The sequence below is a fragment of the Sporosarcina soli genome (assembly GCF_042655805.1).
Taxonomy (GTDB): Bacteria; Bacillota; Bacilli; order Bacillales_A; family Planococcaceae; genus Sporosarcina; species Sporosarcina soli.
Genome location: NZ_JBHSNO010000015.1, coordinates 230,687 through 288,357 on the forward strand (window position 1 = coordinate 230,687; position 57,671 = coordinate 288,357).

55 protein-coding genes, 1 pseudogene and 1 riboswitch (2 of these 57 running past the window's edge) are annotated in these 57,671 nt (G+C 41.0%); of the genes and pseudogenes, 13 read left to right on the plus strand and 43 right to left on the minus strand.

Annotated elements, in window-relative coordinates; all coding sequences use genetic code 11:
* From ACFPRA_RS20115 to ACFPRA_RS20135, 5 genes are all read right to left on the minus strand, one after another.
* Positions 1–426 carry the 5' portion of a PH domain-containing protein gene (locus ACFPRA_RS20115; RefSeq protein WP_381438661.1) on the minus strand. 189 nt of this gene lie to the left of the window's left edge, so 426 of the gene's 615 nt are visible here — the first part of the coding sequence; it begins with the start codon at positions 424–426; the stop codon falls past the left edge of the window.
* A gap of 189 nt (positions 427–615) precedes the next feature.
* A complete protein-coding gene (locus tag ACFPRA_RS20120; protein ID WP_381438664.1) occupies positions 616–834 on the minus strand; it encodes a spore coat protein in 219 nt (72 codons plus the stop codon).
* Between the two features lie 233 nt (positions 835–1,067).
* Entirely contained in the window at positions 1,068–1,496 is a 429-nt protein-coding gene (locus tag ACFPRA_RS20125) for a spore coat protein (protein ID WP_381438666.1), read from the minus strand.
* A 274-nt stretch (positions 1,497–1,770) separates the two neighbouring features.
* A complete protein-coding gene (locus ACFPRA_RS20130; protein WP_381438668.1) occupies positions 1,771–2,277 on the minus strand; it encodes a spore coat protein in 507 nt (168 codons plus the stop codon).
* A 593-nt stretch (positions 2,278–2,870) separates the two neighbouring features.
* Positions 2,871–3,488: an NUDIX hydrolase gene (locus tag ACFPRA_RS20135; protein ID WP_381438671.1), complete on the minus strand. Its 618-nt coding sequence runs from the start codon at positions 3,486–3,488 to the stop codon at positions 2,871–2,873.
* 210 nt (positions 3,489–3,698) lie between these two features.
* Between ACFPRA_RS20135 and ACFPRA_RS20140 the strand changes: the two genes are divergently transcribed.
* Positions 3,699–6,311: a DUF7948 domain-containing protein gene (locus ACFPRA_RS20140; protein WP_381438673.1), complete on the plus strand. Its 2,613-nt coding sequence runs from the start codon at positions 3,699–3,701 to the stop codon at positions 6,309–6,311.
* Here ACFPRA_RS20140 and ACFPRA_RS20145 read toward each other — a convergent pair.
* The 10 genes from ACFPRA_RS20145 to ACFPRA_RS20190 form a co-directional block, all read right to left on the minus strand.
* Positions 6,286–6,858: a class I adenylate-forming enzyme family protein gene (locus ACFPRA_RS20145; RefSeq protein ID WP_381438675.1), complete on the minus strand. Its 573-nt coding sequence runs from the start codon at positions 6,856–6,858 to the stop codon at positions 6,286–6,288. The two genes, ACFPRA_RS20140 and ACFPRA_RS20145, sit on opposite strands and share 26 nt — an antisense overlap.
* The gene (locus tag ACFPRA_RS20150) at positions 6,852–7,247 is read right to left on the minus strand and encodes an AMP-binding protein (protein WP_381438677.1); all 396 of its coding nucleotides are present in this window, start codon (positions 7,245–7,247) and stop codon (positions 6,852–6,854) included. Before ACFPRA_RS20150 ends, ACFPRA_RS20145 begins: the two co-directional genes overlap by 7 nt.
* 748 nt (positions 7,248–7,995) lie before the next feature.
* Positions 7,996–8,790, minus strand: a complete 795-nt coding sequence (locus tag ACFPRA_RS20155) for a YwqG family protein (RefSeq protein WP_381438679.1) — start codon at positions 8,788–8,790, stop codon at positions 7,996–7,998.
* A 180-nt stretch (positions 8,791–8,970) separates the two neighbouring features.
* A complete protein-coding gene (locus tag ACFPRA_RS20160; protein ID WP_381438681.1) occupies positions 8,971–10,320 on the minus strand; it encodes an FAD-binding oxidoreductase in 1,350 nt (449 codons plus the stop codon).
* A 144-nt stretch (positions 10,321–10,464) separates the two neighbouring features.
* Complete coding sequence (locus ACFPRA_RS20165) at positions 10,465–11,739, minus strand: DUF4179 domain-containing protein (protein WP_381438683.1); 1,275 nt, start codon at positions 11,737–11,739, stop codon at positions 10,465–10,467.
* Positions 11,732–12,277: an RNA polymerase sigma factor gene (locus ACFPRA_RS20170; RefSeq protein WP_381438686.1), complete on the minus strand. Its 546-nt coding sequence runs from the start codon at positions 12,275–12,277 to the stop codon at positions 11,732–11,734. The genes ACFPRA_RS20165 and ACFPRA_RS20170 overlap by 8 nt, the downstream gene beginning before the upstream one ends.
* Positions 12,278–12,792: 515 nt before the next feature.
* On the minus strand, positions 12,793–13,197 hold the full coding sequence (locus ACFPRA_RS20175) for a disulfide bond formation protein DsbD (RefSeq protein ID WP_381438688.1): 405 nt from the start codon (positions 13,195–13,197) through the stop codon (positions 12,793–12,795).
* A gap of 428 nt (positions 13,198–13,625) precedes the next feature.
* Positions 13,626–14,159, minus strand: a complete 534-nt coding sequence (locus ACFPRA_RS20180) for a DUF402 domain-containing protein (RefSeq protein WP_381438690.1) — start codon at positions 14,157–14,159, stop codon at positions 13,626–13,628.
* Between the two features lie 549 nt (positions 14,160–14,708).
* Positions 14,709–15,092, minus strand: a complete 384-nt coding sequence (locus ACFPRA_RS20185) for an SET domain-containing protein (protein ID WP_381438693.1) — start codon at positions 15,090–15,092, stop codon at positions 14,709–14,711.
* Between the two features lie 214 nt (positions 15,093–15,306).
* Positions 15,307–15,552 (minus strand): hypothetical protein, encoded by a 246-nt coding sequence (locus ACFPRA_RS20190; RefSeq protein ID WP_381438695.1) that lies wholly within the window; start codon positions 15,550–15,552, stop codon positions 15,307–15,309.
* A 703-nt stretch (positions 15,553–16,255) separates the two neighbouring features.
* Here ACFPRA_RS20190 and ACFPRA_RS20195 point away from each other — a divergent pair.
* Positions 16,256–16,600, plus strand: coding sequence for an ATPase (locus ACFPRA_RS20195; RefSeq protein ID WP_381438698.1), 345 nt, complete (start codon positions 16,256–16,258; stop codon positions 16,598–16,600).
* A 112-nt stretch (positions 16,601–16,712) separates the two neighbouring features.
* Here ACFPRA_RS20195 and ACFPRA_RS24985 read toward each other — a convergent pair.
* The 7 genes and pseudogenes from ACFPRA_RS24985 to ACFPRA_RS20225 form a co-directional block, all read right to left on the minus strand.
* Positions 16,713–16,847 (minus strand): annotated as a pseudogene (locus ACFPRA_RS24985) (LURP-one-related family protein); the annotation flags it as partial.
* Between the two features lie 526 nt (positions 16,848–17,373).
* The gene (locus ACFPRA_RS20200; protein WP_381438701.1) at positions 17,374–18,765 is read right to left on the minus strand and encodes an S-layer homology domain-containing protein; all 1,392 of its coding nucleotides are present in this window, start codon (positions 18,763–18,765) and stop codon (positions 17,374–17,376) included.
* Positions 18,766–18,820: 55 nt separating this feature from the next.
* On the minus strand, positions 18,821–20,293 hold the full coding sequence (locus ACFPRA_RS20205; RefSeq protein WP_381438703.1) for an S-layer homology domain-containing protein: 1,473 nt from the start codon (positions 20,291–20,293) through the stop codon (positions 18,821–18,823).
* A gap of 486 nt (positions 20,294–20,779) precedes the next feature.
* Positions 20,780–21,853 carry a S26 family signal peptidase gene (locus ACFPRA_RS20210; protein WP_381438705.1) on the minus strand — a complete coding sequence of 358 codons (1,074 nt, stop codon included), beginning with the start codon at positions 21,851–21,853 and terminating at the stop codon, positions 20,780–20,782.
* Positions 21,850–22,350 (minus strand): sigma-70 family RNA polymerase sigma factor, encoded by a 501-nt coding sequence (locus ACFPRA_RS20215; RefSeq protein WP_381438708.1) that lies wholly within the window; start codon positions 22,348–22,350, stop codon positions 21,850–21,852. The genes ACFPRA_RS20210 and ACFPRA_RS20215 overlap by 4 nt, the downstream gene beginning before the upstream one ends.
* Positions 22,351–23,634 (minus strand): polysaccharide deacetylase family protein, encoded by a 1,284-nt coding sequence (locus tag ACFPRA_RS20220; RefSeq protein WP_381438711.1) that lies wholly within the window; start codon positions 23,632–23,634, stop codon positions 22,351–22,353.
* Between the two features lie 194 nt (positions 23,635–23,828).
* Entirely contained in the window at positions 23,829–24,791 is a 963-nt protein-coding gene (locus ACFPRA_RS20225) for an Rpn family recombination-promoting nuclease/putative transposase (protein WP_381438714.1), read from the minus strand.
* Positions 24,792–25,163: 372 nt separating this feature from the next.
* Positions 25,164–25,341: riboswitch (Lysine riboswitch) on the plus strand.
* A 120-nt stretch (positions 25,342–25,461) separates the two neighbouring features.
* Here ACFPRA_RS20225 and dapA point away from each other — a divergent pair.
* Together dapA and ACFPRA_RS20235 are read left to right on the plus strand one after the other, a co-directional pair.
* Positions 25,462–26,346 (plus strand): 4-hydroxy-tetrahydrodipicolinate synthase, encoded by an 885-nt coding sequence (gene dapA / locus ACFPRA_RS20230; protein WP_381438926.1) that lies wholly within the window; start codon positions 25,462–25,464, stop codon positions 26,344–26,346.
* A 301-nt stretch (positions 26,347–26,647) separates the two neighbouring features.
* A complete protein-coding gene (locus ACFPRA_RS20235; RefSeq protein ID WP_381438716.1) occupies positions 26,648–27,505 on the plus strand; it encodes a hypothetical protein in 858 nt (285 codons plus the stop codon).
* Positions 27,506–27,841: 336 nt separating this feature from the next.
* On the opposite strand, the gene prpB is transcribed toward ACFPRA_RS20235, so the two are convergent.
* The 3 genes from prpB to mmgD all read right to left on the minus strand — a co-directional run bounded on the left by prpB (position 27,842) and on the right by mmgD (position 31,426).
* Positions 27,842–28,738 (minus strand): methylisocitrate lyase, encoded by an 897-nt coding sequence (gene prpB / locus ACFPRA_RS20240; RefSeq protein ID WP_381438719.1) that lies wholly within the window; start codon positions 28,736–28,738, stop codon positions 27,842–27,844.
* 111 nt (positions 28,739–28,849) lie between these two features.
* On the minus strand, positions 28,850–30,283 hold the full coding sequence (locus ACFPRA_RS20245) for a bifunctional 2-methylcitrate dehydratase/aconitate hydratase (RefSeq protein WP_381438721.1): 1,434 nt from the start codon (positions 30,281–30,283) through the stop codon (positions 28,850–28,852).
* A gap of 36 nt (positions 30,284–30,319) precedes the next feature.
* Positions 30,320–31,426, minus strand: coding sequence for a citrate synthase (mmgD, locus tag ACFPRA_RS20250; protein WP_381438723.1), 1,107 nt, complete (start codon positions 31,424–31,426; stop codon positions 30,320–30,322).
* Positions 31,427–31,682: 256 nt separating this feature from the next.
* Between mmgD and ACFPRA_RS20255 the strand changes: the two genes are divergently transcribed.
* The gene (locus tag ACFPRA_RS20255) at positions 31,683–32,552 is read left to right on the plus strand and encodes a LysR family transcriptional regulator (protein WP_381438725.1); all 870 of its coding nucleotides are present in this window, start codon (positions 31,683–31,685) and stop codon (positions 32,550–32,552) included.
* Between the two features lie 188 nt (positions 32,553–32,740).
* On the opposite strand, the gene ACFPRA_RS20260 is transcribed toward ACFPRA_RS20255, so the two are convergent.
* From ACFPRA_RS20260 to ACFPRA_RS20325, 14 genes are all read right to left on the minus strand, one after another.
* Positions 32,741–34,744 (minus strand): acyltransferase family protein, encoded by a 2,004-nt coding sequence (locus ACFPRA_RS20260; RefSeq protein ID WP_381438727.1) that lies wholly within the window; start codon positions 34,742–34,744, stop codon positions 32,741–32,743.
* Between the two features lie 237 nt (positions 34,745–34,981).
* Complete coding sequence (locus tag ACFPRA_RS20265) at positions 34,982–35,470, minus strand: SRPBCC family protein (protein ID WP_381438730.1); 489 nt, start codon at positions 35,468–35,470, stop codon at positions 34,982–34,984.
* A gap of 240 nt (positions 35,471–35,710) precedes the next feature.
* Entirely contained in the window at positions 35,711–36,460 is a 750-nt protein-coding gene (locus tag ACFPRA_RS20270) for a Fic family protein (protein WP_381438733.1), read from the minus strand.
* Entirely contained in the window at positions 36,457–36,648 is a 192-nt protein-coding gene (locus ACFPRA_RS20275; protein ID WP_381438736.1) for an antitoxin VbhA family protein, read from the minus strand. The genes ACFPRA_RS20270 and ACFPRA_RS20275 overlap by 4 nt, the downstream gene beginning before the upstream one ends.
* A gap of 266 nt (positions 36,649–36,914) precedes the next feature.
* The gene (locus ACFPRA_RS20280) at positions 36,915–37,661 is read right to left on the minus strand and encodes an SDR family NAD(P)-dependent oxidoreductase (protein ID WP_381438739.1); all 747 of its coding nucleotides are present in this window, start codon (positions 37,659–37,661) and stop codon (positions 36,915–36,917) included.
* Between the two features lie 101 nt (positions 37,662–37,762).
* Entirely contained in the window at positions 37,763–39,415 is a 1,653-nt protein-coding gene (locus tag ACFPRA_RS20285) for a M20/M25/M40 family metallo-hydrolase (protein WP_381438741.1), read from the minus strand.
* Between the two features lie 65 nt (positions 39,416–39,480).
* Positions 39,481–40,176: an amino acid ABC transporter permease gene (locus ACFPRA_RS20290; RefSeq protein ID WP_381438744.1), complete on the minus strand. Its 696-nt coding sequence runs from the start codon at positions 40,174–40,176 to the stop codon at positions 39,481–39,483.
* Between the two features lie 44 nt (positions 40,177–40,220).
* Positions 40,221–41,054 (minus strand): ABC transporter substrate-binding protein, encoded by an 834-nt coding sequence (locus ACFPRA_RS20295; RefSeq protein ID WP_381438746.1) that lies wholly within the window; start codon positions 41,052–41,054, stop codon positions 40,221–40,223.
* Positions 41,055–41,108: 54 nt separating this feature from the next.
* Positions 41,109–41,831, minus strand: a complete 723-nt coding sequence (locus ACFPRA_RS20300) for an amino acid ABC transporter ATP-binding protein (RefSeq protein ID WP_381438749.1) — start codon at positions 41,829–41,831, stop codon at positions 41,109–41,111.
* A complete protein-coding gene (locus ACFPRA_RS20305) occupies positions 41,828–42,484 on the minus strand; it encodes an amino acid ABC transporter permease (protein ID WP_381438751.1) in 657 nt (218 codons plus the stop codon). Before ACFPRA_RS20305 ends, ACFPRA_RS20300 begins: the two co-directional genes overlap by 4 nt.
* A 76-nt stretch (positions 42,485–42,560) precedes the next feature.
* On the minus strand, positions 42,561–43,385 hold the full coding sequence (locus ACFPRA_RS20310) for a basic amino acid ABC transporter substrate-binding protein (protein ID WP_381438753.1): 825 nt from the start codon (positions 43,383–43,385) through the stop codon (positions 42,561–42,563).
* A 77-nt stretch (positions 43,386–43,462) separates the two neighbouring features.
* Positions 43,463–45,040: an aminomethyl-transferring glycine dehydrogenase subunit GcvPB gene (gene gcvPB, locus ACFPRA_RS20315; RefSeq protein WP_381438756.1), complete on the minus strand. Its 1,578-nt coding sequence runs from the start codon at positions 45,038–45,040 to the stop codon at positions 43,463–43,465.
* A 25-nt stretch (positions 45,041–45,065) separates the two neighbouring features.
* The gene (gcvPA, locus tag ACFPRA_RS20320) at positions 45,066–46,466 is read right to left on the minus strand and encodes an aminomethyl-transferring glycine dehydrogenase subunit GcvPA (protein ID WP_381438758.1); all 1,401 of its coding nucleotides are present in this window, start codon (positions 46,464–46,466) and stop codon (positions 45,066–45,068) included.
* A 25-nt stretch (positions 46,467–46,491) separates the two neighbouring features.
* Positions 46,492–47,253, minus strand: coding sequence for an SDR family NAD(P)-dependent oxidoreductase (locus tag ACFPRA_RS20325; RefSeq protein ID WP_381438928.1), 762 nt, complete (start codon positions 47,251–47,253; stop codon positions 46,492–46,494).
* Between the two features lie 368 nt (positions 47,254–47,621).
* On the opposite strand from ACFPRA_RS20325, the gene ACFPRA_RS20330 reads away from it, so the two are divergent.
* Entirely contained in the window at positions 47,622–49,016 is a 1,395-nt protein-coding gene (locus ACFPRA_RS20330; protein WP_381438760.1) for a sigma-54 interaction domain-containing protein, read from the plus strand.
* A 98-nt stretch (positions 49,017–49,114) separates the two neighbouring features.
* On the opposite strand, the gene ACFPRA_RS20335 is transcribed toward ACFPRA_RS20330, so the two are convergent.
* Positions 49,115–49,963, minus strand: a complete 849-nt coding sequence (locus ACFPRA_RS20335; RefSeq protein WP_381438762.1) for a pyridoxamine kinase — start codon at positions 49,961–49,963, stop codon at positions 49,115–49,117.
* Positions 49,964–50,174: 211 nt separating this feature from the next.
* Between ACFPRA_RS20335 and ACFPRA_RS20340 the strand changes: the two genes are divergently transcribed.
* Entirely contained in the window at positions 50,175–50,726 is a 552-nt protein-coding gene (locus ACFPRA_RS20340; protein WP_381438765.1) for an ECF transporter S component, read from the plus strand.
* 150 nt (positions 50,727–50,876) lie between these two features.
* On the opposite strand, the gene ACFPRA_RS20345 is transcribed toward ACFPRA_RS20340, so the two are convergent.
* Positions 50,877–51,392 (minus strand): GNAT family N-acetyltransferase, encoded by a 516-nt coding sequence (locus ACFPRA_RS20345; protein WP_381438768.1) that lies wholly within the window; start codon positions 51,390–51,392, stop codon positions 50,877–50,879.
* A 273-nt stretch (positions 51,393–51,665) separates the two neighbouring features.
* On the opposite strand from ACFPRA_RS20345, the gene ACFPRA_RS20350 reads away from it, so the two are divergent.
* From ACFPRA_RS20350 to ACFPRA_RS20360, 3 genes are all read left to right on the plus strand, one after another.
* Positions 51,666–52,175, plus strand: a complete 510-nt coding sequence (locus ACFPRA_RS20350; RefSeq protein WP_381438770.1) for a sigma-70 family RNA polymerase sigma factor — start codon at positions 51,666–51,668, stop codon at positions 52,173–52,175.
* Complete coding sequence (locus tag ACFPRA_RS20355; RefSeq protein WP_381438773.1) at positions 52,168–53,118, plus strand: hypothetical protein; 951 nt, start codon at positions 52,168–52,170, stop codon at positions 53,116–53,118. Before ACFPRA_RS20350 ends, ACFPRA_RS20355 begins: the two co-directional genes overlap by 8 nt.
* 814 nt (positions 53,119–53,932) lie before the next feature.
* Entirely contained in the window at positions 53,933–54,241 is a 309-nt protein-coding gene (locus ACFPRA_RS20360; protein ID WP_381438775.1) for a hypothetical protein, read from the plus strand.
* Between the two features lie 383 nt (positions 54,242–54,624).
* On the opposite strand, the gene ACFPRA_RS20365 is transcribed toward ACFPRA_RS20360, so the two are convergent.
* Positions 54,625–55,107 carry a hypothetical protein gene (locus tag ACFPRA_RS20365; protein ID WP_381438777.1) on the minus strand — a complete coding sequence of 161 codons (483 nt, stop codon included), beginning with the start codon at positions 55,105–55,107 and terminating at the stop codon, positions 54,625–54,627.
* 324 nt (positions 55,108–55,431) lie between these two features.
* Between ACFPRA_RS20365 and ACFPRA_RS20370 the strand changes: the two genes are divergently transcribed.
* The gene (locus ACFPRA_RS20370) at positions 55,432–56,265 is read left to right on the plus strand and encodes a polysaccharide deacetylase family protein (RefSeq protein WP_381438780.1); all 834 of its coding nucleotides are present in this window, start codon (positions 55,432–55,434) and stop codon (positions 56,263–56,265) included.
* A gap of 312 nt (positions 56,266–56,577) precedes the next feature.
* Here ACFPRA_RS20370 and ACFPRA_RS20375 read toward each other — a convergent pair whose 3' ends face one another.
* Entirely contained in the window at positions 56,578–56,787 is a 210-nt protein-coding gene (locus ACFPRA_RS20375; RefSeq protein ID WP_239392101.1) for a hypothetical protein, read from the minus strand.
* Between the two features lie 435 nt (positions 56,788–57,222).
* On the opposite strand from ACFPRA_RS20375, the gene ACFPRA_RS20380 reads away from it, so the two are divergent.
* Together ACFPRA_RS20380 and ACFPRA_RS20385 are read left to right on the plus strand one after the other, a co-directional pair.
* On the plus strand, positions 57,223–57,486 hold the full coding sequence (locus ACFPRA_RS20380) for a hypothetical protein (protein ID WP_381438782.1): 264 nt from the start codon (positions 57,223–57,225) through the stop codon (positions 57,484–57,486).
* 112 nt (positions 57,487–57,598) lie between these two features.
* Positions 57,599–57,671 carry the 5' end (the start) of a hypothetical protein gene (locus ACFPRA_RS20385; RefSeq protein ID WP_381438785.1) on the plus strand. It continues 134 nt past the right edge of the window, so 73 of the gene's 207 nt are visible here — the first part of the coding sequence; its start codon is at positions 57,599–57,601; the stop codon falls past the right edge of the window.

A 57,671-nucleotide genomic window follows, 5' to 3' on the forward strand; every position in this document is an offset into this window, starting at 1 on the left:
CAGTATATTGTCGTCGTGGACCTTTTCCGAAATATACGCCAATGCTTTGTACAAATCATTCAATTTGTTAAGTTGCTTTTTATCAACGTCAATGCTGAACGATTGCTCGCCTAAGGTGAACTTGATTTCAACATCCAAATCCACTTTTCCCGCCGTTTCCAAAAATACATCGGTGATTTGATATTGCGCATACGGATAGCGTTTGAGCAAGCGCTTTGAAGAGATCGCTTTCTCACCATCGACGTGGATGAACGCACTGTTCGTAAAGCAATATTCATCCGCTTTTGTCTTAATTAAAAAATAAATTTTTTCTTGATCTTCATGTCGAATATAATCATCCGCATCCGTTTTGTCATAATCTTCTGGACCGATGATTTTACCGATATCCGACAACCCTAACGCATCTGAAGCCAATTTTTTCAGCATATGCCCCGCCTCTTCTCTCTACTAGTATTCTTTCATCCATATTATAGTATATTTCAGTAGATGAATGGGATTTAAGAAGCCAAATTCTAACACAATTCCAAATTGTACTAGAACCTGGCAGTCTAAATGGTAAAGACATCCACAAATTAAAAACGCCAGTGTTAAAGGCGTTTTAAGTAAAATAGCTATTTATTTGGAATCCTTTTTCCGGGATGTAGGTTGATCAACAAATTGATCGACTTGTAAGGTTAGCTCTTCTACAAGCTCTTTAAGTAACTGTTTTTGCTCAGCGGTTAATTTCCCTTTAACCTCTTCTAGATCTACCCCGTTTTTACTTAGCGTATTACTCACTATTAAATCAATCACTTTGTCGGGAATTGCATTTGTTCTTTTGGATGAATCGCTCAAGCCATCGCTCCTTCTTGTGATATCGCTCATATTATTCTATGCAACTATCAATTAAAAGGAGATGAGGATTATTTTTCGTTTTCCAAACCCTCTACATAATTAGTGAACTTACACTATAAAACAATGTTCAACGCAACAAAGGAATTCTTTTGTTGCGTTGATAAAAAATTCACCCTACATGATATAGCGAGATTTTTTTCGGAGTTGAAAACGTTTTTCGAATTGACAGTACATTATAGAATATCTAACTTAGCTACTAAAGTAATAAGGATTTGAAGCAATGCTTGGATGTTTACAGCCAAGTCGGTATCTGTTGTGCTAACTGTTACATTTCTTGATCCCTCAACAATCGTTTTTTGAACGTTTCGTTGTTTTGTTTTTATATATTGCTTCATATCTTGTGCAACTGCTTTGCCTTGATCTGTATCTCCGATCGTAACGCTAATGACTGCCGCAATTGCTGCTTGGATTCCGAGTTGTAATGACAATGCCGCTTGTGTATCCGTTGTTTGTATATCAACACATTCGGAATCCCTGACGACGATCCATTCGTAAGATTGCTGCTTATTGGACACTGATTGTTCTGCATTTTGTTGAACATCCGCGTTGTTGTTTCTAGTGTTATGGCAATGATCTAATGCCCTCCATTTGTTTCCACTCATTTTTCCACCTCTTTTCATTGTTAACAATCACGTTGGGACGGACCCCTTAAAAGTGCAGGTGGCGTTTTGCTGAGACAGGTGCTAGAAGGCTTACCCCAAATGCGTTCTTTGCCTTTTGCTTCAAGTCTGAAGCGACCCGAGCCGGCTACCACCTGGAGTTTAGATGCCTCATTGAATTGTATGCATGTCTAGCATTCATCCCACCACTTATGGAAATGGGTACTTCTGTAGCCAACGCTTCAATTTGCATTACAAAAACATTTGTTGGATTCAGTTAAAGGACATCCAATTTAACGACTAATGAAACCAACACTTGTAGTAGCGCTTGAATATTCACAGCCAAGTCCGTATCAACAGTTACGATATTAACGTCATTCGAATTATCAATATAGATTTTTTGTTTATTGGTTTGTTCCTCATTAAATTGCTGGTAGATGTCTTGTGCCACAGCTTGGCCCCGTTCAGAATCACCAATTACAATACTTACAACTAAAGCAATTGCAAGTTGTAAGCCCACTTGAAGAGAAACCGATGCTTGCGTATCTGTTGTCTTAACAACAATGTTGCAAGAATCTTTAATCCAGATTACTTCATCGGAATGTTGATCTACGGATGAGAGCTGATCGCCGTCCTCAAAAACCGTTGCATCATTAAAGTGATCGTAATGCCAGTGATTATCTTCCAGCATTCTATCCTCAGCATTATAGGTGTTACACCGCTTGCAGTTCTTCACTGGAGACTTATTTTCATACTTACATCGTCTACATTTCCAGTTACTCATTCCATAACCTCCTTTCTTATTTGTTAGCCAGATTGAAAAAAGCTTTACAACCTTGCTTCTATAACATATGAACAAATTAATTATTGCTATGGTTCATTTGACCAATGGCTGTCCAATAAATCCCCCGGAATCAATAACGCCTCGGCGTTATTGCTTCCGGAGGCTTGGGCCAACAGGATGTTGGTCACTCAGGCGTTGCCAATCAAACAGCGAAGGGTTTGATTTGCCGTATTTCTGCGTTTTTTTGCAGAAATTAAGGCACTTTCATTCGGGACGTGGCGACCTTAGCCTGAGTTCCTCTATTCAGCCGGGGTTTGAACCCCCACTGAATGGAATGCATTTCTAGCATTCATCCCACCACTTATAGAAGTGGGGGACTTCTGCTGAAGCAAGTTAAAGCAGGTGAAATCGACAGAACGACAAATTGCCCTTGAAGTGACCGAACGCTGTTTCTACCTCGATCTTACACCGAGCGTAGATTGCTGCTTTCTTCTCACATTCAAGGGCTGTTTTTATTTTGTTTTTGTTTTCATTTTCATTTCTTCAAACAGTTCCGAGACAATTTGGATTCGTGCTAGATCCTAACAGTCAAATTACTTGTTCATGTCAATAAAATGCTTTAAAATCCTCGCCGTTAATCCCCAAATCGTATACTTCCCATAATCATAAAACCATTCCTCTATCGTACGAGACCTCCATTGATACTGGGCACCATTCATGATTTTTTCAAAAGGGAAATCAGATGCAGGCATTGGTTGAACGGAAACCTCGTGCATATAAGGTTCATGATTCAACAGCCATTGCATAGGTACTGTAAATACCTCTTCCACTTCCACCTTATTGTAACCATGGATAATTTCGCTATACTCAAAAGTGGCTACAAATGGATAGACAATAAAGGAAGGCGAAGCAATATAAGGACTTAACTCATGAATGAGCGTTACTGTTTTGGGATCGACACCTAACTCTTCATGTGTTTCGCGCAAAGCTGCCGCTAGTGGAGTCGGGTCGGTCGCGTCAATTCGGCCCCCTGGAAAACTAATATCACCTGGTTGTTTTCTCATAGTGAAGGAACGTACTTCGAAAAGGATATGCCATTCGCCATCCACTTGCACTAATGGAATTAACACAGCCGATCGAAAAGCCGTGTCCTCCCCTATACATAAAAACTGATTTTCTTTTATCTTCTGCTTCAGTTTATCTAGGAACACAGAACTCCCCTCATTTCAATCGTTATCTATATTTATCGTATCATATCATTAATAGAAGAACGGATAAAGAGCATGAATGAAAGTACCCTTTTTCAAATTCCTTCCAAATACAACACGTGTGATTTGGGCGCTTGATAGATTACCGGCTCCCCTTTTGACAACCCCATTCATATACTAAAGCAATGTGAATCTAGGGGGATGATGCTCTTTATGTCAATTTCATCGGAAAAGCTGCCGATTCATCGATATGGGCAGCTCCCGCTTTACTTCATCCCGAACGAGGGACAGTTGGAAGATAGTCGAATCCACTTTTATGTAAAAGGTGCGGGTTACGACGTGTTCTTTACGAACGAGGGGGCTAGTTTTGTTTATAAAGAGGAGATTCCATCGTCGATTGAATTCAAGCGTAATCGCCCCAATAGTATGGGAACTGTTACAAAGGGAAAAGGTTTTCGTCTCGATTTCCTTCTTTTTGGCGCGAATCAAGGCGTAAAACCGGAAGCGGGAAGTAAAATGCCCGGAACCGTCAACTATTTCCGCGGCAAAAATCCCGAAGACGGACATACTCATATTTCAGTGTTTCAGGAAGTGATCTATCGGGAAGTATGGCCTGGCATTGACCTCGTTTTCCGAAGTAAACAAGGCCAAATCAAATATGAGTTTGTGCTACAGCCAGGTGCAAAAGTGGAAACGATCCGCTTCACCTACGCAGGAGCGGATGGACTTTTACTGGATGATGAAGGAAATCTGCTCATCGATACAGCTTTCGGGGTGATGCTCGATACGTCCCCTCTCAGTTATTTCAAAAAAGATCAGGATTACCACCACGTGGAAAGTGCATTTCAGCTCATTCATGGGAATAATGGTGAAACCTACATTACCTTTACACTGGGAAAAGGCCATGATAATCGATATCCTTTGGTTATTGATCCTCTCATCTATTCGACATACTTGGGTGGATCCGGCTCTGATCAAGGATATGCGATTGCAGTGGATAACGACGGGAACGCCTATATCACCGGCTACACCACTTCCACTAATTTCCCTAACACTCCAGGCGCTTTTCAACTGTCATTCGCTGGCAACCGGGATGCATTTGTGACCAAATTGAATGCCACAGGGACAGCACTCGTCTATTCCACGCACTTAGGAGGGTCGGATTTCGATCAGGGATGGAGCATCGCCGTAGACAGCGCTGGAAACGCCTATGTCACCGGTATCACTTTCTCAAGCGATTACCCCATTATGGGTGCGTATCAGCCTACGAACAATGGGCTTGCAAATGCTTTTGTAACGAAATTGAATGATACGGGGACAGCACTCGTCTATTCTACGTATTTAGGGGGAGAGGATTTCGATCAGGGCTCAGGCATCACCGTGGATAATGCTGGGAATGCCTATATCACCGGATACACTCTTTCCTCTAATTTCCCTACTACCTCGGATGCTTTTCAGCTTTCGAAAAATGGACTTGGAGATGCGTTTGTAACGAAGCTTCACTCCTCAGGCTCCTCACTCGTCTATTCCACATACTTAGGAGGAACAGGTTTAGATCAAGGTTTAAGCATCGCCTTGGACAGCATAGGAAGCGCCTATATTACCGGCGTGACACAATCTGCGGATTTCCCAATTACCCCGACAGCTTTTCAATCGACGTTCACGGGCTTTGCCAATGCGTTTGTGACGAAGTTCAATCCAACAGGTTCAGCGCTCATCTATTCCACATTCTTAGGAGGTTCAGATAACAATTCGGGTGCGGCTATCGCCGTGAGCAATGACGGTAATGCCTATGTCACGGGATTTACCAATTCTACTGATTTCCCAACCACTTGGGGCGCTTATCGAACAACGTACAATGGGGATAGCGATGTATTTGTTACGAAGTTCAATCCCAGCGGCACGGCACTCATCTATTCTACGTATTTAGGGGGTACTGATGCAGATCAAGGATTGGGCATCGCCGTGGACGATACCGGGAACGCCTATGTCACGGGGGCCACTCAATCGGATGATTTCCCTACGACTACATGTGCTTTTGATAGTACGTTCAATGGCGTGATCGATGCATTTGTGACCAAGATCGATCCTACAGGTACGCGGTTAATCAATTCGACGTACTTAGGGGGAACGGGTTTCGACCAAGGTTATGGCATCGCCTTGGATAACGCCGGGAATGCCTATGTCACCGGCCTAACCATTTCCACCGATTTCCCGACCAATCCCACTGCTTTCGACACAATGTTCAATGGGGTCCAAGATGCATTTGTGACTAAGATCAGTTTTCCGCCGGACGTTCCTTTAATTCTCGAAATGGAGTTGGCCAAAGACATTCAAGTGCAATCCGATGTAATTGTTCATATCCAAGGAAATTTCTGTGAACCGCGAACCGTTTCAAAAATCATTCACTGTTCGCCACAAAAAGAAAACCAAGTTGGATGTATTCGTGCAAAACGGGTCCATGATTGGGTCGTTTTCTGTACTGATCATCGTCAAAAAGGGATGATACCAGGTGATGTAGCACAGCAAATCCGGGACTGTCGAACTTCAGGTGGCGCTGTCACCGTTCGTTGCGAAGCGGTTCCGCGATCCACTAGCTTTACGGTGCTTGATAAACCAAAGCCAGTACATGGAATGCTCGGTACCCATCTCGTTACGATCCGGTTTTCATTCCTGATGCGCATTCAATATACATGTAGTGGAACACCGCTTAGTAGCTTTGACGTACCCATCACGACTGTCGATCGAGTCGCTCTCTGTTATCCAAAAGATACGTCAATTCTAGCAAAAGTTTCTGATGTCAATTGTGTGGTAGTGGATGAATAAAGAAGAAAACAACAGCCTGACATACGAAATCATCAGGCTGTTGTATTTTGGAATTATTGCTTACAATGAATGAGAACATACCCCTAAGTTCCGAAAGAAAGCTAGCTAGGTTTCCCCTTATTTCTTGTTTTGCAATTTTCCCAACAGAGATATTCGTTAAGTCTTTTCGTATGAAATATTTTCGAGGTCTCTTATAGTCAGCGAGTCCATTCTTACAATAAAGAAGCTGCTCGTCGGCATCAAGAGTGACACCGTCTTCAGGAACAATAAAAGCTACGCCAACCTCACCCCACGTTTCATCCGGAACTTCGATGATGCAAGAGGCATTTACACTCGGATAGGCATTTAAGAAAGATTCAATTTCTAATGGATAGACATAATACCCTCCACTAATGTACATTTCTTTTGAACGCCCCACATAATGTAAATAGTTCTTTTCATCAAGATAGCCCAAGTCCCCCGTTTTAGGCCATCCATCCAAAAAAGCACCATTATTATTCTCTTTGTCTAAATACCCCCTGATCACACTATCTCCTCTGACTAGCATCTCTCCCACTTCAATCGATTTCGCGACGGTTCATCTGTCAATTCCGTAAACGTAAAGAACCCAGCCGTTTCCGTCTTCCCCCAGCCGGCAACAACTGTCGCATTAGGAAAATTCTTGTTTGCCCTGGCAATCAATTCCATCGGTGAAGGTTCGCCTCCCAAGAAAATAAGTCTGAGTGAAGATACATCATGCTCTTCAATTTTGCAATGTTGAAAAATCAACCGGAACATGGTCGGTACTTCGCCTAATATCGTGACTTTATAACGACTTACAAAACGGAGCGTTTCCTCCGGATGGAATGCTAACATGAGAACGCCTGTCGCCCCTGCATATAGTTGCACAGCAATCTGATCATGTGTTCCACCAACATGACTCGTCGGAAGGTTCAATTAATAACGCCTCGGCGTTATTGCGTCCGGATTTTGAATTGAGCTTGCTCAATTAACTCCTTTCAAAATCCGTGACATCCGCCGGAGGCTTGGGCCAACAGGATGTTGGTCACTCAGGCGTTGCCAATCAAACAGCGAAGGGTTTGATTTGCCGTATTTCTGCGTTTTTTTGCAGAAATTAAGGCACTTTCATTCAGAACGCGGCGACCTTAGCCTGAGTTCCTCTATTCAGCCGGGGTTTAAAACCCCACTGAATGGAATGCATTTCTAGCATTCATCCCACCACTTATAGAAGTGAGGGACTTCTGCTGAAGCAAGTTAAAATAAAAAATCCCTTTCCAAATTAACTACGGAAAGGGATGGGTCATCATATTTATTATTGGTATTATTCTACAAAAGAAAGGCGAGCATTTTTTGGGAAACGATGAAGGACTTGTTTGGCTTCGCCTTGATCAGCAAATTCAAAGAATCGGACAAATTTATTTTCGAAAACTGTGACTACCCACATAGAACATTCTCCTTTTCAACTACTATTTTATCATTGGTTATTAGTGTACTATATTTTGTAGCGAAAAAAAGAGCCATATGTATTTTGTTATAATACAGCCAAATTCAAAACGCTTACATGTGAACATTTTGTGACGGTTTGAATTTTCAGGTATAAAGAGAATAAAACGCCATTTCCAATTCAATTTGGAAATGGCGTTTTATTGCTATCTAGCCTCCGAGTGCCAGACACTTTTATTCTTTAACTGCAATCCCAATTATATAGTACGTTCGAAAAATCATGTTTCTTCAAATCATCCGATGCAATGAAGAAGTTTGCTACACCCATATCGCCCCACATAATGGACAACTCGTCGTCTGTGTCAATTTGCAGTAAAAGTGTATCGAATGTTGGATAATCTCCATATGCCCTTGGATCTTCTTGGGTGAAGAAAGGATAACCGCCTAACTTCGAACCTTGTCCGCTCGCAATTTCGTGATAAGCCTCCATTATCTCATCATGCGCCTCGTAATCTTCATCCGTTGCGTTCTCTAGCAATTGATCGACGTTTGTCAATGTATTGAAACGATAATCTGCCCCTGATACGATTTCAGTGGAGGACTCAAACGACAAGGCACTCTCTTTTTCTATCGGAAAATAATGTTCATCCCCGAATGTAGGAAAATCCATCATCCATTTAGACGGATCGGATTCAATCGACTCATGATACACCACACGAAATGTATCTTGATGTGTCCCATCTTCAAAATTCAATCCATACACATCATCATCCGCCACGAAAAACTGTAAAATGCCTTCTGTCGGGTAATGAGGGATCGACTCTTCCATCTCGCTAAAATTGAGTTGTGCCAGCAAGCGTAGTGGTTCTCCACTTTCGGTCACTGGATAAGCATCCGTTGTTAGCCAGTAAGGCTGTCCCCCGAACTTGCTTTCCAAGGTTGTCGTCGCTCTAACCTTCCCTTCAATAAGCAGACTCGGCTTTTTCGTTTCTGCTAGTCTAGCAGCATACGGTTGCAATTGTTGCGGCAAATTCATTATCGCACTCTCCCATTTCTAGATTTAAGATTGCTTTTTAAGTTTTTGCTATGATGTCCAGTTCGGCTATTCAACCCGAACATTTATTCTATTATAATCTGATTTGATTTTTCATACAACGAAAAGACATAATGCCAGGTACTCAAATAACCCGAGATTGTTTGGGTACCTGGCATTTTTTCAAAAACGTTTACGAAATGGTGGGATACTTTGCGGAAATTTGAAGACATTGAAGGGATCATAGATGGTTTTCACTTCACGAAGGCGATTTACATTCTTGCCGTAATACGCTGTGAGCCAATCTTTGATGAACCGATCCGGCCAGTTCACGTAATCACCGGTTGTATAGCGAGATAAAGCTCTCCTCACTTGTTCGATCCAGCGAATGTTTTCCCGCTCTTCAAAAGGATGGCGCCATTTCGCGAGGTACTCCTGAGCGATTATGACATCACGGTAGTAGAAAGCTGTTTCATCGGGGGCAACTCGCCCTACTTCACCTGTAAGGGATTGGTGCCAAATGGCCGAATCACGATTGGGCGCATTAGCTAAAAAGTGTTTCATTTCCAATATCGCTTTTCTCGGGAACGGTTTTGCCACAAAAGAACCTGATCTCTTGCGGTTAGCTGGTAGGTTCCCGTTTGGATCGTCAAAAAAGTGCACCGCTTCGATGTAAGGGACTTCCTTGATCAGTATATTGGTCGGCGATCCAGTTTCCAATAACGGCTGCAAAAGCCGTTGCAATTTGTTCGCTGATCCTACAAATTCACCTTGGGCGATAATTTGGTCGGCGGCCTTTGCTCTGCATTCAATTTCCGAAGTCAAACATACGTCCGTTTCTGGTGCCCAATGTTGCCACGCATCAAATGCAGCTTCAAAGTCATCCCAGCCCCATGTAATAGAGAACACGGATACCTGCGAAACCGGATGCAGCTTGAAAGTGAAGGAAGTGACAATGCCAAAATTCCCACCTCCCCCACCGCAGCAAGCCCAAAACAGATCACGATGAAGCTGTTTATTGGCCTTGATCAATTCAGCACCTTGATGACCACTCGCTTTGACGATTTCAACTTCAAGCAAGTTATCACAAGTTAGACCAAACACTCGGCTTAACATCCCAATTCCTCCGCCAAGCGCAAGGCCTGCCAGACCGACACTGCTTTCCGTTCCTGCAGGGATTGTCATCCCATACTCCCATAATTCCTGATACACGTTCCCTAAACTCGCACCCGCTTCTATTTTGGCGGTCATCGTTTCAAGATCGACTTGGATGTTGCACATTTCACTAATGTCAATGACCAGCCCATCATTGACCAATGAAAAATTCTCATAACTATGCCGGCCACTCCTCACTCGAAATGGGATACATTTTTCCCTCGCCCACTTCAACGCATTCAAGACATCCTCCGTATTTTGACAAAAGACAATGATTTTTGGATACTTTTGGTCATTCAAGTTATTATTGATGATGGCCTGCTCATATTCAGGATCAGTAGGCGTCACAATCCGCCCCGTCAGCTCTGTCTTCTCCAAACAGTCAACTCCTATTCATCACTTGTGAAGAGATGTTATATAGTATGAAGATCTGGTTGAAAAGGCACTTGGCCATACCTGAAGTGACAATCCTATATGTGTTTTGTTTTGCACGATTTTCTCTTCTTGAAGAAGAAACGGTGCCTATTTGTCTAAGATTTGAATGGTTTTCCCATATTTCTTCTCAAAGTGCATGCCTTCAATGGAGAGCGTTTCCGGCAGTTCATCCGTTTCAAATAATAATATACGCTCTTTGTAGATCTTTCCGTCTTCCCCCTCAAGATGATCCTGCCTTAAGGTAGTTTTTAGCGGGGATGATGTCCCTTTCGACTGGACCGCAACGCCTTCCAACATGACATCTTGCTCTGTGGCTATGGTTACTTCAATCCCCTCCGTCGTCCGTTCAACTTTACGGATGACCAACTCTTTTCCTTGAATAAATACAGGCTGGGCGTCCAGATCGATGAGCGGAATGGATTCGTTCACATCGGTATAGCCGACAAATGTATCTACGATCAACTCCAAATGACGGACTTTCTTAGGGAGCGCATCATAATAAATTTCAAATGCCCTGCCATTGACAGCAGACGAAACGCTCCCTCCCATCCGATCAATCGGTACCCCATCGGCCACCAATTTGACTCCATCCAATGCAGCAGGAAAACGATCAAAATTGTCCACCTTCAGTTTGCCTTTAATCGTCGTTCTACTAGGCGTTGCCGTAATGGAATCAAAGCGAATAACCCCTTTGTCAACGCGGACTTTTTGTTTGATCGACTGCTTTAATTCTGTTTGCATCGCAGCAGTCGGATCGTAAGGAAAGGTCACCGTTTCTTCCTGCATATTTCCACTTGCCTCTTGCACCGTAAACGCCAATGTCAGCTTCTTTGCAAATGGACTGACTGCGTCAAACGACTGCATCCCTTTCAACTCCGTACCTTTTTCATTGACAGAATACGTACCGCTGGCAGGGATAGAATCCGTTAACATACCTGTCATTCTAGTGAACAGGATTTCTTCCGTAATCCCCTCCGAATTCTTCATTGTGTAATAAAGGATAAGCTGATTTTCATCCGTCATAATGCCATCTAGAAAAAACGTTGTCCCGGTAGAAAGCATCACTTTCCGATCCACGGACTGCCCGTTCCCCTCCTCATTTAATTGTGCAAGTGTGCCATACAGTATTTCATCAAAACCAAGCAATTTTTTTCCGTAATAAGCGAACGCATTATAATGGTAGCTGACAATGGTAAGGCACAACAAAGCGGCTACCGCTACAAACCATTTCGACATTCTGTTTTTCTTACGGGGTGGCGTCTGTTCCAATGCCATCCGCAACCTGTCTTCCAACTCTTTCGGCGATTTGACAGCCTCAACCCTCTTCTTCTCTATCTCCAATTGCTTTTCCAGTTCATTCATCCGTATCACCTCCGAAATGATTCCGCATTTTTTTCAGGCCTTCAAACACCCGTGATTTCACTGTTCCGACAGAGACTTGCGTGATGTCCGCTATCGTTTGATAATCCAAGTCATGTAAATATTTCAGCTCGATCGCTTCTTTTTGATGCGTATTCAGCCGCGATAGCATTCTTTGTATATCCATCTGCTGTTCACTCTGCTGGAAAAAATCTGGAACGTCCGTCGGATCATAAAGCAGTCCAGAAATCTCTTCTGCATTTTCCATGAGGACGACCTTCTTTCGCTTCCGTAATAGTCGTTTACATTGATTGACAAGAATCGTCTTACTCCAACTGTAAAAGGCCTCTTCCTTTTTAAGCTGTGGAATATGGTGATACAAGCTCACAATCATATCCTCCATTGCATCCATTGCGTCATGAGGATTCCCCATATATGTAAGAGCCAGCCGATAATAATCATCCTGCTGCTCACGGATCAATTGCAACAGCGCCTCCTTATTCCCTTTTTTCGCTTTTTTCACCAACCGAATGGCCCTCATATCTTCACCTCTCTCCTATAAGAGTCACCACCACGGCAAAAAGTTCATTTTATTTGAACGAGAAGATCAATCACTTCGCTTTGCTCATAATCAATAACGCCTCGGCGTTATTGCGTCCGGATTTTGAATTGAGCTTGCTCAATTAACTCCTTTCAAAATCCGCGACATTCGCCGGAGGCTTGGGCCAACAGGATGTTGATCACTCAGGCGTTGCCAATCAAACAGCGAAGGGTTTGATTTGCCGTATTTCTGCGTTTTTTTTGCAGAAATTAAGGCACTTTCATTCAGGAAGCGGCGACCTTAGCCTGAGTTCCTCTATTCAGCCGGGGTTTGAATCCCCACTGAATGGAATGCATTTCTAGCATTCATCCCCCCACTTATAGAAGTGGGGGGACTTATGCTGAAGCAAGTTAAAAAGGAGCAAAACGTATCGTTTTACTCCTCCCGTAAATGGAATAGTTGGATGTTACACAGCGAATATCCCGTATTTCAAACCACAAACCCTTCCATCGGTTCTAGCCAATATTTTTTGCATTTAAATCATGGTTGACTTTATAAACAACACGAGCAAATGTGAATTTCACAGGATATAACGAAAGAATAACAGCAGTCCACTGACTAAGTGTCTTCAACCATCCTGTTAGCTGTAGTAGATCATTGATCAAGTAATTGGCTAGTTGAATAAGCCCGAATACAATGCCGACTGATGCAATAAATGCAAAGAAAATGAGGACCACTTGGAATGTGGATATCTCTTTTATCTTTTTCAATTTCTTTATTCTGCCATCATTAATTGAAAAACAAACATAAGTAGCAGGAAGTACTATCAAATAGAAATCTAAAAAGCCAAATTTGATCCATGAAGCGAGCATTCCTAACAGCAAAACCCAGCCGATTAGGTTAAATAATCTTTTAAGCACTTTATAATCACCTCGTTAGCAAAAATGCGCCGCTACTAGTTCTAAAAACACACCTATGAGTTCAACACCCCATCAATCAATTAAATCAATAACGCCTCGGCGTTATTGCGTCCGGATTTTGAATTGAGTCTGCTCAATTAACTCCTTTCAAAATCCGTGACATCCGCCGGAGGCTTGGGCCAACAGGATGTTGGTCACTCAGGCGTTGCCAATCATACAGCGAAGGGTTTGATTGGCCGTATTTCTGCGGTTTTTTGCAGAAATTAAGGCACTTTCATTCAGGACGCGGCGACCTTAGCCTGAGTTCCTCTATTCAGCCGGGGTTTGAACCCCACTGAATGGAATGCATTTCTAGCATTCATCCCACCACTTATAGAAGTGGGGGACTTCTGCAGCCAGTTAAAATTCAATTGTCAAGACCTGTTAGTTTAAATATGTTTATTCACAAACTTTTCTAACAAAGGGATGAATCTTTCGTGCTTATAAATTCCCTTAGATTCTGAAATAGCTTGAGAAAGAATAACAGGTAACGACTCTATTACTGAACTTAAAGTTTGTTTGACGAATCCATTTTCGAAGTGTTCTATCGGTCCAGGTAGTTCATTCTCGTCTAAAATAAAGTATTCTCCATTTGGAAGAACCATAATATCGATAATTAAGTCTTCAAATGATACCCGTTCATCGGTGATAGTTGTATTCTTTACAATGTTTAAATAAGAGCCTAAATAATTTCCTTTATTATCTCTCCAGAAATATAAATTATACGGAAGGTTTTCCCAATAATAAGCAATCGTATAACTACCTATTGGAATAGTTAAGCTAGTTCTATTAGCAATCATTGTAAATGATTCTTCAATAATATGAAAAAGCACAGCACTTTGTTTTTGTCTAGTTAACAGCCTACAAGGATAGTCCACAATCTTAGAATCATAACGTATTTTTCTTTCTATTATTTTCTCCAATTTTAGCTACTCCCTTTCTCAATCAATTACGCCTCGGCGTAATTGCGTCCAGGTTTTGAATTGTGAATCGAACAGCGAAGGGTTCGATTTGCCGTATTGCTGCGTTTTTTGCAGAAATTAAGGCACTTTCTGGACGCGGCAACGCCTGAGTTCCTCTAATCAGCAAATCTTTTTGTACTGAAAGCGAAGCGTCAGCTACAGGGAGCTTGGACTCCCTCTTATTGAAATGCATTCCGGCATTTATTCCGCCACTTATCGAAGTTGAGACTTCTGCTGACTCAAGTTAAAATCGTAACATAGATTCGACTAAAGGGATAACCCTCATAAATCATTTCCTCACAATCTTTAAATCAATTTCAACATAAATATCCAACAAAAAATCACCTCAAAGAAAAACTAACGAGGTGATTTTTATCAATCTTTTTACAAAGCTACACATATGACGGTGAAAATAGTCCTCGATTTACACAATAAACACCAATTTATCCCAAAGAGAAAAACAGCCTCGATGGAGCGGCTGTTTTTCTCTTTGAACAAAGTTCGTCTTGTCTATTCTTCCTTCTGATCAAACCAGAGCAGTTCTTTGTCATCTACGTCACCGTTGTAATTGATTAGAATTTCCTCGCCGGCTTTGATATCTGTATAGGCATAGAAGTCAAACGTATGCTTTTCAAAACTGATCTCATATGTGGCATTAGGCTCATAGGAGTGATTGAACAACATCCCATACCCAAGAAGGATCGCGGAATGATTGGCGCCATACTCAAAAGCGTAATCGGCGATTAGCGTTTGCTCAATGTATGGGTGTTGCTCGTTTGGATATGCAATGACAGGCGCTTCATGTACCATCGTTCCTTTGTTAATATCACATGTCGCAAATACCCCTCTGTTGAATTCTCCATCACTAAGTGAAGATGTTTTTACTTCAATCATGCTGCTCACCTACCCATCTGTAAAATATGCTTACTAACTATAACATGAATCCACTCATTAAGCGGTCTTATTTACTTTTGAAGAGAACCGCCCTACAACAACCAAGTGAGCTAGTGAAAACCGTCATGATGAATATTCAAGTAGATGAAGTTCCCTAAACAAATAAAACAATATGCAAAAGGCACTCAAAGAATGAGTGCCCGGTATTCACATATTAGGCACCGAAGAAATAGCGGCCTGGTCGGCTTCCGCGCAGGATTCCCTTGTCGTTAATGGTTCCAAGCGTCCGATAGTGAGTCGACTCGTTCGACACATCTTTGAAAGTGACACTCGGATTTTCCTGAAGCGGAATATCCAGCGCCCTCAGAAGCATGGCAGAGGCTTGTGCACGGGTAATCGGAACGTCCCATCCGGACAGCCCCCGATAATCCCCTTTCTGTACAAAAACATAATGTCCCACATCGCTCCGTGCCACCCTACATATCTTTGTAAAGGGTCGTAATATGGCAGATATATCGTCTCCGCCCTAGCTACAGGCAGTAACGAAAACATAAGAACTATCACGAATAATGAAGTAAATAATTTTTTTCAATAGCGCACACCTGCTTTCTATGAAAATAATCTTTATTCAATTTGATCATTCATGAATCAATAACGCCTCGGCGTTATTGCGTCCGGAGGCTTGGGCCAACAGGATGTTGGTCACTCAGGCGTTGCCAATCAAACAGCGAAGGGTTTGATTTGCCGTATTTCTGCGTTTTTTTGCAGAAATTAAGGCACTTTCATTCAGAACGCGGCGACCTTAGCCTGAGTTCCTCTATTCAGCCGGGGTTTGAACCCCCACTGAATGGAATGCATTTCTAGCATTCATCCCACCACTTATAGAAGTGGGGGACTTCTGTAGCTGACGCTTCGCTTTCAGTACAAAAAGATTTGCTGAAGCAAGTTAAATTGGCATGGAATGTGTTGGTTCCAAAAAACGGTAACAGCTTCTAATACACTCTGAAATACTGTTGGAAACTTGTACCCTAAAATGTATCTGGCCTTTTTAAATATTTTTCAAGTAGACCGTTACATCCGTTTATTCACTTGTCCAAGTTTTGAATACAATGACACTATAATCTGCAGATTATATCATTCTATCTTTGAAGGAGGTGTTGTAAATGCCATTCACTACTGGACCTATTGAAAATTTCGGGAATTTACCTGCAAATGCATCTAACGTTCGAGTCAAAATCCTCAATCGTACGGGTGGACCACTCACAGGAGTTGTTCGAACTTTCAGACTAAATGGGACAAGACAATTAATTTCATCTGCGAACTTTACCGCAAATGCTAATGCTTCTACTTTTGTCACTCTTAACTTAGGAGGGACACCATTTCAGTATGAAGTTGAAATTGTTCCGAATCAAAACGGTGGCTTGTACTCCGTTTACGGAAGAACAGCATCAAATGTGATTATTACTGCCCAACGCGTTCTACACTCAGAATTAACGCAGATTCTATAGTCGTAAAATGATCCAATGAACGTAATTGGGGTGCTAGAGAGGGAGATTCCAAGAGTCATTACATGACTTCGTTGGGATAAGCCCTCTCTTTTTTGTCTTTAGTAAATAAAAAATCCATAATGGAAAACGTTTTCGGCATTCGCGTGAAGCTCCCTTTTACGAAATATACCTCGTTCTCTTGCTCATCCTTCACCGAAAAGTTTCCGCGCAGACTAAACACTTTTTGCTTGATAGATAACTGTTTCAAATGTAGTTTCCAATCGTATCAAGACCATCTTCGCTCAAATCTACGTGGACTGGATAGCTGCATTTGAAATATCTAGGGCCTCATTATTATCAATAACGCCTCGGCGTTATTGCGTCCGGATTTTGAATTAAGCTTGCTCAATTAACTCCTTTCAAAATCCGTGACACCCGCCGGAGGCTTGGGCCAACAGGATGTTGGTCACTCAGGCGTTGCCAATCAAACAGCGAAGGGTTTGATTTGCCGTATTTCTGCGTTTTTTTGCAGAAATTAAGGCACTTTCATTCAGAACGCGGCGACCTTAGCCTGAGTTCCTCTATTCAGCCGGGGTTTGAACCCCCACTGAATGGAATGCATTTCTAGCATTCATCCCACCACTTATAGAAGTGAGGGACTTCTGTAGCTGACGCTCCGCTTTCAGTACAAAAAGATTTGCTGAAGCAAGTTAAACTGATGAATCAAGTATGAACGGCTGGCAACCATATCAAACAGGCAGACATCCCAGAGAGGGGTGTCTGCCTGTTTCTGCTCATTTTTTCAATGAATGTTTCTTGCCATTTACGTCAGTGATTTCCACAGTCGTATCCGTCATCTTCATGTCCTTTGCCTGGATACTGGATCGTTTTTTTGTTTTTCCGTCCAGTAGACTGTATGAGAATACACCTTTTTTATTGAAATAAAACATCGTGCTGGCATCGAATTTGACGGACTTGTTATTTTGCGTCACGTTTGTTGAAAATCTCGTGGATCCTTCCAGCGGTTCGAAGATAACGCGTGCATCGAACTCCATCACTTTCTTCGGTTTCAATGTGTCAGGACTTTGATGATAAAGGATAAGCGTCTGGTCTACATTAACAGCATCGTCGAAAGTCGGATTGTAATCGAACACCCGCTGTTTCTTCTCTACTGTGTAATAGTAGTCATGCCCGTGGACGCTGAAATTCCGCAGACTCGCAGCATGGTCTGTATCCACATCCAACCCCCAGAATTTCACACCATGTTTCCCACCTTGCGCACTCGTCCGGAAAACGCCATATCTATATGGAATACTGGTCCCTTGGGATACAGCAGCCCAGTACGGTACATAGATTATGTTGTTCTGAAGGATGATCGGAAAGCCTGTTTCTAAATGGACCTCAAACAATCCATCTTGTGTAGGAAAATCCTGTTCCGTTAGGAGTACGGTTTCCTCTTTCGTCTTTTTATTAATTTTCACGAGCTTTTCGCCTTTGATAGTGTACTGGAACCCGTCCTCTTCCACCACAATCCCCTTCTGGCTAACGTAAGAGAACGGTTCTGGCAATTTCATCTTGTCATCAATCGCACGGGCAAGGAAAGAAGAGAATTGGGAGCGCGTGACCGGATTCCCCGGTTTGAACGTGCCGTCCTGATAACCGCCCGCAATCCGATTCAATGCCACGCTATTGATATCCGCGAAGGCCCAATTAGCTGGTGAGACATCGACAAACATTGGTTTCTGTTCCAATGGAAGGTCGAATGCCCGACGTAAAACGGCTGCCATTTGGGCACGCGTCGTCTGTTCCGCTGGTCGCATATAGCCGTTTTCTCCACGCAAGATTCCCTTATCGTTAATGGTTGCAAGTGCCCGATAGTGAGTAGAATTTTTCGACACATCTTTAAAGGTGACAGTCGGATTTTCCTGTAGCGGAATATCCAGCGCCCTGAGAAGCATGGCAGAAACTTGCGCACGGGTAATCGGTTCATTCGGCCGGAATGTGCCATCTGGATAACCTCCGATAATCCCCTTTTTGTACAAGAACATGATGTCCCATGATGCACCACGCAAATCTTTGAAAGGAACCGGTTCGTTATAAGGCGGATATTCCGTTTCCGCCTGCGCTGTTGGCAGTAGTGAAAACATCAACAAGATCGTTAGCAAGGAAGTCAGTAATTTTTTCAATCGTGTACACCTGCTTTCTATAAATATGGCATTCCCAAAACTTTGGTATATTCAATCAATGATCCATCTCGTAATCCTTCCGGATATCAACGTTCACAATGGAGCCGATTCGCTGGACCTGTACATATAAACCCGTCCAAGCAGAATAGCACTCTGGTTCTATAGCTTCACAATATCTCTCGCTTAATCTGCGATCATAGTCAATAATGATCGTACCTTCTTTCTGGCCAGTGGCTTTGACGCGAAATAGATTCGTGCCTGGATCTCTTGTAATAATGGCTATCTGTTCGGCGTCTTTTGTTCGGATTATGTGCTTGATCAAGTCGGATGTCGCTGTCTCCTCATAGACATCAGACGGATTTTCTTTCAGCGTTTTAATTTCATAATAAAAGCGGTCATCGTTCTGCTTTACATCAATCCCATGCCGCTCTTCCTTCCCACCCTCAAACCGGATCGTGGCAATATACTGGCCGGGCTTGTCGATATCAAACCATACATTGAAACTATTTCCAAGCTCTTCTTGCTTGAACGTCACACTGTCGGACAGCTTTTCCCCTTGCATTGTGGTCAGGGAAATATTTTGAACCTTTTCCTTAAGGAAATAAAACTGCACCGCAGTCGGAAAAATGTCATCCGTCTCTTCCAGCGTCAACTTCAATTCACCATTCACCTTTTTAATAGTTACATTATACTTTTTATACTCCATTTCATAGGAACCGTTGCTAGGAAGACCAGCAATATTAAGCTTTCCGGTCCCTTCCTTCAATGGGACCAATTGAACTCGATCCTCCGTGTAGCCCTCTTTTCCGGCTACCTGTATTGATTTAAACAAACCGTCATTCGACTTATCGTAAACAATTTCACTAATCAGCCTCCAGTTGAAATCACTGGCCTTTAGCGTTATCATCGTTGGCTTCGCTTCTTCAGTCGCTTTCAGCATTTTGGCCGCCTGTCCTCTTGTGATAGCAGCATTCGGGCTGAATGTGTCAGGTGATGTCCCCGAAGTGATGCCGAGTTGATAAATGATAAGAATATTCCCGCGATGTGACTGTAGATATTCAATATCTTTGAATGGGTTTATGATGTTCCCATCACGCGGCAAATCGAACGCTTTGACAAGAATCGAAGCCATTTGCCCCCGTTTAATCGGATCGTTCGGACCGAAACGGCCATCTTCATAACCACCAATAACTCCTTTTTCTGCCAGCGCTGCAATCGCTTTGTAGTAGCCGTTCGCTTTCGAGACATCTTTAAAGCCTGGATTCTTCACGTTGGTCGTGTCCAATTTGATCATCTTTGCGATGATGGCAGCCGCCTGTCCTCTCGTGATAGAGTTTCCGGGTTTGAATGTGCCGTCCGGGTAACCTCCGATAATATTGCGTTCCGCCAGATCATAAACGGCTTCTGCAAAATGTTTTGAAGATGGTACGTCTGAAAATCGCTCATTGCTTGCGGCGAACGTGCCGGATAAAGGCAGGCTGCCGGCAAGCAGCAGTGCCCCGAGTCCCAAAAGTAGTTTCTTTCTCACTCGCATTCTTCCTTTCTATTCTAGTAGTAGGTTTTACTATTTGCTACTGACAATACTTTATCAATAACGCCTCGGCCTTATTGCGTCCGGAGGCTTGGGCCAACTGGATGTTGGTCACTCAGGCGTTGCCAATCAAATAGCGAAGGGTTTGATTTGCCGTATTTCTGCGTTTTTTTGCAGAAATTAAGGCACTTTCATTCAGGAAGCGGCGACCTTAGCCTGAGTTCCTCTATTCAGCCGGGGTTTGAACCCCCACTGAATGGAATGCATTTCTAGCATTCATCCCCCCACTTATAGAAGTGGGGGACTTCTGTAGCTGACGCTTCGCTTTCAGTACAAAAAGATTTGCTGAAGCAAGTTAAACTTGATGATGGAAACCCAGGTTGGTGTTCCTATATAATGAGCGGTTGGTTGACGGCTTCTTCTTCTGGACACTGCCAACCTGGTTTCCAAAAGGATATCGGGGTTCCCATTCCCCATCCTGCACTATTCTGTTATGACCCAACGTTCAGAACTAGCATCCCACTTCATATGAAAGACCTGCTCGGCTACCCCTTCTCGCCCATATTGGTAGCGGATTTCAACTTCATTTTCAGATATAGGAGTCGTTTTTCGATAAGATGCCTCCAAAAACAATTCACCCAATCTGCTAAGTTGTGCAAACAAAGGCGTTTCCGGTAAATTACCGAAGCCTAATACATCATCATATAGATACAAATCGAAATATTGCTCCGGTGTATAATCACCTGTCAGCTGTCCAGATAAATAATCCATATAAATCGAATCGGTACGCTCTTCCGTCGCGACGCCTACCACTTGCCCATAAATTTTATGAACGGGCGTAATCGTTGCTCCCTGCACTGTTTCGCTTGCCGGGAAATGATTTAACAATAGATATTCCCGCGCATTCAACAGCTGGTCGTAGCCCCCTACAATCGTGATTCCCTGTTTTTCATATCGATCCATCAGTTCAGATTGTAACGGTTTGCCGTTTATGCGCAGCTTGCCGTTTTTTAGCACGACGCGATCCCCCGGAACTGCAATTACTTCATAATAGGCATCCGTATAGGTCGGTAAATGGCTTGTCGTATTGGTCATCGTGCGTACAACATCGCCCGCCTCATACACAACCTTATCGAATAATTCTTCTTTGCGCTCAATGACCGTATGATATGCATCCGAACTCCCTTTTAATGAAAACTGTTCTTTATCCACATAATACAGACCGTCGACTTGATCAAAATGTGGAAGGGCCGCAAACTCCTCAAAATCAACCGCTGACAGTTGTTTCTTCTTCTGCAAGGCCGAGATTTGCGCCAAATCATCCAGTGGATCATACGGGACGCCTGGCCCCTTATCTGAAGAAAGATAATTCATAGGGTCAATGGTGAACAGAAGAAACAGTGCGACGACGGGTATCGCTGCCGTGACAAACAGCACTTGCCAAGAAAACTTTTTAGTCGGTGTCCGTAAACGTTCATGCACACGTCGCTTGATCCGCCTTTCCTGTTCCGATGTATCGCCCATCATTTGATCAAGCTTCCGTTTAAAATCACTCAATTGCTCACTACCTCCTCTTCCTCAAAAAATTCCTTTAACTGCTGCTTTGCCCTCCGCAGCCTTGTTTTCACGGTATTTTCATTTAACTCCAGATAGTTTGCGATTTCTGCTATCGACTGCTCGTCATAATAAAATAGGATTAACGGTTCCCGGTATTTTAATGGAAGCTGGAAAAGATTTTTTTCCAGTGCAGCCAGTCGCTCTTGTTCCAACACGACTTCTTCTGCCCCTTTTGTCGAAACAAAGATGGTATCAAACAGCACATCTTTTTTATGCTTCCACGAGCGCAAATAATCTTTTGCACGATTGGCTGTCATTTTCGTTAAATAGGTCTTCAATGACGCCTCATTGCGAAACTGGTCACTCTTTTGAAAATACGTCACAAATACTTCTTGCACAATATCCTCGGCAGTCGACCAATTCTTTACATATAGATAAGCGATGCGCACTAAATAACGCGAATGCTCATCAATTAGTTGATCAATAGTACTACTCATTTACGAACCCTCGCCCTCCTCCATGGCCATGTCATGTTGCCCCTCCACATACGCAACAAACTGCTTAAACGACTTTTTCTCTGTTACTCCGTATCGGCATACTTCATAATTTGAATTCTTCCGATTTGCATACCCTTCGTTCGTTGTAAAACCAATCAACAATCCGGCCTCCTTAGCCGCCGCGATGAAATCCTCATCATAATGACCAAACGGATAAGCTACTGAAACGGCTCCCGGCACTTGCACCATATTTCGCTGTAAATCCAAAAGAATCTCTTCTTTTGAACGCTCTAACGCAACCCCTACACCCGAATCCCCATTCAGTGCATGCAATTCATAGGTATGTGCTTCGAACTCGAAAACATCCGCCAGCGCCTCTAAATCCGCAGCGGTAAAAAACTGCAGCGGACCTTCCGCATCAAACAACTGCGTTCCCTGTACCCGATCCGTACGTGAAGAAATAATATGCTGAAGTGCTGTAAACCCGTATTGTTTTAAAATCGGATAGGCAAATTCCTTCGTCGATAATAACCCGTCATCAAATGTAATGAGCACCGCTTTGTTCGGCACAACAAGGCGTCCTTCCAAGTAATCATACAACTGAAGTGCCGTCAACGTCTTGAACTGGCGATCCGCCAAGTACTCCATCTGCTGTTCAAACGATTCCAAGGAAATTGTACTATTCATCGTACTCATCAACTCGAGCGGCAAAACCTGATGGTAGACAAGCACCGGCAGACCCACATCCATTGCAACGGTCTGCTTCGCAATATAGCCCGGCCTCTCTCCAATTGTAAGGATATACCAATCCTCTTCCTCCCGTACAATAGGATAACGATAACCTTCTTCCAACTCCAGTATAACGCCGCTCCGCAAATCAGCAGTCTCGTAAACTGCGGTTTTTTGCAACGTCCGGACAGCAGCGAACCGCTCCGGATGGACAACGGTCAAAAGCTTCTTTTTTTCAACCGGCGCCTCCCCCTTACGAATAAAGGCCGGCATATTTCCCAATCGAAGCTCATAATACACCTCATCCTCACCTATGATCACAACAGGCTGATCCGCAGCCAACTCGCCTATCTGCGTCAAAACCGCCCCCTTCATATAAAGCGGCTGACGCTCCTGCAATGTCAGCACTCGCTCAAATACCCGCTTCGTCACAAAACGATCCGTATCTTGCGCGAACACTGTGCCTTGCGACTCTACCAAAATCCAAATCGCACCCACACTTATGAAAACGAGCAAACACACAAGTAACCACACTCTATTAGCAATCTTCCACATAACTTTACCTCCACTGTCAATCAAGCAACGTATAGACGGAGATTTCCAGAAAAAGTTTCAAAGATTTTTTAAAAAGTTTTTAAGGCGTATTAGCAAATGAAAAAAGACGTCCATTTTGTTGTAAATGGGCGTCGGTTGGTTTTTATCTTTGCTTGATTGTACAAAACCAAGTGAACTTCTCAAGAATCCTGTTTTTACTGTAGCATTTCCCTCAACTTCTCAATCTCATCTTTTTCCAAGTGTGTTACTTCTGCAATAAAATCAGTTGATGTTCCTTTTCTCAACATCTCCAACACCACTTTTTTCACGCCTTGTTCTATTCCTTGCTCGATTCCCTTTTCTAACTCCAAATCAAAAACATTCTTAATCGTCGGGGAAGCATTTTCTTTATTATACAGTTCCATTAGCTCCGTCTCCTTTCTAATCATTGATCGGATTTCTTCCGATAGTTGTTTTGTGTACGCGTCAGGTAATTGTAACAAGTAATCAATAAAATGAAAAACAGCCTGAACTGCTGTGCGTGTATAGTTTTGATTGCGGATAAGTTCACGCATTAGCTTTCTTTTAAACAAATAACGTTGGTGTTCTTCATCTTTTGTTTGATACAAAGCTTTTGCAGCTAATACGATTTTACTAAAAATATTATCAGATTGTTCCAGTTCCTCGTCTGAATAAGCTTCCGTCTGGTAATTTCTATACATATAATGTAGCTGCGTGCCTAAATAATCGTATGTAAAGCGGTCAGGAATGGCATTTTTACTAGGTGACGTATGAACAGCGATGGCAACAATTTTTTCTTGATGACGGTCATAGATACGGTAGAAGTATTGAAACATACGTTCAGGAAAATTTGTTTCTTTTTTACTTTGCACTTCAATATGAATGAGAATCCATTGCTCTTTTCCATTTTTCAACCGAACTTTTGCCAATCGATCTGCAAAACGCCGGCCTTTTTTCTTATCCGCAATTTCCTGAAACAACTCCTTATCCAAAAAGTCTGGACTCTTACCAAAATCAATCTGCGCATGTAGCTCGGGAACAAAAAATAATAGAAAATCTTCAAACAGTTCCCCAATCACCTTTTTCCACAAACCGTCCTGATCCACCAAGCTTCCACCATAAGGCGTTGTTTCTTCTCTGACCCATGCAACAACCATTTACAAAACACCTCCGAAACTAATTTCAGATTATTAGATCAATTATAACACGAAGCGAACATACGATTCAATTATTAGCCAAAGTTGCCGAAGAGCATATCCCATTCATTCACGGTAGAACCTCGTATCCATGTACAGATATACTAATTTCCCCGCTATCAATTTGCAGGGCACAGTTTTTTGGCTTTTCTCAAAAGTAAAATAGAATGACAACTATCCACGCACCAATTTCAGCATCCCTTTTATTCCATCACACTACTTCAGGCCGACTTTATTCAAAATTAAATGAATAATTCCATCTTCGACTTGCAATTGTAACTAATTCCGTATATAGTGAGGGTAATTAAACATTTACTTATTTCGAACTCTTGAAGTAAGGATAGAGGCGCAAAGACCATTAGTACACAATCAGAGGATAATGAGGTCCTATGAAGATTGTGAAAAGGGGGATTTGCCGAAGTGGAGAGAAGCTCATTATCTCGAAGCTGGTTCTGGGTTGAATAAGCACAGAATTGTCATATAGGAAACTATATGGAGGGCTATCTTATGCAAAGAAATAATCTATTATTTCACTGCAGCAGCGACCCTTCGTTGTTGCTTTTTGCGTTGATTTACAAGCTGCCCTTCTCCCTCTATTTATTTAAAATAATTGATAGGATGTGGAGAAATGATGAATTTCGGACAAATTGTAACAGCTATGGTGACTCCTTTTAATGAGCACGGAGATATTGATTTTGAAGCGACAAGGAACTTGATTGAGTATTTAATCGCCAATGGAACAGATAGTTTAGTCGTATCAGGTACAACTGGAGAATCTCCGACTTTAACGACTGAAGAAAAGGTCCAATTGTTCAAATTTGTAGTAAAAGTCATCAATGGAAGAGTGCCCGTAATTGCTGGAACGGGTTCAAACAATACAAGGGAATCTGTTGAACTGACAAGGTTAGCAGAAGATATAGGTGTTGACGGCGTTATGCTCGTCGCTCCCTATTATAATAAACCTTGCCAAGAAGGGATGTTCCAACACTTTCAAACAATTGCGGCAGCCACTTCTTTACCTGTCATGCTATACAATGTACCAGGACGAACGATGGCCAATATTGCCGTCGATACAGTCGTGCGCCTTGCCGAAATTTCGAATATCGTCGCCATTAAAGAAGCGAGTGGCGATTTAGATGCAATGGCTGAAATCATTGAGCAGACACCGACAGATTTTTCCTTGTACAGTGGCGATGATGGCTTAACGATCCCTGTATTATCAATTGGTGGCGTAGGTGTTGTTTCCGTCGCAGCTCATATTATAGGCAATGAAATGCAAACGATGATCAAAAACTTCAAAATGGGTAATATCAAAGAAGCGGCTTCAGATCACCGTAGACTGTTGCCAGTGATGAACGCACTTTTTGCTGCTCCGAATCCATCACCATTAAAAGCGGCATTGAACCTAAAAGGAGTTCAAGTCGGTGGCGTTCGTTTGCCGATGATTCCTTTGAACGACGAACAATTGCATGCACTTCAGCGTACATTGTCAATCTATGATGAGGTTACAGTCTGATAACTGTCAGAAGCTCTATCGATGGAAATTAAATTTACTAGACTCCATCCTACCATTGCAGGGTATAGAAAAATATATATTCTTGCGATAATGAATATCATAAAAATGGCACGTATAACGCATGTCAATCGTACATGCGTTTACGTATCAAAGAAAGGAACTCATGTCACTTGTACATGTGTTCCTTTTTTGATTTGTTCGCGCTCCCCCACTAAAACACGAGAGCTCTATCGTCATATTTATGTGTGTATTATTGAATCTTCCCGACAGGTTTTCACGTAGATGAAAGGGAGGTGAAAAGATGAGAAGGATTTTCGGCATTTTACTAATCATATTTAGCCTGTTCATTGCACTAGGCGGTTTACTCACGCTCGGAGAGGATTACAAAGCTTCGCTGTTCGGCATTTTTTTCATTAGCCTGCCGCTTTATATGGTTGGTCATATAGTGAGAACCAATATGTGGCAGGCGAAGCAAAAAGGTCTTCGATGGATTTGGGCGTATATCTATGTTGTTGGCATCGTTCCCGCCCTCTTTCTTTCCTATGAAGGATACGAGGATCTGAAAGAACAGACATTTTCCAACAATTATTTTTTGTTGTTTGAATCCACTTCTACGGATTACATCGGCGGTCTTTCCATCGGGTTTATCCTGCTCTTATTGCTGCTGTTCCTCTTTCCTTTTTATGAAACAACACGGAAAATAAGAAGGTTTATCGCGATTGCTGCAGTGGTTGTCACAGGGGCATATGTGAGCTATCAATATATGATGTGGGCGGATTATCGCGGCATCCATGAAATCAACGGTCTGGTAACCCATCATTGGAACGGTGAAGAACAGATTGTGCCGTATGAGGAGATTGCCCAGATTGCCGTACAACCGCATGTGAAATATGCTAGATCAAAAAGACCGTCTGACAAAACCTTTTTTGAGTGGAGATTGATCTTCATGACTGAAAAGGATGAAATAATTACATATCGCCTTTGGCTCAACGACATCAGCCTATCGAAAGGAAATCGGATGAAACAACTAGCCCATTCCAAAAACATCCCCTTCCACGTCATACCTATGACTGAAAAAGAGCACGAGGAATTCGACTTCCAATTGGAGTTGAAGAAGCTCGATTCGCAACCTTATTATTTGTTTTTCGAGGTGGAATAAATTGAGGGCCTAATCCGGTATACCACAATTTTTTGGAAATCCAATATAAAAAAGGTATCAGGTTCTAAACAATTTAAAATTGTGTTGGAATCTGGTACGCCAAATTAATCAATAAATCCTCTCGTTTTTAGCAAGTAATTCGGGAAGTTGCTTCATTGTTTAAACCAGTTTTATAATCGACACCTCTCTTAGCATTTAAAGTTTCTTTTGCAAGCCGAATACCAAGTGGAGGCTTACTTGCTAAATCATGAGCAATTTGTATACGAATATTACAACCAATTCACGTAATCAAAAAAACTCTAAATCAAGTTCCTGTTGGCGGATAAACTCTCCCTCTTACAACACTGTCTTCGCTATACTATTATCCAATTCTTCAAATTCATCATAGCTGATCGTTTCGTATAATTCTTTTCTCGTCTGCATATCTGGTACGCCTTCTTTTTGGCTGCCTTGTTCCTTAATTAATCCAAAAATCCGCTCATATGCCTTTGCAGCTACTCTAAGTGAAGTAACTGGGTAGATGACCATTCGAAAACCCATCTTTTCGAATTCTTGCGCTGAATAATAAGGTGTCTTCCCAAATTCCGTCATATTAGCTAAGAGTGGTACGTCAATTTTCTCGGCAAATAAACGGAACTCTTCCTCTGATTGGAGTGCTTCTGGGAAAATAGCATCCGCCCCAGCCTCGACATACTTTTGAGCTCTTTCAATCGCCGCATCGAGCCCTTCAACAGCCCGTGCATCCGTTCTTGCAACAACGAGTAAGGATGGTGCAACTTCCTTCATTACCTTAATCTTTTGCACCAAATTTTCAGCTGTAACGAGTTTCTTCCCGTTTAAGTGACCGCATTTCTTTGGTAAATCTTGATCCTCAATTTGAACGGCAGCTACATTTGCTTCCACCATTTCTTGAGCTGTTCGTGCAGTATTCAAAACGCCTCCAAACCCCGTGTCAATATCAACAAGTACGGGTAAATTCGTTGAGCGAACAAGATCTCTTGCCCGTTCTGCTACTTCAGTTGAAGTGATAATGCCAAGGTCAGGTAACCCCTTACTTGCTGTATATGCAGCTCCAGATAAATATAGAGCTTTAAACCCGACGTTTTTTGCAACAAGTGCTGCCATTGCATCATGCGCACCAGGAATTTGTAAAATATCATCTGTCGCGATTTGTTCCTTAAACTGCTTTGCTAATTCTGCTTGTGTGATTGGTTGATCAACAATCCACGCCATAATAAATACCCTCCCTTATAAAGTGAAACTTCATCCAGCGGGTGGTCCCCTCCCCCGCTGAATGTAAGTTGAATGAATCGCGCTTTTGACTATCTGTTAACTCACAATTATTTAAACAAACAACTCCATAAAATCATTAACATTCATTCCGATCAATCTTTCGTAGTCATTCCCCACATTTACCAATCGGTTGCGCTGCTTCTCTGAATAATGGGTTGCAATATTGGCTGCATATTTTTCGCAAACTTTCGGAATCGCTTCGTTACGGCGGAAACGATGACCTAATGGATATTCAACTTCGATATCTGCTGTTGATGTCCCATCCTTGAAATGGACTTGTACTGAATTCGCAATCGAGCGCTTTGCTGGATCTAAATAATCTTTTGTATACGCTTTGTTTTCTCTTACAACCATTTTGTCACGCAATTGGTCAATAATTGGATCGCTTGCTACATCATCTTCATAATGTTCTGCTTGAATATCGCCTTTTAACAGACCAATCGCAGTAATATATTGGAGGCAATGATCACGGTCTGCTGGGTTATATAATGGACCTGTTTTATCGATAATCCTGATTGCAGATTCATGGGTTGTAATCGTAATCTGATTAATCTCATCAAGACGATTCACCACTTCAGGATGTAGTGTTACTGCTGCTTCTGCTGCGGTTTGTGCATGGAATTCAGCTGGGAATGAAACTTTGAATAATACATTTTCCATCACATAGCTATCAAGTGGTTGGCTAAGTACAAGCGATTGTTTATTAAATAAGACATCTTGGAACCCCCATCCTGGAGCTGTTAATGCAGTTGGATAGCCCATCTCGCCCTTCAAAGACATCAGTGCAAGACGTACGGCTCTACTTGTTGCGTCTCCTGCAGCCCATGATTTTCTTGACCCCGTATTTGGCGCATGGCGATAGGTCCGTAGGCTAGAATTGTCGATCCACGCATTGGACAGAGCATTAATAATTTCTTTCTTGCTTCCCCCTAACATCTTTGTGACGACAGCTGTTGTTGCGATTTTCACATATAAAACATGATCAAGACCGACACGATTCAAACTATTTTCTAATGCTAGGATCCCTTGAATTTCATGTGCTTTCACCATCATTTCTAACACTTCTAACATTTTCAGTGGTTCTTGCCCTTTGCTAATGCGCTCTTGACTAAGATAATCAGCAACAGCGAGAATGCCTCCTAAATTATCAGACGGATGGCCCCACTCCGCCGCAAGCCACGTATCATTAAAATCAAGCCAACGAATCATTGCCCCGATATTGAATGCTCCTTGCACAGGATCAAGTACATAAGAGGTCCCTGGTACACGCGTCCCATTTGGAACCGTCGTGCCGGGTACAATCGGTCCAAGTAATTTTGTACATTCTGGATAACTAAGAGCTAAAATTCCACAACCAAGCGTATCGATTAATACATGATGAGCGGTGGAAAGTGCCTCTTCACTCGTAATCTTTTTATTTAATACATAATCCGCAATTTCTTCTAGCAAAGTATCTGTTTTCTTTTCTTCTTCTATCTTTAACATTCGTCTCGTCCTCCCCAGTCATAATAGATGTCTTCCTTAGTAGCTTTCACCAATATAATTTACCCGTGGTCTAAATAATCGATTATGATCATGTTGTTCGATGACATGTGCACATAGCCCTACTGTTCTCGCACTGAAGAATATCGGTGTATACAATGGGATTGGGATCCCAAGTTTATAGTATACGGGCGCTGCATAATAATCTAAATTCGGGTAGAGCCCCTTTTCCTTCTCGAGAATCTTTTCACCTGCTTCACACATTTCTAGCAATGATGTATCCCCATCAATTTCACATAATTGCTTTAATGATTCCTTCATAATTAATGCTCTAGGGTCCGTCTTTTTCATGTAAACACGATGACCAAAGCCCATAATCTTCTCTTTTTGTTCTAGTCTTTTGTAAATCACTTTTTCAAATTCCTCGACACTGCTCGCTTCTTTCAACATATACATGACCGCTTCATTGGCTCCTCCATGTAGATTACCTTTTAATGAAGCAACTGCTCCAGTGAGTGCACCGTAAATATCAGATTGTGTTGATGCAATGACTCGTGCAGTAAATGTTGAGTTTGGCATTTCATGTTCACTATATAATAGAAGGGATCGGTCAAAAATCGCCGCTTCCAATTCCGTTGGCACCTTACCTGTAATCATATATAAGAAATTTGCACTGTATGATAAATCTTTATTTGGAACCATTTCATCCTGCCCATTCAAAATTCGGAAACTATTAACTGTAATATTTGGCAGTTGCCCCATAAGCTGGTAGGCACGATTTTTATTTGCTTCAAGTGAACGGTCATCGATCTGATTATCGAAACCTGCTAGAACAGAAATTCCTGTCCGCTGCCCGTCCATCGGATGTGTTTGTTTCGGTAATAATTTAAGAACTTCGATCACAGTCGATGGAACATCATAATTTTCCTTTAGTGCTGCTTCCAATATCGCTTTTTCAGTATGACTAGGTAATTGCCCTTCAATTAAAAGATGCACCACATCAAGATAATCTTTCGTTTGGGATAGTTCAATTAGATTACGACCTTTAATAATGATTTTTTCTTGTTCCGTATCGAGAAATGAAATCGCTGTCTCCGCTGCAATAACTCCTTCGAGTCCAGGTACAAACTTTTCTGCCGTTGTCATTAAAATCCCCCTTTATTATTTGGCAGGTAGGAAAGTATAAACTTCCCTCCGCTACATACGTGCAACTGAGGCATTCGCTATAAAAGCCTGGCGAATACCAAGTTTTATTAATCAGTAAATTCATTATTTTGAACTTATATATACATCATACTGTTGATTAGAAAATTACGAAAATATATAATAGTAATTGCTAGCCATCATTTTTTTCTATAACTCATGTACTTTTACAGTAAAATAGATTTGAGGGAATCAATTTATGGACTATCAAGATTGGGAAATGCTAGCTACCTTATATTCGACTGAAAACATTACTCAGGCCTCACAGCAATTATTCGTATCCCAGCCAACATTAACTGCACGCATAAAAAAACTAGAAGACCATTACGGGGTCCAGATCATTATACGGAAACGGATAGGTATCACCTTCACACCAGAAGGTGAGCAACTTGCTTTGCATGCGAAGCAGATGCTACATGAACAAAGGATGATTGAGGAGAAAATCAATAATATGAAAAACCAGGTCGAAGGAACACTTCGAGTCGGTGTTTCTAATTTCTTTGCGCTAAATAAAATGCCTAGATTATTACGTCTCTTTAAACAGGAATACCCGAATGTCGAATTTAATGTAGTGACCGGCTGGAGCAGTGAAATGCACCGCTTAATTTTAAATAATGATGTCCATCTTAGTTTTATTAAGGGGGATTATCCTTGGAGAGGAACAAGAGAATTGCTTTATGAGGAGGAAATATGCGTCGCTGCTCCTTGGGAATTCAAATGGGACGATCTACCGGCTTTACCTCGGATTGATTATCATACAGACGAAAACATGAGATCGCTTGTTGACACATGGTGGCATAGTCATTACAAACAAAATCCGAATATCAATATTCAAGTAAACCAAGTAGAAACATGTAAAGAAATGGTTGTCAATGGACTTGGCTATGCGATTTTAGCCAACTTAGTTGTACGACCACACCCTGAGCTCATCGTCAAGCCATTGCATCATGCTTCAGGCGAGCCGCTTTCACGGAAAACATGGATGTACTATCATGAAGAAACGATGGAAATGAATATTGTGAATGCGTTTGTAACATTTATTCGTAGGTTGGATGTGAAGGGGTTGTAAGTATCCTTCCTAAATTTTTCTCACACTATATTCACTATCTTCTTCCTGACTAAATTTTCTTATGTGCATCTCCTCAATTTTATACAGAAAGAAGCCAACCAAATGATGAGAGATGGTTGGCTTCTTCTTTTATTTTATGCAAATGGAAAGAGATAGTAGTTGCTGAACAATTCAACAAGCAAGTCGTTTTAAGACCTACCCAAACTCCTCAACGCCTGCTCCAAATGCTCCTTCAAAGGAAGTGCTAATGTTTTTGCATACGTTGCGGTAATATGGTTATCGTCACGATACACAATGATATTCCCGATAATCGGAGAACAAGTGGTTTGATCACAAAAGTAATCCGTGAGGTCTGCGAATATCACATTTGAAGGAATGCCCTCAGTATTCTCCCAAGGTACTTCCTTCGAAACTCCCTCATCCCTCGGAATTGCACAACTCAATGGGTTGTTCTTCTTTTCTAAACAGCTTGGGATGTTCTCCTTCATCCGAGGGTTATCACGTATCGCAAATACCGTGGTGATTCCCTCCAGTTCTTTCCATTGATTCATGTAACCTGGTGGGATTGTCTTCCGCTTATTCAATGTAGACGTCGTGAAAACCAAGTCCGGCGGTTCTGCTTTTAAGTGTTCGATCAAATTCTCATTCCACTGTAAACAAGCTTGGGTTAAGTGATGTTCTGGATCTTCATTCGTAAATCGACAACCATCATGATTGTAGACGTCAATCTGGAAGTTCAGGTCTTCCGCTAAAACTTCCAGTGCCGGAAACCAATGCCCTGAATGCGACCCACCGACCAATGCTACCGTATAGCTCGGATCCGTTACCACCCCATACGAACATTTCTTTACATTGACACTATCCTTCCCTAAACAGTTTGGATTCCCATAAAAGGAAGGAAGGTCTAATTGAATATCGATCGATGCTGGAATGGGCACGATACCTTTTGGAGGCTCGCTCTTCTCATAGACCGCCATCGCTCCTGGGAAATCTTTTTCGTCATAGCTAATAATTAGCGCATCAGCCTTCACCTTTTCAATATACGTTGTAATGGCTAGTATTGAACTTCCTGTTACCATCAACAGTCCACATAAGACTGCCGCAAGTCTCCCCTTCATTCTTTTTTTATCCAACTTTAGAATGGGTGTTTCCAGTAACTTTGTAGAGAGCAGCGATAAAAGAACCGCCGTCATAATGATAATACTCCCTTCAAGAATCGGGACAGTTCCCAAATCCACAGTGGCCTGATAAAAGATTAAAAGAGGCCAATGCCATAAAAAGACCCCATAAGTGAGACCGCCTAAAAACGTCAGTGGCTTGACTCTTAACAATCGATCCACGCCAAACTTCGTGCTATTTTCGGTGGCGATTAACACCAATAATGCCCCGCTAATCGGGACAAGCGCTAAATAACCAGGGAACCCCGTTGATACCGGAAGCAAGATGCCGGTTAAACAGACGATGGAAAGTCCAAGCCAACCTAGCACCGTGTTTAGCCATATATTCATCCGTAAGTACGGTGATAGCAATGCCAGCATACCGCCTATGCTAAATTCCCACATACGCGCAAACGTATCAAAATACGCCCAAGGCTGATTTACTGTTGTTTGATAAATCGAATAACAGATCGAATAGATAAAGACGACGAACAATGCCACCAAAAAAGTTTTACGTACCGGTGTCTTCAATACTTTCCGAGCTAAAAAATACACGGAAGTGATTAAAATCGGCCAAAGGATATAAAATTGCACTTGGACACCGAGTGACCAAAAATGTTGAAATGGACTGGTTGCATGATCGCGAGCTAAATAATCAACCGCATCCAACGCCAAACGCCAGTTTTCAAAATAGAGAGTGGACGCGGTCATATGTGTAATGATCGAGCTCCATTCCAACTGAGGCAAGAACAGCAATGCTAGACTTCCAATCACGATGATGACCAATAAAGCTTGCGGCAAAAGCCTTCTCCCAAGTCCCACTATAAAGTCTCCATATTGCACGGTTCCCGTTCTCTCTACTCTCGATAGAAGAGACAGCGTAATCAAATAGCCTGATAACACAAAGAATACATCAATGCCTCCCGATACTCTTCCCAACCAAATATGATAAATTACGATTAACAACGTCGTAATCGTACGTAACCCTTCAATCTCCGGGCGATATCTTTTTTGAGGACTCCTTAAATCTTCCATATACCTTTACCTCCATTGTCCATTAAGCAACGTACAGACGGAGATTTTCGGGAAAAGTTTCAAACGTTTTTCGGGATGGAAGAATTTACAAAAGCGGATAACTGTACGTAATAAAGGAGATACCTCAAAGGCCAATATCCCATTTAAATTCGTGTAAGCGTCAAATAGCCCCGGCATTAAATAAAATACGGGAGCATCATAATCATGCTTCTATTTTCTTTGATCACTTTCGTCCATTTATGAGTATTTCGTCGCTTCAGCACCCCTTTTTACCTTTTGGGCTTGATGGGCAATATAATGACGCATATATCTTTTCAAAAATAAATGATCAGCCACTTTTCCTAGAATGCCTAAAGGGGATTTAAATGAGATTGTATCTTTCATAATTGTTTCTGAACCCCTTTCAATAAATTCATGTGTATGTGTAAAAGTATGAAAGACCCCATAAACAATGGCATCGGTGAATCTATACGGCTTCACCATTTCAACAATTTTAGACGAAAATTTTTGTTTCATTCCCAAATGGATCGTTTCCCAAGTAACAAAATCGCCAAGCTCCATCAATCCAAACGTAACTCCATCAATGGCTATTTGTTTCGTCAGCAACGTTTTTCCTGCATGAACTTCAACAGTCCTGGCAAGGTCGAAACAAACTTGGATGGGCGCATGGATTGAAATTTCATGTTTGATGATTGGAATAGTACCACCCTTATCCTGTCTAGCCATATTGTGACGGTTCCTATGAGTAGCGTATTTATAACCAATCAATCGGAGCCCGTCAATGGCAGCTAGTATAGGGTTTTAGGTTATATTTTATGCAAGTGCCAACTTCTAACAGAAAATATCAAAAGCCCCAGCATTCATTTCTGAACACTAGGGCGTAAATCAGTCGTATGAAGTTCATACTAGCACTTTAATAAGATGTCCTATACTGTCAACAATCGTGTCTGTGGCCTGGTACTTTTCTTAGTCTTCGGCATCTGGCATTTTGTTGGTCTTTTTGTGTATCGAAAAAGGCATCTCTTGATAATCCGCAACATCGTATTCTCCGATTGAAGTATATTTCGCTGGCTCGGATTTTTCAGATTGAAAAGGTTGTTGGTTATTTGAAGCTAAAGCTTCATGAATAATTTTTTCTAAATAATGTGTTTCGGAGTATTCTCCGATTGATGCCATGACGAGAGCATCTCGAAGGTAACTGACATTTTGCGAAAGTAACTGATCATTGAAATCAAGTCCTTGTGATTGCGCAAAAAACTTCATATATATAGAAACTGTTCGGGTATTGCCCTCTCGATAAGGGTGTATTTTCCAAAGCTTAGCCATGAACTGAGAAAAATCTGCTGCCAAATCAGGATTACGATGGTTCCACTTCACATCAGCCGCCCACTCATAAACAGCAATAAGATCTTTCGGGATATTTTTATAATCACTGTATTGTACACTCATACCAGCTAAGACTCTTTCGCCTTTTTGAATATTGACCTTCCTAAAATCACCGGCCCAATCGTAAATCATGGAAAACAAATGATAATGAATTTTTTGGATGCTAGAGATATCAAAAAAATCGACTTCCCGCAATAAGGAGTCGATATCCAGTAAGCTGGCAATCAAAATTTGTGCCTCTACGATTATAAGTTCTTCTTCATTTTTGATACCAAGTAAATTCCTTACTATAGGTACATCATCATATAGATATGGATCCATAAGATTCATCGACTAACCTTTGCATATTTTTCAAGAACGGCTTGCCGTAGACCCGAAGCAGAAATTCGCCCCTCGGTATAATCATCCAACAATCGTTGCGTAAAATCAGTAGGTTTTCCACCATCAATCGCAGCCATACCAACTGCAAAGCAAACCTGTTTTTCGCGATCATAACGGTGCGAGTCCATTGCTCTCATCTACAACACCCCTAATTGTTAGTCCCTATATTATATCACAAATAACAAAAAAACACTTGGCATTTGCCTGCAGATTTAATTCTGTATTGCTACGGAATCACTCAAAAATGCCTGTGCCTCAAAGGTAGACACAGACACACAATAAATCAAATTTTCGCTACTCATATGTTCAAGCTGCTATTTTTCATAAAACAGTTGTAAATAAACAAACGCTCCCATGTTTCTCAGCTGCTACCATGACCAATCTCAGCAACCAATGCTAAAAATCATGCCAATTCCCCACCATCAATCGGAATATGTTGTCCTGTAATATACTTCGCTTCAGAAGATGCTAAAAAAGCATATAACGCGGCAACTTCCTCGGGTTGTGCATGCCGTTTTAATGGGATTCCTTCATTGACCTGTTCCAATGCTTCCGGACTATACTCTGCAATTTGCATCGGCGTCAGTACATATCCCGGACATACCGCATTCACACGAATGGTTGGGGCAAGTTCAAGAGCCATTGTACGTGCTAATAGATTCACACCAGCTTTGGAAGCATTATAATCGGCATAATTTGGGTGACCAACCACGCCATTTGTAGAGGCCGTCATTAAAATCACGCCGTGCCCTTGATCCAACATCCTTTTCGCCGCTTCTTGAGCAGTGAAAAAAATGCCGTTTAAATTAATGCCCAACACTTTATTCCATTGTTCAGGAGTGATGTCGATAAATTTATTCCTGACACTAATTCCTGCATTTGCAACGAGAACATCCACTCCGCCTGCCAATTGATCAATCTGAAGAAATGCTTCACTTACACTTTCATGACAGCTCACATCTGCAACAACACCATTTTTAATGGTTGAATGCTCTTTTAAAGCCTTTTCCAATGAATCTTGATTGTTGTCTATAATCGTGACATTCGCTTTTTCGTTTGCGAATCGAATGGCAGTCGCCAATCCAATTCCACTGGAACCACCTGTTATCACAACACGTTTATCACATAAACTATCTTGATACTTTCCCATTTAAAATCCATCCCCTTTGTTTAATCTACAGCGTTTATACTATAACTTTGTTGCTGGAAGTGAAGAACACTCTTCCTTCGTCTACTACGATTAGTTATTGGTCAACCGATCAAGCGGCGAATGACTTCTTTTGTAATTTTAGGAACGACCACGGTAGAATACTCAATTTCCATTCTTTCATAACGCTTATGACCATCATAACCGTATGGTCCAATATTGATTGCTGGAACGTTAATGTCCCGTATATCTTGGTAATCTACGTAATGTTTAGTTCCCCAGCCCGGATTATTTTCCGTTACGGCACGTATCCCTTCTTCGTCATCTTTTATAGCCACACAGCTCATATCACATATAAAGGGGAAATAGTTTTTTGTAACAATTGGATGAGCATACTCAGGTTGAATCGTCTCAATTGCCTCCACAAGCGCTGCTTCCAAATTTACTTCTTTGTCGTCTTTACCCGTCAAGTCAAGGCACGGCGAATAGAGGGATGAGTAAAACAAAATGATGGCAGGGCTTTTATCCTTCATCCACTTCCACTCTTCTTCAACCACTCTTGCAGCAAACATTCGAGTATCTAGACTTTTATCTTGTAATAGTTCGGATTTAAACGAAATCATATGCTGAATAAATTGTTCTCCATGCTCTTGTTTTAATTGTTTTGTCATGTCTTCATATAAAATCACTCTCGGTTTCCATGGCAATGGTTTATAGGGCTGCTCGCTAATTTCACAAAATCTTTCATAGCGTTTATTCAATGAGTTGACAGCGCTTTCAAAAGCGATTTCTGCTTGCTCGACCAATTTATTTAGAACATCTTTTGGAGACCATGATTGGACAAAAAAGTTGAAATACACATAGGCAGATAGAGCAGTTTGAACGGTATAATTCGGCTTAAAGTCCGTTTGCTTCAGTGAAACAGGTGGAGCCGGTGTTTCACCTAAGTGACGATCACACAAATCCGGATTGTAACTGATCTGTCTTGTCAATTCTGCTGCAATATAGTTCGGATCTAAACCTTCAAAAGAAGATCCAACATGTGTTTCGGCACCTGTAATAAAAAACGATGGGAGAAGTTTGCCCACTGTCCCCTTGTAAATATATCGATTCACATCCTCTTCATGTAAGGGTGCGACAAAATCAGAATTGATTAATCCGATATATTCAAATCCATGTTCTTGTTTCCACTTTTTCAGATCCTTTAGCCCGGATAAAACTCCTTTTGAACTAACTTCCTCATCACACTCTGAGAAGAATATGAGGTTACCAGATAACTCCTCCGGATGCTCGGCATAATATTTTAATAACGATAAATGGCTAGCGACGCCACTTTTCATATCGAGAACCCCGCGCCCAAAATACCATTCACCTGAAAGCAGTTGTTCTTTTACCAAATCTGGTAGCAGTTCGTCCTTAAGCCTTTCCATTAACTCTGTGGGTGAACAAGCAACATCTTCTAAATTTGTATAATCCTCAATTCCTACCGTATCTAAATGTCCCATTAAAATCAGCGTTTTTTTGTTAGTTACATCTTTTGTTCCCTCTACGTACGCTAAAACATTATATCTGTCAAACTCATCATCTACAGTTTTTGATTGAATGAGCTGATTGGGTCTCTCTTTGAAATAAGGGATAGATGAAATGAAAGCATATAACTTATTTGCTGCATCAATTTCCCCCGGTGTATCTACGACGCTTTTCACACGAACTAACTCATCCGTTAAACGCAAAACCTCGTTTCTTGTAGCGATCATCTATTCATACTTCCTTTCTTTTCATAATTGTGCATACCCTTATTGCCCGTTCAATCAAGTTAAGGTTAGACTACTTTACCCAAAACTTTCTTTCTCTTAGGACCTTCTACATCTAATTTCTTTTCAACTTTTGATAAAATAACTGTGAAAATCAGGACAAGCATTAAGTAATAGAATCCTACAACAAGATATGTCTCAAATGGCATATAGTTTTCAGCCGAAGCAGTGAGTGCATGACTGAATAATTCGGTAACCGCAATGTAGGCAACGAGTGAAGAATCTTTCAATCCAATAATAAATTGGTTGCCCAATGCCGGAATGGCACGTTTAAATGCTTGGGGCAGAATAATCGTCCCCATTGTTAACGGCACCGACATCCCTAACGAACGTGCAGCTTCTGCCTGTCCTTTATCGACAGATTGAATCGCCCCTCTAAAAATCTCCGCTAAATAAGCTCCTGAATGAATGCCTAATGCAACCGCACCAGCTGTAAAATCACTCAAGACAATAACACTTGAAATCCCATAGTACAAAAACATAATCAGCACGATTAAAGGAAGACCCCGAACGATAAAAATGTATAGATCCGCTAGTTTTTGGAGAAACCAAATATTTGATACTTTAAAAAAAGCAAATACCAATCCTATTACTGTTGCAATAACTAAAGAAATCGCCGTAATGGAAATGGTTGTTGTTGTTGCTTGTAAAAAAGCCAAACCATGTTTTTGAATAATGGATAGAATACTCTCTATAAAATTCATAGTAAGTTAGCTCCTTCAATTCAGTTAACTTTCTATAAGCCTGATCAGTTTTCCATTATGTTTAGCCCAAACCACTTCATACTTATTTCCTCATAGGTGCCATCTGCGATCATTTCGGCAATGGCTTCATTAATTTTTTCGAGTAATACGTCATGGTTTTTATTGATCGCAACTGAAATCTCTTCCCGATTTAAAACATCTCCTACAAGTTTAATCTTCAATCCTTGTTCATTGATTGCCGACACGCCAACGATTTTATCCGTTATAACTGCATCAATACGCCCAGGAACTAAATCTTGCAAAGCGTATATTTCACTTGGATAGCCCTTCACATCATCCGTCATCGTTTCTGCGACTTCCTTGTGCGTGCTAGCTTGCATAACACCGATTTTTTTGCCACTTGCATCTTCTGTAGTCTGAAAAGCATCATTTGATTCTGCTACAAAAATTTGTGCGCCGGAAATATAATAGGGATCTGAAAAATCAACTTGTTTTAAACGCTCCTCAGTAGCAGTCATACTTCCAATAATGACATCGTATTTATTTCCTTTTAGCCCTTGATTAATTGTCTCCCACGGGTTTGTTACCGGATTCGGTTCCAATCCGATTCGTTTTGCAATTTCAGTACCGATTTCCACATCAAAGCCAACCAATTCATTATTATCTTTATAGTTTAATGGTTTCAGTAAACCACTCATTGCAAAGGTTAACTTTCCATCATGAACAAGTTTCAGATTTTCAGACGAAGCGTCTTCTTTTGTATCCGGTCCTGACACTTCGACTTTTTCACCGGACGTATTCCCTGAACAAGCTCCGAGTAATAGAATGAAAATCAGTGATAGTATTGAGGTTAACACCCATTTGCCTTTTCTTTTCATCGTGAACTCCCCTTTAATTTCATAATTCAGAAATTCATAGATATACATTTCACTCTAGAGCACTTTCGAAAGAAAAGCTTTTGTTCGTTCATGTTTCGGAGTGGAAAATAATGTCTTTGGACACCCTTCCTCAACGATATATCCCTCATCCATAAAAACAACCCGATCCCCCACTTCACGGGCAAACCCCATCTCATGGGTTACAACAACCATTGTCATACCATCTTGTGCCAATTCCTTCATAACCGCTAACACTTCCCCGACCATTTCTGGATCCAGTGCTGAAGTTGGTTCATCAAATAACATAACTTTTGGCTCCATCGCCAATGATCTCGCGATGGCGATTCGCTGTTTTTGCCCCCCCGATAATGAATCGGGATACACTTGTGCCTTATCGGATAACCCGAGCTTTTCCAGTAATTGATAGGCCAATTTTTCTGCTTCCGCTTTCCCTTTTTTCCGTATCTTCATCGGAGCCAAGGTGATGTTTTCCAGAACTGTTTTATGAGGAAACAGATTAAAATGTTGAAAGATCATCCCGATGTCTGCACGGATATGATTAATATTCACTTTTTTATCTGTCAAATCAATATCATTGATACGAATCGTACCTGAAGTTGTTTCCTCCAGTTTGTTTAAACAGCGTAAGAACGTCGACTTTCCCGATCCTGAGGGACCAATCACCACCACGACCTCTTTTTTACTGATTTCCATATTGATATCTTTTAACACAGCGACTTCACCAAATGACTTTTTTAAGTTTTTTACTTTAATCATGCGTTCGACAACCTCCTCTCAATATTATTCAGTACATAAGTAAGCGTCAGTGTGATTAACAAATATGTGAATGCTACTGTCAAATAAGGCTCCCAAATTCGGAAGTATTGTCCTGATGCCGCTCGTCCCCAATACATCAATTCCGGTGCGGCGATAATCGCAGCCAATGAGGAATCTTTGATCAAAACAATAAACTCATTTCCCAATGGAGGAATCATCCGTTTAAATGCCTGAGGAAAAATGATATGCATTATCGACATCCTGCTACTCATTCCAAGGGAGCGAGCTGCTTCATCCTGCCCCTTCTCAATGGACTGAATGCCAGCACGAAAAATTTCTGCGACATATGCTGCAGAATTTAACGATAAAGCAACTAACGCTGATACAACTGTACTAACGGGTGACATCAGCAATGGCATTAGTCCGAAGTGAATAAGAAATAATTGAACGAGTAGCGGCGTCCCTCGGAAAAAGTTAATGTACCAAATAAAAGGGATACGCACTAGCTTCACTTTCGACATCTTCCCGAGTGCTATAAAAAAACCGAGCACGCTCCCAATAAGAATCCCACCTACTGATAATCCGAGCGTAAACAGTAATCCTTTTAATAAAAAAGGTAAATATTCAATAATAATATCGAATCGAAAGTCCAAATCCCCACCCCATTCTCGTACCATTTCAGCTTATCGAGACGTCGATATTTCTTTTACTTGTTTCTCCTTACACACACTACTTTGCCGTTGAAAGGGATTGAATGATTTCTACATCCGGAGAAACGTCAAACCACTTCTCGTAAACTTCGGCATATGTTCCGTTTTCGACGACCGTTTTCAATGCGCGATTAAATTCTTCAACAAATTCATTTCCTTTTTTAAACATGACGCCATAATATTCTGGTTCAAAATTCTCATCATCCGAAATCGCTATAAATTTATCATTAGGATTATTTTTTACATATTCATTTGCGACCGTATTATCTGTGATCACTGCTTCAATATCTCCGTTCTTTAATGCCATAAAGGCTACGCCGAGTGTTTCATACTTAAAGACGGATGAATTATTTGCACCGACTATTTTTTCAATTGCGATTTGCCCCGTTGTTGCATTTTGTACGCCGATTTTTCGACCTTTCAAATCCATAGCATTTTTAATATCCGTGCCTTCCTTCGCTAAAATCATCAGTTTCGATTCAAAATACGGATCCGCAAAGTCATAGGTTTGTTTTCGATCTTCTGTTATCGTTATCGAAGTCATTCCAATATCCACTTCTCCATTATCGACTAAAGCGAATAGAGGATCCCAACCGACATTTTCCACTTTATAGTGATAGCCTGCTTCGTCTAAAATCGCTTGAATCAGATCTACATCAAATCCGACAAGCTGCCCCTTATCCATATAGACAAATGGAGGGGTGACTGCATCTGTCCCTACTACCAATTGCTTTTCTTTATCATTCACCGTCTCTCCAGATGTAGCTTTTCCACATCCAGCAGCGAAAATAATTAGACATAAAGAGAATGTAAAAAGAGCTAGCCTCGTAAACTTCCTTTTCATTTCTCCACTTCCCCTATGATTTTTTCTACTACATGATTTTCCATCAGTGAGGGGTTTTCCTCACTGATGGACATTCATTAGGATTTTACCGTTTCTGCCTGCTTCGCTTTTTTCAAATAGGAGCGCCACGAAATAGCCCATTTTTCCGGATTTTCAAAGTAATCCTGTTCATCCACACGATGGATTGTGCTATTATGAGGGGCGTTTTTCACTTTTTCTGGATTTGTATAAGCTTCGTTTGAAATATGTTCCAATGATGCGATATATTCATCCAGATCCGCTTTGGAAAGTGATTCAGTTGGTTCAAGTGTAAAAGGCTCCGGAACGATAAATGGATGATGACTAGACCAATAATGATGGGCAAAATCAGCCATTCGACGTGAAACATCATCCGTTGTCACACCTGTTTCTTTCGTTAGCTGCTCCCAACTATATCGAACCTGCTCAAGTCTTTGACCCTTAATATACGGAGCACTCGCACCACGAATTTTCTGGATGTTATGATACAAATAGTTATTATTTAATACAGCGATTTTCGCTACATCTTTTAGACCTTCTGCTCCAAGGGCTCGAACCCACGCATAAGCACGCAACACGGTTTGCGGTACCCCTTGGAATGACCGAACCTTTCCAATACTATTCTTTAAGTTATGATTTAAAATATATTTTCCATCCTGCTGTTCAACAATCGGACCTGGTAGGAATTCTTTCAGCTTATCGACAACTCCCAAAGCACCTGTTGCTGGTCCCCCGCAAGCATGTGGTGTTGAAAAAGTTTTATGCAGATTAAAGAAACACATATCAAAACCTGCTTCTTTAGCGCGTGTAATGCCTAACAATCCGTTGGCATTCGCTTGGTCATAATAACAAATGCCCCCTGCATCATGAACGATTTTTGTAAACTCCTTGATGCGTGTATTATAAATTCCCGTATCTTCTGGATTCGCTACAACAAATCCAGCAGTTCTTTCCGAAACGACTTCTTTTAACCGCTCGATATCCGGGAAACCGTCCTTATCTGGATGCAATGTAATAATCTTATAACCTTTTACAGCAGCAGTTGCGGCTTGTGAAGGATGAGAAAAAATAGTTGTAATAATTTCATCCCGCTGATCCCCTTCTCCATTAGCATCGTGATAGGCACGAACGATGGAGGCCATCGCGAATAACGATTGTGTCCCGCTCCCTGGCTGGAAAGAAAAATGGTCCATACCTGAAATTTCTCGCATACAAAGGTCTAATTTATGCGTTACTTCAAGAATTCCTTGCACTGTACTTACATCCTGCAAGGGGTGAAGCTCTGTCATCTTCGGAGATGCAGCGAATGTCTCATTAATTTTAGGGGAGTATTTCATCGTACATGTTCCTTGTCCAATTTCGACATTGAATGCTGCGCCTAATGTTTCTTGTGACAATCGCAAATAATGACGCAGCACCCTATTTTGCGAAATTTCTGGTAGACGAGGCGCTTTTGTTCGAACCATCTCTTGTGGAATTGCTGAAATCCCATCGCCAACATGATTCACAATTTCTTCCTCCACGAGCGGAAGTGTAGTACCTCGTTCTCCACTTTTATGAAGTTCGAATATAATGGGCTCATCCCATTTCGCTTGATGGAAGTTTCTCACTTTGTGATCTCGATTAATTTTCTGCATCTATCCCAATCCCTTCTTAAGTTCTTTAGTTGGCATCCAAGCACTGCTGGATTGCATGTACGAGCCGATCAATATCTTCTTTTGAATGAATTTCTGTAATACAAAACAACGAACTTTGACCTAGTTCTGGGAATTCTTCCGATAGATCCTTCCCGCCAAAAATTCCGTTTTCCAATAAGTATTGATTAATCGCCTGAACGGATTTACCTGTTCGGGAAAAATCAACTACGAATTCTTTATAGTTTGTCGAGTCGAATCGGGATGCCACAACATTCGGGATGTTCCCAAGCTGATCCATCGCGTATTGCGATTTCTGCATGATCGTTTTTCCAAGCTCAAGCATTCCTTTCGGACCTAATAATGATAAATAAACGCCCGCCGTAATTCCCCAAAGGGCTGTTTGTGTCCCTACCGATTCTTTCCCATTCTCTCGTAAAGCAAAGGATGTACGGTCATAGAAGACATCTCCGAAACCATATTCCCCTTCCACAACTGTAGGGGCAATTCCAAATAATCTAGAAGGATACTCTTGAACAACCGTTATATCATCGTGGGAAGCGATGAAACCGGACTGACCACCGCCATAATTCATATGCATCCCAAGCGGCTGAAGATCGCCACAAACAATATCGGCTCCATAATGGCTTGGAGGAGATAGTACGCCCAATGAGCTTGGGTCAACGCCAACAATCGTAAGTGCTCCCTGTCCTTTCGCCAACTTGCTGATCGTTTGGCCTTGCGTTTCAATGAATCCTAAATAGGAAGGATTTTCAAAGTAAACCGCCGCAGTATTGGCCGATAATTTACTTTCAAGATCCGTCAAATTGATTTGACCGGAACCTTCTTGATAGTCTACGAGAATGACGCTTATATGTGGTGAACAATAATTTTCAATGACCGTCAATCGATCCGGAGAGATTGTTTTCGGAAGCAGCACTTCATTACGACCTGTAATTCGACTAGCCATTCGTATCGATGTTGCAGCAGCCTGCGCCCAATCAAACGTTGGTACATTGACCACATCCATATCCACCAATTCAGCCATTAAGCTTTGGTACTCGAATAACGCTTGATACCTTCCATGATCCTCATATGGATCACCAGCATAGGCTGTTAAAAATTCGGCGCGCTGATTGACCTCATCACAAACTGCAGGAACATAATGATTCCAGCAACCTGCTCCTAAAAAATTCAAATATTCTTTCGTACTAACGTTCTTCTCCATAATTCCATCAATATATCGCCTTAGTTCATGCTCGGAAAGGGATTTGGGAATGTTCATCTCCTTTTTATACTGCAACTCTTCTGGAATCCCATTAAATAACTCTTCAATTGTTTTTACGCCAATGTCTCTCAGCATTTCTTCTTGTACTTCCGGTACTGTATTTGGGATATATGGATGGACTACTTTCACGTTTTCACTCATCGATTTTCTCCTCCAAACTAATTTTTTAAGCTAACCCTCCGCCATCTACCGTTAATACTGTTCCTGTAACCCAGGAGGCCATATCACTCGCGAGAAAGAGAACACCTTTTCCAATATCCTGCGGTGTTCCAATCCTTTCAAGCGGGCGATCTCCCGCTGAAGATGCTAAAAAGGAGGCTTCTTCATGCTGCAGCTGCTTGGCCTCATCCCTCAACAAAGGTGTATCTGTATCCCCTGGACAAATGCAATTGACACGGATATTTTGTTTTCCATGATCAATTGCCATCGCTTTCGTCAAATTGACCACACCTGCTTTTGCTGCACAATAAGAGGCTGCAACATCTCCTCCCTTTAGTCCCCAGCCAGAACCCGTATTAATAATATTTCCTCCACCATTCTTTTCCATGACAGGAATTACATATTTTGATAGTAAAAAAGCTCCTTTTAAAGAAACATTCAAAACTAGATCCCAATCTTCTTCTGAATGCTCAACAACTGATTTTCTCCTAATAACCCCGGCATTATTAAACAAGACATCAATCTTTCCAAATTCCTCTTCAATTCGTTCTACGACCTCTTCACATTCATTTGCCGAGGTTACGTTACATTTAAAAAATTTTGCTTTTCGACCGTTGCGATTCATTTCATTTGCACGATCTATTCCTTCATTCTCATTAATATCTATCAGTGCCACGGTGGCACCCGCCTCAGCGAATAACTCCGCCGTTGCTAAACCAATTCCAGAAGCGGCACCTGTTATGGCAACAACCTTATTTTTTATTCCCATTAGTTCTTCATAGTTCAAATGAACTCCCCGCCTTTCCTCGTATACCTTCTACTGAATGATGAACATTTCTTTTGAAAGTTCCATATAATCTCCAGCCTCTCATGACGTTTTGTTCTCCTCCGAAATTATCCTCTTCCCTCCCTGTAACTTGTATAGCAATACTAATGCAATTGCCATGCCAAATTTCAAATCAATCAAAAAACATTGTAAACGCTTACTTTATTATTCTTTTTTTGTAACTTTCTATTTTGCATGTGTCATTCATGTCAATTTCGTGACAAAAATGACGTTTAAAACTGTCACACCTATTGACTATTTTGAATTGCGTGAATAAAATTGAAATTAGATAAAGAGGAGGGGATGTTGCTTTGATTTTATTAAATTCGATTTCAAAAGTTATACAAGCCTTTTCCGGTCTACTTCAAGTTGATATTGCTTGTTTTAATAATGATGGGAAATTAATCGCTGCTACAGAAGAATATTTAAGACAAAAAGGAGAAAAAGTATACACCCCATTTTTCAATGAGTTATTTGGAAAACATGTGACTCTATTACATCAACCTGGGGAAATGAAGATGTGCGAGGGTTGCCATTTTATTAATAATTGCCCTTCAAAAACAGAACTCATTCAAGACATGGTCATTAATGGCAAGAAATATGGCTATTTATCTTTTGTCAGCTTTTCGATGGAAAATATTCTTGTCGAAAACAAGACATATTATACGGAATGGCTCTCGAAATTAAAGGAAATCATCGTTTCTATACTAAGAGATACCGATGATCTGAATGCGAAGGACATCAATGCCCAAACAAAGCAAAACTACCTATTCGGACATAGCGAGGCTTTTGTACAAATTAAAAACCTGATAAGGAGTATACAAAACAGCACATCCACCGTATTAATTACCGGGGAAACCGGAACAGGAAAAAGCTTCCTTGCTCAACATATCCATCAAACTAGCCTTGTAAAAAAAGGACCTTTTATAGAATTAAACTGTGCTACGATTCCTGAGAATTTATTTGAAAGTGAACTTTTTGGTTATGATGAGGGGGCTTTTACAAATGCCAGAAAGAATGGCAAGATGGGCTATTTTGAACTAGCTGACAATGGAACATTGTTTTTAGATGAAATTGCCGAGTTACCGCTCAGTCTACAACCAAAATTATTGAAAGTACTGCAAGACGGCATCATACAGCGGGTCGGAGGTACATCAACCAAAAAAGTAAATGTACGTCTAATAGCTGCAACTAACCAATCATTCGAAAAGTTAATAGACGAAAAATCATTTCGCTCCGACTTATTTTATCGATTAAATGTAATTCCAATCACCATTCCCCCTCTAAGAGAAAGATTTAGTGATTTAGAGTTATTTGTAACGAACATCATTGAAAAATTACAAGTACGTACAGGTAGATACATTCAATCAGTATCCGAAGAATATATGAGTAAACTATCTTCCTACCATTGGCCAGGAAATTTTCGCGAGCTAGAAAATGTCATTGAGTACAGTATGAATATCGAAGCCGGACCTACATTATCTGGAAAATCACTACCACCGTATCTCAATATCGAGCAAATCCCTTGCCCTAAACTTGAAATAAACGCAAACACCGATCTGATTGAAGCAGAGAGAGAAGTCATAGCGCGAAAACTAAAACAATATGGGAATAGCTACAATGGAAAAAAAAAGGTCGCACAAGAATTAGGCATAAGCATTCGAACACTATACCGAAAAATAGATAGACTTCAGATTTTTGCTTGATGTTAACAAAATTAAAACAACACCACGCAAAGGGGCTTTCCAGAATGTCAGTGTAAACCGACTTCCGGAAAGCCCCTATTGCTATATTTTATCGTTCCTTAAAGCAACATTCGCAAAAATTGTTCGAAATTGACGCCTGCCTCACTTGGAATTTGTTTCTTAGACGTCGCTTCAATTGCAGCGGCTAAGAACGTCTCCGCCAGCTGCATCGACTTTGCTAAATCTTGACCGCGCATATGACCACCCATGATGACGGATGCAAACAAATCACCCGTTCCGGAATAGTTCTCGCCATTGTAGTCAAGAAGACTATGAAATGAATGATTTGCATCAACATACATATTGCCTACATAGCGCTTGTTTGGAATAGCTGACGGCGGATTCAATCCGGTTATAATGACGTTCGCTCCAGTTGTATGCTGCAGCTGCTGACCCGCCTCCTCTAGCGCGTGAATATAATCCGGAGTGCTTTGATAGCTCTGTAACTTCTCATACGACAAACCTGTAAGCAAGCAGCACTCTGTGACATTTGGCGTAATAATATCTGCACACTTCACGAGTTCCTTCATACGATCGAGCAACCCGCCTGTAAATATTTTATACCCTTCACCCCTATCGCCCATTACCGGGTCGACAAGCAAAGTCGTTTCACTCGAGTGAAACACGTTTAAAAACTGAAATAGATTATCGATTTGCTCTCTTCCTGTCACGAAACCTGTATGAATGCCATCAAAGGTTGCCCCAAGCTTGCTCCATTCCTCTACAAAATAGTCCATTTTTGACGTTAAATCTTCACAATAAAAGCTCGGATAATCGGTTTGCGCCGTTAAAATCGCAGTTGGCAATGGCACTGCCTGAACACCCATGACGGACAACACAGGAATCGCAGCCGTTAACGAGCACTTCCCAAAAGATGACATATCCTGAATGACAGCCACTTTTTTCATCTTTATCTTCCCCTAACTCCTAGGTACTTGTTCTTTCTTCATCGTATCACAAGAAGACGGAGACAAAAATACACCTTCTAAAATGTGCCTTTCCGTGAAAAACAATCTGACCTTAAGAATTTCTACGAAAGTGACACTTTTCCAATGGTCAGTCCTTTGCTAGAGTGAAAGTAATCAAATAATTCAACTTAGTGAAGGAGATCAAGTGCAGATGCAAAATATACAAAATCAATCCTATACGAATACGCGGACGAAAACATTTGATTTAGTGTTAACAGCAATTTTAGCAACGCTTGTTTTAGTGTCAACAATGTTTATTAATATTAAGCTACCGATCGGACAAGGCGGGCTGATCCATTTAGGGACATCCATGCTTTTCATCTCGGCGATTTTATTCGGGCCTAAAAAAGGGGCACTTGCCGGAGCCATTGGGATGGGCTTATTCGATCTTGTAGGTGGCTGGGTAATTTGGGCGCCCATAACAATTGTCGCCCGCGCATTACAAGGTTTCATCGTTGGAAAAATCGCTTGGTCGATGGGACATCGAGGCGACAACATTCGATTTAACATTTTAGGGGCAGTTATCTCTATGCCTGTGATGATGGCGGTCTACTATGTCGGCCAAGGATTCATGTACAATAACTGGGTCGCGCCATTGGCATCCGTTCCAGGGGACATCATTCAAAACGTAGTCGGTTTACTCATCGCGATTCCTGTCTGTGTCGTGCTGAAAAAAACACCGTACTTTCGAAAGAAATTTTAACACACATCTATGACATCGCAATATAAGTTCTACCCATACAGAAAGAAGTCAACCAAATGCTAAGATGGTTGACTTCTTCTTTTATTTTATGCAATTGGAGTATGATTTCTGATTGTAAAACTATTATGTTTATTCGGCTGAAAATAGAACTTATTTTGTGTCCTTTTCAAGATCCATAATAAGAGCTTTTACAATGATTCCGTCGTTCATCGGTTCTAAATCAAGTTCTGGGAAACGCTCGAACCCCATACTTTCATAAAGAGACAGCGCTTTTTTCATAAAAGATGCTGTGTGGAGACCTATTTTCGTTACTTGTTCTTCTTTCGAAACTTTTAAACAATGTTTCACTAAAGCTTTGCCGATTCCTTTGCCACGAATCGTAGGATCAACCGAAAGCATACGGATCTCTGGAAACTCCTGAACAGTATCGCTCCAATCATAAGCTTGAATAGAAGGAGGAAATAAAGCAACACTCCCTACAATTTTGTCATCTAGCTCTGCTACAAATATCTTTGCGTTATTTTTCAAATCATTGTCCGAAATAAGCGTGTTTTTTAATACCGCCCAGTGTTCTTTTGAAACGAATTGTTCGTATTCTTTGTAACTTTCTAACCTCAGATTTCTAATTGGCTCTATTTCTTCGAGTTCCATTTCTCTGATTTCCATTGAGTCCCTCTCCTTTAATCCGACATGTGTACATTAAATATTGCTTGTTTAATTTTCAGTACCTATGTAACAAACAATTATAATTGTTTAAACTTTCACAATACGTCCTAGTGCTATGAAAATCATATCATACTTCATTAGTCGGAATCGATTGATTTCACTTACAAGTTTTACAGTTACAATGTTCCCTGATTTGAGATGTACAACTAAATTGTGAATTCGACAACCTTTTCCGCTTGAGCTCCGTTACTATTATGGAGAGGCGGTGATGTAATGGACCAGGAAGATTTGAACAAAATCATGGATGCGCATGGCGGGCATCTAATAAAAATGGCCTATTTTTATTTACGAGACCGCGAGATGGCGAAGGATATCGTACAGGATGTATTTCTTTCCTTTTACACTTCGTCGAACTATGAGGAACGTGGTACTTTGCGTGCGTATCTGACAAAGATGACCGTCAACCGCTGTAAAGACCATTTGCGGAGTTGGTCATTCCGGAATTTGCTATTCTCTCATGATTGGGTAGAAACGATACATAAGCAACAGGATCCTCTTATTTTGAATGAAGAAAGAGCGGAACTTGCCATCACTATATTGAAGCTACCTATGAAGTATCGAGAGATTATCATTTTTTATTATTACGAAGAATACAAGATCAAGGAAATCGCCGCTTTTTTAGAGCTATCCGAAAACACCGTAAAAGCACGGATGGTGAAGGCTCGAAAGTTATTGAGGGAAAAGCTAAAATCAGAGGATTGGGAGGTGCTATCCATTGACTGAAGTGAAAAAGAGTTTAGATGCCTTGTCCGGAATTACGCTGGAAGACATAGAAGAAGTGAAACAAGGGGTTCTTTCCGGAAAACCCAGGAAGAAAAGAAGAAATCCGTTTCCGATGGCAGTTACCGCTATAGTGACTGCGGCTGTCCTATTTTTTACATTCCATCTGCTGCAGGACGGTTTTTCAACTAAGGGAAAAGAGGACTATAAGGTCAATGAATTGATCTATGACTTCATGCTTCGGACGGAATCGGATGGAAATGTAGAAGGAGCCAGGTCCGAAACGAAGCAAGCCGTGCTGCAAAGCTTGCTACAAACAGATGCCCTGATGGAATATGCGGAGTCAATTGGCTATAAGGAAGACACGAAGGCCATTGAAAAAATCGTGGCGGAACAACGGGAAGAGTTCTATTCGGAACTGGACAAAGAAAAGGAAGATAAAAAGAACTTGATTCTTCAAACACAGGAAAAGAATTTCGGCATTTCGTACGATGAGTATTTCAATGTCATTTTGAAGTGGACAAACCAATATGAGGAAGCCCATGAATGGCTCGTTCGCCATCCACAGGGAATTAACAAAACACGCAGTGAAGTGATCAGCTTGTTTCAAAAGAAATACGAGCATGCTATTGCCGATTTCATGGAACAAAAAAAGATTCCACCTTTCGATTTTTCCGTGAAATACGAGGATCTTACGGGAACGGTTGTCGCCATTGAAGATGACCGAATCCTTGTGACCCATGGATTCAAGGAGGATGGAATGTCAACGGTGGATGATTTGATCGAGCAGGGGTCGGCTTCCTCTTTTGTTATCGACTCCCAACTAGAGAAGATTACGCCTGGTATGAAAATAAGAGTCATCTTCAATTCAATGGCAGTCCCGGTTTTGCCGAGAGGAGAAATGCCGGTGTATCAGCATGTGAGAGAATGGAAGAAGATTGAGTGAATAAAGGTAACAGGTACCGATTGAATTCTGGATTTGTATGAGGACCTTGCTGTGCGCAAATAGATTGCAATAAATAACAATATGCAATACGATACAGGTGATTAGAATACTTCAATTCCAAATGGACCACCTAATGCTACCAACATTAGATGGTCTGTAATAGCAGGTTCCCTACAAGGGGATCAGCGTGCAGATGAAATAATCCATTCATGATGAGCCCCCACTCAAGGATGGATTATTTTTTATGGTTTAACGAAAATATAGAGGCCCGCAGGAAGCGGGTCATGCAGTCGTTGCGACAGGACGTCGCGCACTTAGACTGCCTTCCTTTAATGCCGCGTATGTGAATACGAACATTAGTGAATCGAACTGCGAAGGGTTCGATTTGCCTTAATTTCCGCGCATTTTGCAGAAATTAAGGCACCTACATCTTTAGAACGCAGAGAACTTTTGCCCTTTGTAAGAAATGGCCGACCACCCTTGAGTCACCTATTCTATTACACTTTTTATTGTTCCATACGTATGTTCTTGATTCTACCAAAGATCATAGTATGCTCATTACAAATGAATGCGGGAACTGAATAATTAACTAAATGAATACTATACACGGTACAATCCTGACATTTCATAAACCTCATATAAACACAATAAATTTGCTCCTAGATACGCTATACTGCTACTAGAACAATTAGGAGGACATCTTAATGAATATAATAAGAATTCTAGTGAAAACGTCAAGTACTTGCCTGTAGGGGTTGAAACATCCTTTGAGGACTCCTGCGGGCGGTACGATTCTCAAGGGAGGTTTTCACTAATGAAAAATCGTTCAAGTTCATATTATCGCTATCAAAGAAAGCGGGCCATCAACCGGAAGCTTAGGATTATAAAATATGCCTGGGGAGTGGATGAAACAGATGCTATCGTACATCCTTATATAAAGCATCCCGGCAAATTGTCTAAAGCGAAGTTAAATTGTTCCTGCAAGATGTGCAAATATGAAAAACATTATGATATTCCAAAACCAAACGTTAAATCCAAAAAAGATTTAATGCAGCGGGATATTAAAGAATACTTTACTGAATCAATCACGCCTCGGCGTGATTGCGTCCAGATTTTGAATTGAGCAAGGCTCAATTAACTCCTTTCAAAATCTGTGACATCCGCCGGAGGCTTTATCTTCGTTCAGCGGGCGTTTGAACACCCGCTGAACAGGAAACAAAAACGCATTTATCTCGACACCTATCGAGGTGGGAGTCTTCTGCTGAATGAAGATAAAATACATAAGACCCTTCTCTATTTTGGAGAACGGTCTTTTTTTATAGGATATTGAAGTTGGCCGCTGTCGCCACTCTTGAAACATGCACCTTTCACTAGCCCAAATTTCATTCATGGGTGGCCGTTTTTAATTTATTGATTTCTGTATCTCACTCACTTGTACTAAAGTAAGTTCAGTAATCTCCTCGATTTTTTCTAATGACATTTTTTTCAAAATTAACTTCTTGGCGATTACTTTTTTTCAAGCTCTATTCCTTGCTCTATTCCCTTTTCCAACTCCAAATCAAAAGCATTCATAATGGTCGGGGAAGCATTTTCTTTATTGTACAGCTCCATTCGCTCCGCCTCCTTTCTAATCATTGGTCGGATTTCTTCCGATATTTGTTTGGTGTACGTCTCTGGCAATTGTAGCAAGTAATCAATAAAATGAAAAACAGCCTGAACTGCGGTGCGTGGGTAGTTTTGATTGCGAATAAGTTCACGCATTAGCTTTCCTTTAAACAAATAACGTTGGTGTTTTTCATCTTTTGTTTGATACAAAGCTTTTGCAGCTAATACGATTTTACTAAAAATATTGTCAGATTGTTCCAGTTTCTTGTCTGGATAAGCTTCCATATGGTAATTTCTATACATATAGTGCAGCTGCGTGCCTAAATAATCGTACGTAAAGCGGTCTGGAATGGCATTTTTATTAGGTGACGTATGAACAGCCATGGCGACAATTTTCTCTTGATAGCGGTCATAAATCCTGTAAAAGTATTGAAACATTCGTTAAGGGAATACTGTTTCATTTTTACTTTACACTTCAATATGAATGAGAATCCATTGCTCTTCCCCATTTTTTAACTGTACTTTTGCCAATTGATCTGCAAAACGCCTGCCTTTTTTCTTATCTGTAACTTCCTGAAACAACTCTTTATCTAAAACTCCATGTTCACTTCTTTTTGAATAATTAACCCGCTTTCGTCAAAAATAACAATGGCGAGAATAAATAGCCTCTGTTATCAACACGAAGGAATTCAAAAAGGAGATGAATGGATGAAAGATCTACTATTCAAGTGGTTGTTGGTTACGGGCTTTTTATTTAGTTTTCATCTAACAGATATCATGACTGTTCATGCGAATGAAGATCCCTTGATCAATGAATCACGGCAATGGTCGAAAGTGGTCATACAAGATGATCAGGAAGAAGATATGCCTGATCAGCAGCCTGTTGACCTAAGAATTTTACAACAACGGTATCCAGATATATTTTTCTTGCAAGGTCCCACCAAGCAAAAACGAGTTGCTTTGACTTTTGATGATGGTCCTGACCCGCGTTTTTCAAATGATGTATTAGATGTATTAAAACAGTACAATGTACCAGCAACATTCTTTGTGTTAGGTTCAAGAGCCACTGCTAATCCTGAAATTGTCAAGCGAATGCAGAACGAGGGTCATGTAATCGGAAACCACTCGTACTCCCATCCTAACCTTGTCGAAGAATCTGACCTCGATACTCTAGAGCAAGAAGTAACGAGAACGGAGGACGCTCTTAACGGCATTATTGGTTATCGGACAAAATTATTTAGACCACCATATGGCTTCTTATACAATGAATTAGTCGAAAAGCTACGCGACATGAACTATTACGTGATTGGCTGGTCGGTCGATTCATTGGATTGGCAGGAAGACCCGCCGGAAGTTATTGCTTCAAATGTATTAGATATTAGTCATCCAGGCGCGATAATTCTCATGCATGATGGGGCAGAATCAGGTGGAGATCGAACCAATACAATTGAATCACTTCACCAAATTATCCCGACACTGCAAGAGCAAGGGTACGAGTTTGTCACAATTCCGGAATTGTTGAATATTCCCTTTAGGAAATAGAAGGTCTCTCTTCTATACTTAAATAAGAAAAAACATAGGGAGATTTTAGTCTTCCTATGTTTTATTCATATTATTTATCTGTTTGTTTTTGCTTTTTTTTCAAATACTCCGCACGTATTTTTTCCAGGTGCTGCTTTTTATCAAATTTGGCCGGCTTGTTTTTTTCATGATACTTTGTCACAGCCGATTTACCTTTGTTATCCAATTGATATTTCCCCACTTTGTTCACCTACATTTCTTTTCTCTTCTATAAAGAGAACCTATTCAATAAATATAATGTACCTAATTTTAATGAAGTATACCTTTTACCTTTCAAAGCGTCCGAGTAATTATCAATTTCCTGTACATTGCAGCTACCTTTACATTTTCCTTTTCCCAAGCTTCATTTCTCGGAACAGGAATGTTAAATTGTTTCCTCATTTCGGCCATTAAAGCCGCTAGTTCAATATCTTTGCGTGGTTGATCCGAAAGAATAATTTTCTCATATTCCCTCTGAAAATCCATTAGTGATTTTTTTCTCATTGTTTGTTCCTTCCTTGACCCACTACCTTCTTTGAAGTCGGGATTATTTCTGGCTATAACTTTGCCTTCCTGCGGCTACGAAATAAGAATCTGTTGCATTAAGAATAACAGTTTTCCCTAACCTTATATAGTGGGAATGACAAACAAGGATGATTTTATATCCATATCAGTTCTGTCATGAATTTCATCAATTATTTCTACAAAAGTTGTTTTAACATCACAAACAAACAATAAACCGCTTAATCAATAATAAAGCCGCTAATCTTACTTTAAAAAAGCAAACACATCTTAATCCTTGATCTAATCGAATAAAGCAAATTCATTTTTTATTGTTTTCATCGCTAAATGAATATAGAATATACTTTTGTAGCCCTATGATTTGCGGATGAGATAGGATCTTATATAATGAATAAAAAGTTTTATTGGAGGTTGATTATGAATTACAAAATCATTAACAAAAAAGTATTTGAACAAGCGCAGCTACGTTCGGTTTCAGACGTACCGTTCACCGAAGAAGAACTTCAAATCGGTATGAAGTTAGCTGTCTCTAAGGAAGATAATACCCTTGCACTGTATTTAGTGGATGTAAACGGTCAGAAGAGATTCGATGTCCGTTGGGATGATTCATCCGAGCAATTTAAAGGCTGGCAATCCGCTTGGGATAATTTCTCTTGGTGCCTAAATGTAGTTAGCAATTAACCTATCTTCAAAAAAATGCCTCAAACCCTTTTCACTAAAGGATTTGATGCGTTTTTTTATATGTATTTCTGATTTCATAAATTTCTAATTTCAAAAAACAATAGACAATCACTTGTTAACAACAGAGCTCATGCTTTATTCTGTCGAGCAAGGCGTTAAATTTACTAATACTTATGGTGATATTG

What these genes read in the sequence shown, in the direction of transcription:
- ACFPRA_RS20125 (WP_381438666.1), bottom strand. Translation starts at nt 1,496, where the DNA reads ATGAGTGGAAACAAATGGAGGGCATTAGATCATTGCCATAACACTAGA.
- ACFPRA_RS20130 (WP_381438668.1), bottom strand. Translation starts at nt 2,277, where the DNA reads ATGAGTAACTGGAAATGTAGACGATGTAAGTATGAAAATAAGTCTCCA.
- ACFPRA_RS20140 (WP_381438673.1), top strand. Translation starts at nt 3,699, where the DNA reads ATGTCAATTTCATCGGAAAAGCTGCCGATTCATCGATATGGGCAGCTC.
- ACFPRA_RS20145 (WP_381438675.1), bottom strand. Translation starts at nt 6,858, where the DNA reads ATGCTAGTCAGAGGAGATAGTGTGATCAGGGGGTATTTAGACAAAGAG.
- ACFPRA_RS20155 (WP_381438679.1), bottom strand. Translation starts at nt 8,790, where the DNA reads ATGAATTTGCCGCAACAATTGCAACCGTATGCTGCTAGACTAGCAGAA.
- ACFPRA_RS20165 (WP_381438683.1), bottom strand. Translation starts at nt 11,739, where the DNA reads ATGAATGAACTGGAAAAGCAATTGGAGATAGAGAAGAAGAGGGTTGAG.
- ACFPRA_RS20170 (WP_381438686.1), bottom strand. Translation starts at nt 12,277, where the DNA reads ATGAGGGCCATTCGGTTGGTGAAAAAAGCGAAAAAAGGGAATAAGGAG.
- ACFPRA_RS20185 (WP_381438693.1), bottom strand. Translation starts at nt 15,092, where the DNA reads ATGATTGAAGTAAAAACATCTTCACTTAGTGATGGAGAATTCAACAGA.
- ACFPRA_RS20195 (WP_381438698.1), top strand. Translation starts at nt 16,256, where the DNA reads ATGCCATTCACTACTGGACCTATTGAAAATTTCGGGAATTTACCTGCA.
- ACFPRA_RS20215 (WP_381438708.1), bottom strand. Translation starts at nt 22,350, where the DNA reads ATGAGTAGTACTATTGATCAACTAATTGATGAGCATTCGCGTTATTTA.
- ACFPRA_RS20220 (WP_381438711.1), bottom strand. Translation starts at nt 23,634, where the DNA reads ATGTGGAAGATTGCTAATAGAGTGTGGTTACTTGTGTGTTTGCTCGTT.
- ACFPRA_RS20225 (WP_381438714.1), bottom strand. Translation starts at nt 24,791, where the DNA reads ATGGTTGTTGCATGGGTCAGAGAAGAAACAACGCCTTATGGTGGAAGC.
- dapA (WP_381438926.1), top strand. Translation starts at nt 25,462, where the DNA reads ATGAATTTCGGACAAATTGTAACAGCTATGGTGACTCCTTTTAATGAG.
- ACFPRA_RS20235 (WP_381438716.1), top strand. Translation starts at nt 26,648, where the DNA reads ATGAGAAGGATTTTCGGCATTTTACTAATCATATTTAGCCTGTTCATT.
- prpB (WP_381438719.1), bottom strand. Translation starts at nt 28,738, where the DNA reads ATGGCGTGGATTGTTGATCAACCAATCACACAAGCAGAATTAGCAAAG.
- ACFPRA_RS20245 (WP_381438721.1), bottom strand. Translation starts at nt 30,283, where the DNA reads ATGTTAAAGATAGAAGAAGAAAAGAAAACAGATACTTTGCTAGAAGAA.
- mmgD (WP_381438723.1), bottom strand. Translation starts at nt 31,426, where the DNA reads ATGACAACGGCAGAAAAGTTTGTACCTGGACTCGAAGGAGTTATTGCA.
- ACFPRA_RS20255 (WP_381438725.1), top strand. Translation starts at nt 31,683, where the DNA reads ATGGACTATCAAGATTGGGAAATGCTAGCTACCTTATATTCGACTGAA.
- ACFPRA_RS20260 (WP_381438727.1), bottom strand. Translation starts at nt 34,744, where the DNA reads ATGGAAGATTTAAGGAGTCCTCAAAAAAGATATCGCCCGGAGATTGAA.
- ACFPRA_RS20265 (WP_381438730.1), bottom strand. Translation starts at nt 35,470, where the DNA reads ATGGCTAGACAGGATAAGGGTGGTACTATTCCAATCATCAAACATGAA.
- ACFPRA_RS20270 (WP_381438733.1), bottom strand. Translation starts at nt 36,460, where the DNA reads ATGAATCTTATGGATCCATATCTATATGATGATGTACCTATAGTAAGG.
- ACFPRA_RS20275 (WP_381438736.1), bottom strand. Translation starts at nt 36,648, where the DNA reads ATGAGAGCAATGGACTCGCACCGTTATGATCGCGAAAAACAGGTTTGC.
- ACFPRA_RS20280 (WP_381438739.1), bottom strand. Translation starts at nt 37,661, where the DNA reads ATGGGAAAGTATCAAGATAGTTTATGTGATAAACGTGTTGTGATAACA.
- ACFPRA_RS20285 (WP_381438741.1), bottom strand. Translation starts at nt 39,415, where the DNA reads ATGATCGCTACAAGAAACGAGGTTTTGCGTTTAACGGATGAGTTAGTT.
- ACFPRA_RS20290 (WP_381438744.1), bottom strand. Translation starts at nt 40,176, where the DNA reads ATGAATTTTATAGAGAGTATTCTATCCATTATTCAAAAACATGGTTTG.
- ACFPRA_RS20295 (WP_381438746.1), bottom strand. Translation starts at nt 41,054, where the DNA reads ATGAAAAGAAAAGGCAAATGGGTGTTAACCTCAATACTATCACTGATT.
- ACFPRA_RS20300 (WP_381438749.1), bottom strand. Translation starts at nt 41,831, where the DNA reads ATGATTAAAGTAAAAAACTTAAAAAAGTCATTTGGTGAAGTCGCTGTG.
- ACFPRA_RS20310 (WP_381438753.1), bottom strand. Translation starts at nt 43,385, where the DNA reads ATGAAAAGGAAGTTTACGAGGCTAGCTCTTTTTACATTCTCTTTATGT.
- gcvPB (WP_381438756.1), bottom strand. Translation starts at nt 45,040, where the DNA reads ATGCAGAAAATTAATCGAGATCACAAAGTGAGAAACTTCCATCAAGCG.
- gcvPA (WP_381438758.1), bottom strand. Translation starts at nt 46,466, where the DNA reads ATGAGTGAAAACGTGAAAGTAGTCCATCCATATATCCCAAATACAGTA.
- ACFPRA_RS20325 (WP_381438928.1), bottom strand. Translation starts at nt 47,253, where the DNA reads ATGGGAATAAAAAATAAGGTTGTTGCCATAACAGGTGCCGCTTCTGGA.
- ACFPRA_RS20335 (WP_381438762.1), bottom strand. Translation starts at nt 49,963, where the DNA reads ATGAAAAAAGTGGCTGTCATTCAGGATATGTCATCTTTTGGGAAGTGC.
- ACFPRA_RS20340 (WP_381438765.1), top strand. Translation starts at nt 50,175, where the DNA reads ATGCAAAATATACAAAATCAATCCTATACGAATACGCGGACGAAAACA.
- ACFPRA_RS20345 (WP_381438768.1), bottom strand. Translation starts at nt 51,392, where the DNA reads ATGGAAATCAGAGAAATGGAACTCGAAGAAATAGAGCCAATTAGAAAT.
- ACFPRA_RS20350 (WP_381438770.1), top strand. Translation starts at nt 51,666, where the DNA reads ATGGACCAGGAAGATTTGAACAAAATCATGGATGCGCATGGCGGGCAT.
- ACFPRA_RS20360 (WP_381438775.1), top strand. Translation starts at nt 53,933, where the DNA reads ATGAAAAATCGTTCAAGTTCATATTATCGCTATCAAAGAAAGCGGGCC.
- ACFPRA_RS20365 (WP_381438777.1), bottom strand. Translation starts at nt 55,107, where the DNA reads ATGGCTGTTCATACGTCACCTAATAAAAATGCCATTCCAGACCGCTTT.
- ACFPRA_RS20370 (WP_381438780.1), top strand. Translation starts at nt 55,432, where the DNA reads ATGAAAGATCTACTATTCAAGTGGTTGTTGGTTACGGGCTTTTTATTT.
- ACFPRA_RS20375 (WP_239392101.1), bottom strand. Translation starts at nt 56,787, where the DNA reads ATGAGAAAAAAATCACTAATGGATTTTCAGAGGGAATATGAGAAAATT.
- ACFPRA_RS20380 (WP_381438782.1), top strand. Translation starts at nt 57,223, where the DNA reads ATGAATTACAAAATCATTAACAAAAAAGTATTTGAACAAGCGCAGCTA.